We start from the raw sequence: 57,671 nt of genomic DNA, 5'->3' as shown, positions 1-57,671 counted from the left end.
ACTGCCCGCTACCAAAACATCGGCACCGGTATTCACCAATTTTTTTGCATTAGTCGCATTTACCCCACCATCAATTTCAATAAGGGCTTTAGAATTTTTTCTTTCAATCAGGTTTTTTAGATCACTCACTTTTTGATAGGTGTTTTCGATGAAAGATTGACCCCCAAAACCTGGGTTTACACTCATCATACAGACCAAATCTATATCTTGGATGGTATCTTCCAATAAACTCACTGAAGTATGTGGATTAAGTGCTACTCCAGCTTTCATTCCCTCACTTTTTATAGCTTGCAATGTTCTATGTAAATGATTGCATGCCTCATAATGAACCGTTAGGTAGTTGGCTCCCAAATCTGCAAACGTTTTAATGTACCTATCTGGGTCAATAATCATTAAGTGAACATCCAAAGGTTTGGTTGCATGTTGGGCAATTGCTTTTATCACGGGCATTCCGTATGAAATATTGGGAACAAAAACACCGTCCATAATATCTAAATGATGCCAATCTGCATCACTTTGGTTTACCATTTCAACATCTCGCTGTAGGTTTCCGAAATCTGCCGCCAAAAGAGAAGGAGCTACTAATTTTGTGTTCATCTGAGCATTATATGGCTACAAAAATAAGCAAATGCTTTTTTAAGTTTAAGCGTCTTTCTTTCATCTGGACCACTAATTCAAAAATGCGCTTTCGGGCAGGATTATGGGGTCACATCTGAGAATTTTTCTACTGCACATTTTACATTGATTGTTTTCTTTTAATTCTTTTAATGCTAATTGTGCTGGGTCTGGTAACGAGTATGCATTTGCTGCATCATAGTCAACTGTGTATCCCATATCCTCAAAAGCCGCGATAGAGAGTTTGCTTATGGGATTGTTGCCGTCATCTATAAACCCGGTCATTAACTCATTGTCGAAAGTTAATTCACGCCAATGTCCATCTCGTGTTCCTGGCCCGCCTGTATTTGCTATGGGAACCGGAACTGACTCCTCATTTCTTGTTAGGGTCTTGTACTCTTGTATGGCATTTGCCCCTGTGAACACAGGATTTTCTGAACCTTCGGCGGAGATTAAGTTCAAAAATTGTGGGGACCAAAGGGTTCCAAAACCTAAAACGTGTCCCATTTCATGAACAATAACATCTAACAGGCTGCTTTCAGCTTCCAACCTGGCTAAATCAGCACTGTCAAAGCGCATGATTCCTGTTGCCGGTAAAAAACTTCCGGCCCTAAGTTGTGTTGGCCCTGCCTGACCAAGAATTCCGGATGTACCATCTATATTGGTGCCTTGGGCATCAATTCTAACGTTATCTATTATATCTCCATTTGCCAGTTGTACCGAAGGTAAATCACCTGAAATAATCTCTTTCCACCTACAAGCGGCGTCGTCAAATATGTTTTGTTGTGATGGGGTCAATCCCCCTAAAAACCGTATCTCTATGGTAAAGCTCATATTTTCCAATTTTAAGGTTCATGTGCTGTTTGATATATGTTTTGAGATTTTTTGAACATATATGACCATGTTGCACATGATATTTACGTTGTAAACTGGTAACCTTGATGTTAATGGAAAGAAGTTGGCATATTCGTATTTTGAAGTGTTACAGCCAATAGGTTACTTTGAGCACCACAGATCTATTTTTGATACCCAAACCAGTTGTGTCGTGGTTTTCGTTATAAATTAGAAACAGATCGGACATAGGGCTATATCGCCATTGCAGACGAGAGAATGCACTAAAATTATCTCCTTGGGAGTTGTATTGGAGGACGTTGCTTAAAAAGAGCTTGTTTGAAAAGCTGATATTTCCATTGAAGCGCATTAAATGGATTTTATTCTCTCCAAAACCTTCTGCCAAGCGAATGTCGTTAAAGTCATAGGTGAGTCCAAAACTTCCCCATGGCCTTAACCTAAAAGAGCCTTGAAGCATTGCTCCCATGCGTGTGCCGTTAAAAAATTGGCCATAGCCAATGTTGGTATTCCAAACAAATGTTTTTCGGCTATCTGCCCTATAGCGTAGATCAAACCTAAAGAATGAGTAATCATCTATTGGGATTGGAGTAAAATCATCTCCAATTAATTCTGTTGGAAACAATAAATCTACTTTTTGATATCTGGCAATTAAATTTAGTCTTGCTGTGTTTTTGTATTCAAAATCATAAGCTACATTATTCTCCACTTCGTTAAAAGAACCATCAGAATTTAGGTAAAGGTTGTTCCATGTGCGAAGACCATGGTAGTTGAGTTTTTTGTTTTCACCCTTGACAAAGGTGATGTACCGAACCCATGGGTTAATAAGCGTGTATCCCAAACGTATGGTTTCTTCGGTTTGAGCATTGTAATTTTCCAATCTGGGATTGATTCCCAATTCTGTGATGTAGTTTTCACCTACCACGTTAAGCAACCACCCTGTTCTAAAACGTTTGGAGATGTAGTTCCCGCTAAGACCATAAAAATGGGTGTCTTTGTAGTTTTGGGGCGTTAATGAGGTGTGGTACATGAATGTATTGTTCAATTTTCCGTTTTCAGAAATGTAACTGAATTCAAGACCTGCATTTCTGGTATAATCCAATTCTTCCGTTTTGCTCGTGGCCTGTCTATTTATGAACAGGCCTTTTATAACAGATCGTTTTAACACTTTTTGTTGAAAAGCACCTACACTATAGTTTTGGGCCGCAAATTCTTCTGTACTTCGGGTCTGAACATTCATAACACCAATTCGTAAGTTTTGGGTTAGATTACCGGTCAACCTTCCACCAAAGTCAATGGGAATGGGTTCCCCCTCCATAATTCCAATTCTTCTTGAGAAGAAAGGTTTAATATCATATGTTCCAAAATTGGAAAAGATATCATTGTTCTCAAGAAAGAAATTGCGTTGTTCGGGTAAAAAGATACTAAAACGAGTTATGTTGGTGACTTGTTGGTCCACATCGGCATTGGAAAAGTCTGGAAATAAAGTGAGATCTAGGTTAAGACTGCTGGTCAGGGCTACTTTTACTTCGCCGCCTATATCGCTTTCCAATTGCGTTTCAGTTTGATTTTCTTCTTCATAGTCTCTAGTTGATGAGGAAGTTACATAAGGATTAAAAATAAAAGTACCCTTTGCCCTCTCTGGACTTTGGTCCCATTCCAAAGATCCCATATAATTCATGCTTACTCCATTAAAATTTACAGGGAACTGGGTCCATGTGGTGTAGGCATTATTTTGTTTATCACCTCTAATAAAATTGATTCCCCAGGTGCGCTGGTTGGCGTTATAACGAAGGGTCTTAAAAGGGATTTCCATTTCGACCAACCAATACCCGTCGTATTGAGAGGTTTTTGAGGCCCATCTGTTATCCCAATTTTCAGACATCCATGTTTGGGAACCTTCTATTGTAAGACTGCCTTCAAGCTCTGCTCCACCAGCGGTAACCCCAAACATAAATCCGCTCTGTTTGGTATTTACTGGGTCAATTGCCACAGAAAAGTTATCACTTCCCCAGTAGTCACTATCATTGTCCCTTACAAGCGATTGTATAATTCGTTCACCTTTGTCATAACATTTGGCTAAAATGTAAAGGTTGTTGTCATCATAGGTGATTTTTACTTCCGTTTGGTTTTGGGCCTGCCCCTCATCATTAGGCCAGTGATTGTAGAAATTTGTTGTAACGTCATGTGCTTCCCACTCATTTTCCTGAGCAATGCCATCTAGTTGTATGGGAACGATGGTTTTTTGGATGGTATATTTAAAAAGTGATCTAGTATCGCTACCTCCATTTTGAGCAAAACTAATTAAGGAAATGAGCAAGAAGCATGATGACCAAACAATTTTCATAAACTGTCCGTTTTTTGATGATACTCAAATAACACAGTCTTTAGAATGATTATCAAATGCTTTTTGAGAATGCCATTTCTAAGCGGGTAAATGACGTTAAGAGGTAGTTTGGCGCCGAAACCCTGTATAATATTGTCGAAAATGTATAGAGCAATGCATTGGGGGGCGATTTAAGGAATGCTTAACAACATTTGCTCTAAATGGGAGCCCCCTTTTATCTTGAACGGTCTTGAAGTATTGTCAATGCCTGAGATCTATAATTTCTGCCAATGGGTAACTCCTTTCCATTAACTTCAACCATAATACTGTTGAAGGCAGTCACTTTTTCTACAGAAACAATAAAGGACCTATGAATTCTAATGAATTGTTTTGATGGTAATTTTTCTGCTAAGTAACCAATACGTTGTGTAGTTGTTACTGCCTGATTTGCATTATGAATAATGACTTTGTCGTTTAAGCTTTCCAAATAAAGGATGTTGGACAAATCCAGCTTCACCACTTTTCTTTGAGCTTTTATGTAGAGTAGGTCGGACTCAGTTTCTGTTTGATTGTTTTTTGTGTTTTCTTGGATTTGCGCCTCATGTTGAAGGGTAGGGGGATTACCTGTTAGATATTTGTTTGCTTTAGCAACAGTTTTCATAAAACGACCTAAAGAAATTGGCTTTAAAAGGTAGTCTATTGCATCAAGTTCAAAAGCCTTTATAGCGAATTCCCTGTAAGCGGTAGTAAATACGACCAAAGGACTTGGATTAAGGGATTCAAGAAGCTCCAATCCGTTGATTTTAGGCATTTTAATATCTAAAAAAACAAGATCAATATTTTCCTTTTGTATATGCCCAAAGGCCTCAACTGCGTTGGTACATACAGCGACCACTTCTAATTGTTCAATTTGATCGGCGTAGTTTTCCAATACGTTTCTTGCCAGAGGCTCGTCATCAACTATAATACATTTTATTTTTTTACCCATGCATTAAATATGTATTCCACTTAAATCAATTTCTAGTTTTACTAAAAAACTGTCGGGCTCTTCTAAAACTTTTAATTGGTGTTTTTCAGGAAAAAATAAATCCAATCTACGTTTTACGTTTTTAAGGCCAATATTTTTATCGCTATCTAAACTTTCCTCATTTTCTATGGAAGCTTTGCTATTTTCCACCATGAACTGTAATTGTTGGTTCTCCAGTTTAAGGTTTATGGTGATCCAAGAATCGGCAATCAAAGTATCCGCACCGTGTTTGAATGCATTTTCTACAAAAGGCAACAACAATAAGGGAGGTATTAGGCTTTCCTTGTTATCGTCTTTTATTGTGGTAGATATGGTCAAATGTTCACCATAACGAAGTCTTTCCAGTTCCACCAAATTCATTAATTGTTCCCATTCTTTGTCTACGGTGATCAAGCGATCGTTGCACTCATAGAGCATATAGTCCAAAAACTTAGATAAGCCCAATACGGCATTGGGTGTTTGGGTAGACTTGGCCAAAGAAAGAGAATAGATGCTATTTAGGGTATTAAAGAGGAAATGGGGGTGGATTTGAGCCTTAAGGAACTTAAGCTCGGTTTCTACTTTTTCTTTTTCCAACGCCTTGTTTATCTGGTCTTTTTGATAGTAGAAGCGCTGAAGTTTAATGGCCATGGCCACAAAGACCGGGGTATAGACCCTGAGCAAAGAGTTCAATACTTTTGGGAAGTACCAAACGTGATCTTTCCAATGTCCTTCTTCAAAATAGAACCATCGATATATAAAACGCCAATTCATATACCGATCTATTAATGCCATACTAATTGCCAATAAAAGAGAGAGTAATACATACATCACCATTTTCTTGGGATATAGGTATTTGGGCATTAGGTAATATAAGGTGATGTAGGTGGGAATTAGCTTCCAAGGCAATAAAAACAATAATTGTAGAAACTGATCATAATAATTTCCTTCATAACTGCCCCAAAAGACTGTGTAGAACAGAATATATACCAACCAAAAGAGGATGTGATAGTATATCCTATTTTTTGTGTTCAGTACACTTTCAATCATAGCTATGTTGAATTTTAAGCTATTAGCCGTTTGGTTTTTGAGCTAAAACAAATCTTGGTTATGAAAGTACAAAATAGGAGGAAAATTTAATCAAAACAGCCGTAGACAACAGATTTTTGAAGTTGAATGCTTCTTTCTTTACAGAAATGTAAACTTTTAAATCTGATGTTTTCTTTTGAATTCATTGTATTTTTCTTAACAATAAAAACCCTAATTTTTTTAAGTATTTCCTGTAGTGTAATGTCAGAGCCCCTATGTATATTGCAATATCTTTTTGAGCGGACACGGTTGATAAGTACATCCTCAACTTGTATCAACTTACGCAAAATGAGGTAGTTTAACGGTTATAAACCCTTAAACTTTCTTATTATGAAAAGAGTAGTAATCAAAACCTTATTGTTAATTGGGATAACGGCTATGGCAGTTTCCTGCGAAATCTCCTCCATTGATGAAGAAGAGAAATCAATTGTCTCAGATATTGACATTCTTTCACCCGACAAGAAAGTCAAACCGCCAGGTAGTAACGATTAGTGCATTGGCCTTTATAGGGCTGTTTATGAAATTTGCATACATTTTTTTCTTGAAGGACAACGATGTGACCATTGATTTTAACGGCTATACATCGTTGTCCTCTCTTTTATGGGTATTGGGCAATGAGTTTTCAACAATTACTATAGGGGCCATCATTTGGGTTTCTGCTTCATATCATTCAAAAAATTCACTGTCAAAAAAGGTATTTCGAATTATTTCTGTATTTACCATAGCATCTGGATTCTATTTTGTTTGTTGGACCTTTTTGGATAGCATATTTTTTACAGAAATGGTTGAAATCGTAGGCAGCATTACAATGGCAACAATCGGTACCATTCTGTACATTGGATTTATCTCCTTTCTATCAAAAGAAATAAACAATGTTCGTGAATTAAGAACCACAATTGTTGACTTCTTTGTGGAGCTCAATAATGTCCATATTTGGGGCTTTAGAAAAAATTTCAAAAAGTTGGAATTACTTGATGATTATAATATTGGGCAGAGTTTAAGAAAGCAAATTAATGCAGAATTAAAAATAGAGAGAGAACAAATAATGGAAAACCTTGATAAAAGCCTACAAGAGAAGGCGAGCAAAGTTAGTTTTAAATAAGCTTTTAAGACCTATATCACCTATATCCCTTTTGTCCATATACTATGTTGTAACGTGATTAGTCTTCAATAGATTATCGTAAACCTTGTTTTTGTCTTTTCATAACAGATGACATTCTTTCAGTTGCAATTGAAAACCATTTTGCCCTTAAGTAAGTTTTAGGAAAGTAGCCATTGCCATCTTTTTGCTGAGAGCACCCACACTCATGTTCTTCTCCATGGTATATTCCAACTTGTCCAATGGGTTCTTTTAATAATGACTATTCAATTTATCATCTCTAGAATCTTCAAGCGGCAACAGTTATAGGAAAAATTTTGTGAGTGTTCAGAAACTATTGAATTTCAATTGTCAAATTCCTACATTGCCTACCCTCCCATACTTCAGATTAATGCTGGCAGTCAATTAATCTAAGGAATCTATGACAAAATCAAAATTTTCTATCCCGCACAAGAGCCCCTATGCTGATATTACATCAGTGGTCCATAACAACTTAACATATGAACAAGGTTTTTATTTTTGTAACCTTGGAACAGTGATGATACACTCTCAAGAGCTCAATCAAGGTTTTTGGGCTTTGTTCAGTTACTACCATAACAATCGGTACCATTTCTTGAGCGCCGAGAACAAATTGAAGTTCACTCGCCGAAGCTTGGCGGTATTAGCTGGTAAATTTGCAAGGGACATATATCATTCCGAAAGAAAAAAAGGACAAGGCTTATCTAAATGTTAGGCTATCATTCCAGCTTACCTGATTTAGAACACGAATAGGGTCATGAATAGGGTTTCTCTCTTTTTGTATGAGACTATATTATTGTCTTTTAATCTGGTATTATATGGTAACTTTTTTTCAAAAAAGTGTGTACTTAGTTAGTAATGCATGCTTAAAAACCGTGTACTTATATGGTTTTGTCATTGGTCATAAATGAAAAAACTCCGGTAATCAGCCGGAGTTTATTCATCAATCAAAAAACGAACAGTCATGATAAACTGTTGTAGGATTACAAATTACAACTTTCTTGCCAAAAAACAAATTTAAGGTATGTTTAACTGTAATTTGTGCAGATAATCTTAGGATTATCCTAAATATGTCTTTAAAATCTTACTTCTAGAAGTATGTTTTAATCTTCTAATTGCTTTTTCTTTTATTTGGCGAACACGTTCTCTTGTTAAATCAAAAGTTTCACCAATTTCTTCCAAAGTCATGGAATGTTGTCCTGCTAAACCAAAGTACAAACGGATGACATCTGCTTCTCTGGGTGTAAGTGTTTCCAATGCGCGCTCAATCTCTGTACGTAAGGATTCATGCAATAAATCTTTATCTGGGTTTGGAGATTCTCCACTTCGCAATACATCGTACAAATTGGAATCTTCACCGTCAATCAATGGGGCATCCATAGATACGTGACGACCAGAGTTTTTAAGTGATTGCTTAACATCTTCAACGGTCATGTCCAATTCCTTGGCAATTTCTTCTGCAGATGGAATACGCTCATGCGCCTGCTCCAAAAACGCAAAAGTCTTGTTGATTTTGTTAATGGAACCAATTTTATTCAAAGGCAATCGCACAATACGTGATTGTTCTGCCAATGCTTGAAGAATGGATTGACGAATCCACCAAACAGCATATGATATAAATTTAAATCCACGGGTCTCATCAAAACGTTGTGCTGCTTTGATAAGTCCTAGGTTTCCTTCATTTATTAAATCAGGAAGGGTTAATCCTTGGTTTTGGTATTGCTTTGCAACAGAAACCACGAATCTAAGGTTGGCTTTAGTTAATTTTTCTAAGGCTATCTGGTCTCCCGCTTTGATTCGCTGTGCCAATTCTACTTCTTCATCGGCTGTGATCAAATCAACTTTACCGATTTCCTGCAAATATTTGTCTAACGAAGCGGTTTCCCTATTGGTAACCTGTTTTGTAATTTTTAACTGTCTCATTTAATTTCCCTTCAAATTAAGTTTGTGAACCGAAGCTCATTAGGTTATACGTAGGAAAACGCAAAAAGTTACAATTTGACAAAAATTATTTGCACTTTTTATTGAAAACAAAAGGCCCAAGGGTTTCTCCTTGGGCCTTTTTAGTGTATGTTATGCTAACTAATTGTTAGTCCCTTCTGGGTTTTCTATCTCTGTCACCGCCTCTGCGATCTCCACCTCTACGGTCACCACCTCTGCGATCTCCTCTATCATTTCTAGGAGGGCGTTCAACATAGCCTTCAGGTTTTGGAAGCAAAGCTTTTCTGGAAACCTTTTCTTTTCTGGTTCTTGGGTCAAGACCAAAATATTTTACATCAAAGACATCTCCCATGTTTACCACATCAGAAACATTTTCGGTGCGCTCCCATGCCAATTCAGACACATGAAGCAATACTTCATTGCCTGGAGCTTCAACGTATTCAACAACGGCACCAAAATCCAACATTTTGATAACTTTTACTTCATAAACGCTACCAACTTCTGGTTTGAACATCAATGCGTCAATTTTTGCGATTACGGCATCAATACCTTCTTGGCCAGTACCTAGGATTTCAACAATACCTTCTTCTGTATCTGGATCTTCATTGATGACAATGGTGGTATTGGTTTCTTTCTGTAATTCTTGAATCACTTTTCCGCCAGAACCAATAACTGCCCCAATATATTCTCCAGGGATAACTTTGGTGACAATCTTTGGTGCGTAAGACTTAACATCTGTTCTTGGCGCATCAATAGTGTCCGTTAACTTTTCAAGGATATGTAATCTACCATCCTTGGCCTGCATTAGGGCTTTAACCAAAATTTCGTAAGAAAGTCCCTTTACTTTTATGTCCATCTGGCAAGCAGTGATACCATCTGCTGTACCCGTTACTTTAAAATCCATATCTCCTAAGTGATCTTCATCACCTAAAATATCAGAAAGAACAGCGTATTTTCCTGAATCAGCATCAGAAATTAATCCCATTGCTATACCAGAAACCGGCTTTTTCAATTGAATACCGGCATCCATTAATGCCATGGTACCTGAACAAACAGTTGCCATCGAAGAAGATCCATTAGATTCCAATACTTCAGATACAACTCTTACTGTATATGGGCAATCTTCGGGAATCATTCCTTTTAATGCACGTTGCGCCAAGTTTCCATGACCTACCTCTCTACGTGACGTTCCACGAATTGGGCGTGCTTCTCCAGTAGAAAAAGGAGGGAAGTTATAATGCAGATAGAAGGTTTCTTCGCCTTCATAGGATGGCATATCTATCTGATTGGCCTCTCTTGAAGTACCTAAAGTTACTGTAGCCAATGCTTGGGTTTCACCTCTTGTAAAGATTGATGAACCGTGAACAGATGGTAAATAGTCAATCTCACACCAAATTGGTCTTATTTCATCGGTTTTTCTACCGTCTAACCTTAGACCATCGTTTAGGGTTAAGTCTCTTACCGCAGCCTTTTCTGCTTTGTAGAAGTATTTTGATACCAAATCGCTAAAATCTTCCAATTCTTCTTCAGAAAATGTTGCTTTTACTTCCTCTTTAATAGCATCAAAAGCAGCACTGCGCTCATGTTTTGCAGAACCTGCTTTAGCTACAGCATAGACCTTGTCATAAGCTAGGTCATGTACTTTTTTGGCTAAATCTTCATCTTCTCTTTCTGGTTCATACTCTCGTACTTCTTTCTTGCCAAAGGCTTCAGCCAGTTTTATTTGTGCAGCACACTGTACTTTAATAGCTTCGTGAGCAAATTTAATGGCTTCGGTCATTTCTTCCTCAGAAATCTCCTTCATCTCGCCTTCTACCATCATAACGGAATCAGCGGAGGCACCGATCATCATGTCAATGTCAGATTCTTTTAACTGTTCTCTAGTTGGGTTGATGATGAATTCACCGTTAATGCGACCAACTCTAGCTTCTGAAATAGCACATTCAAAAGGAAAATCTGAAAGTTGAATTGCAGCGGAAGCGGCAAGACCTGCCATTGCATCAGGCATTACATTTTCGTCATGAGACATCAATTGAATCATCACTTGTGTTTCAGCGTGATAGTCTTTTGGGAATAATGGTCGTAAAACCCTATCAACCAAACGCATTGTCAAAACCTCACCATCGCTAGGGCGGGCCTCACGTTTGAAGAAACCGCCAGGGTAACGCCCAGCAGCTGCAAATTTTTCGCGATAATCTACCGTAAGAGGTAAAAAATCTACATCACTTTGTTTGTAATTTGAGACAACTGTACATAATAGCATACACTTGCCAGATTGGACAACAACAGAACCATGGGCCTGTTTTGCCAATTTTCCGGTTTCAATAGAGATTTCTCTACCGTCACCAAGGTCAATGACCTCTTTAAAAGTTTTTGGAATCATAAAAAATATCTTACCCGTTATAATTTTACGGGTCGTTAAACATTTGGTCTACCGCCATCCGGACGGTCGGGTTGTGTTGTTGTTGTGTGTGCCTGTGGCACTGACCAATGAAAAACTGTAGGCAGCTTTTTGTGTTTGTCCCAATCTATAAAATCCGGACCATTAAACTACTAAAACAAGTTTAGTAAAATAAAAGGGGAAGCCAAAGCCTCCCCTTTTGTGTTTATTTTCTAATATTTAGTTCCTTAATTAAGGAACGGTACTTTTCAATATCTTTTTTCTTTAGGTAATCTAAAAGACTACGTCTCTTACCTACCAACTTAACCAAAGAACGCTCTGTGTTGTAATCTTTATGGTTCTTTTTTAAGTGTTGTGTTAAATGGTTAATACGGTGTGTGAACAATGCAACTTGACCTTCCGTAGAACCTGTGTTCCCTTCAGAACCGCCGTGTTTCTTAAAAATCTCGGCTTTCACTTCTTTTGTTAAATACATTCCAATATTTATTTAAATGATTTTTATGTATAAGATTGTCTTTCAATCAGCGTGCAAAGATAAGCTCTTTTTTTAGAATGTAAAATTTTTGATTACTGATTAAACCTTTTGTTTTTCCAATGGTCATAGAGGCAAACCATAAAATTTAATCATTATGAAAAAGAATCTTGAACAAATGAACTTGGTAAGAGTAAGTTCAATGCTTGTTGCAATGTTGCTTTTAACAGTAGTTTCATGCAGTAAAGAAGAGAATGCCGCGGAAGAGTTATCCAGTGAAGAGGTGATTTCTTCGACAGAATTACAATTCAGTGATGAGGCTGAGATGATTTCTGAAGAAGTTACCACTATTGCTGAAGATGTATATGCCGCGGACGAAATTACATTTATGTCCAAGTTTGATTATGTCTCTGATTACTTGCCGGATTGTGTAACGATTACGACTGTAGTTACGGACACTACAAGGGAAAAGACAATTGATTTTGGTGAAGGCTGCGAACTTCCCAATGGTAATGTGTTAAGTGGAATAATTCAGTTGAGTTACACAAAGGATATGGAGATAGCATCTAAATCCATTGCACTGACTTTGGAAAACTTCACTTTTAATGCTGTTGCTGTTGAAGGTTCTGCGGATATTCTTAGGGTTCGCTCCAATGAAAATGGTAACCCACAAGGCACAGCAAATGCATCTTTCACCGCTACTTGGCCAGAAGGAGATACAGCTTCGTTTGAGGGGACTAGAACAAGGGAATGGATAGAAGGTTATGGCTCAGGGTTTTGGGGAGATAATGTTTTTCTAATTACTGGGAAGAGAACTTATGTAGGTATATTGGGCAATGTTTTTGTAAAAGAGGTGATTACACCATTGCGAAGAGAAATGTCCTGTAGATTTATTGTAAGTGGAGTGTTGGAAATCTCAAGAAATGACAATACAGCAAGTTTGGATTTTGGAGATGGTAGTTGTGATGCAAAAGGAATTTTAACACAACCTGATGGAACTGAGAAAGAAGTGTTTTTAAGGCGTTTTTTGAAATAAATAACTTGGAAAAAGAAAAAGCCTGCAATTGCAGGCTTTTTTTATGCTCTAACCGGTTGATTTTGGATTAAATCAATATACAAATTAACTTTTTGCTTTAAATCTCTACGGTGTGTTATAAAATCCAGAAACCCGTGCTCTTTTACAAATTCTGATGTTTGAAACCCTTCGGGAAGATCCTTTCCAACAGTATCTTTGACCACTCTTGGTCCAGCAAAACCTATTAATGCTCCTGGTTCAGAAATATTGATATCTCCAAGCATGGCATAGGAAGCTGTGGTCCCGCCCGTGGTGGGATCCGTACATAACGAAATATAGGGGACTTTTGCCTCGGCCAACTGAGCCAATTTTGCAGAAGTTTTTGCCAATTGCATGAGAGATAATGCGGCTTCCATCATTCGCGCTCCTCCAGACTTTGAAATCATTAGAAAAGGAACTTTTCTTCTTTTTGCAACGTCAATAGCTCTGGCTATTTTTTCACCTACAACGCTTCCCATTGAGCCTCCAATAAAACTAAAGTCCATGCAGGCTATAACTATTTCCTTCCCCATGGATTTCCCCACTGCGGTTCTTATGGCATCCTTAAGACCTGTTTTTTGTTGAGCAGCTTTTAGTCTTTCAGAATACTTTTTAGTATCCACAAAACGTAAAGGATCTTTGGAAGACAATTTTTCATCCAACTCTTTAAACTTGTTGTCATCAAATAGAATTTCAAAGTATTCCTTACTTCCTATTCTGACATGGTAATCATCTTCTGGACTAACATAAAAGTTTTTTGCCAAGTCCTCGGACTCAACGATTTTCCCTGTTGGAGATTTATACCAGAGACCTTTGGGAGTGTCCTTTTTTTCCTCCGTAGCTGTTTGAATTCCTTTCTCTTTTCTTTTAAACCAAGACGACATGCAATCAAAATTAAGTTAAACGGCTTTTTTTTGGTGGTTACAATGTGTTTACATTGTTTAGGTCTTCAAACGCCTTCTTCAATCTGTCCACAAAAGCTTTTTCTCCTTCGCGAAGCCACACTCTTGGATCGTAGAATTTCTTGTTTGGTTGATCATCGCCTTCTGGGTTTCCTATCTGAGCTTGAAGATATCCTGATTTATCCTGAACATAATCTCTTACTCCTGAAAGAAATGCATACTGAAGGTCCGTGTCAATGTTCATTTTTATAACACCATATCCTATGGATTCTCTAATTTCTTCAACAGATGAACCTGATCCACCATGAAAAACAAAGTCAATATGATTATGCTCCACTCCATATTTTTCTGAAACGAATTCTTGGGAATTTTTCAAGATTTTTGGAGTCAATGTTACATTTCCTGGCTTGTAAACCCCATGCACATTTCCAAAAGCGGCCGCGACGGTGAATTTAGGACTTACTTTGGATAACTCTTCGTATGCAAAGGCAACTTCCTCTGGTTGCGTATATAATTTGGAACTATCTACATCTGTGTTATCTACACCATCCTCTTCACCTCCGGTTACTCCCAATTCTATTTCCAAGGTCATATCCATCTTGCTCATGCGTTCTAAATAATCCTTGCATATTTCAATATTTTCTTCAATAGGTTCTTCAGATAAATCTATCATATGAGAACTGAACAGGGATTTCCCTGTAGCGGCATAATGTTCTTCACTGGCATCTAAAAGACCATCGATCCAAGGCAATAATTTTTTAGCGCAATGATCTGTATGAAGAATGACCGTTGCTCCATAAGCCTCAGCCAATTGGTGCACGTGCTTAGCTCCTGCAACAGCTCCTAGTACGGCTGCCCTTTGGTTTTCATTGGACAATCCTTTTCCAGCATTAAACTGGGCACCTCCATTGGAAAATTGGACTATAACAGGAGAATTTAAGGCCGCAGCAGTTTCCAAGACGGCATTTATGGTATTAGATCCAATTACGTTTACCGCTGGCAACGCATAACCATTTTCTTTGGCATGGTTAAAAATTGCTTGTACTTCATCACCTGTGGCAACGCCTGGCTTAATATTGTGGGACATACTTTCTTTAGTTAGTTACGGTTGAGTTAAGGCACAAAAGTAATAAAATATTTACTCTAGAAAGGATAATTGATTCCGATATTGAAACCAGCATTTTTAAAGTTATATTGCCTAAACCAACGTTTGGATACCTCCTCTGCTGGGTTATAGGTTTTAAAGCCTATATCTAATCTAAAAATAAAATAGGTAAAATCGTATCGAATACCAAAACCTGTACCTAAAGCGATATCTGCCAGTGAACTAAAATCACTAAATATAGCGTCTGGATTATCTTCATTGTCAAAGACGTTCCAAATGTTGCCAGCATCTGCAAAAAGGGCCCCTTTTACGTCACCTGCAATGGGAAAGCGATATTCCAGGTTCATGGCAAGTTTTAGGTTGGCCTCATTAAAATCGTTAATGTTACTTGTGCTTCCTGGGCCTAATTCATATGGGTTCCATGCCCTATTGTCGTTGGAGCCCCCCGCAAAATAACTTCGTACAAAAGGAATGCTTTCGGAATTGCCGTAAGGAATTGCCAGTCCAAAAAAGCTTCGAAATGCCAAAACTTTAGAACTGGATACTTCCCAATGCCTTACAAAGTCAAACTCAGTTTTAAAGTATTGTGAGAAGGGCACCCCAAATACCAAAAGTTGATCATTATCATTCTTATTGTAAGGTATAGCGCCATCCAATAAAGAAAGCAAGTTGCCGGCACTTTCCAATTTCAGTCTAAACTGATAGAAATCGTTGTCATTGACATCTATTTTGCTGTTTTTTGTATATGTATAGTTACTGGCAAAGATTAGATTGTTTTCAGTCAGTCTTTGTCTTCGCTCCTCAATACTGTTAACTTCGCTTAGTTGCTCGGTAGTAACCGGTATTTCACCGTTAAGCACTGCTTGCACAAATTCGTTGGCCCCATCTGGAATTCCTAATATAAGTGGGTCTTCGGTATTCTCGCTATCTCTAAAGAATGTGGCATATTGTGGGTCATCCTGAAATTCATCAGCAATGTTGTCCAAATTGCTGAAGGTGTTCTGATAAACATTGTAAAAGTTATTTGGATTCACGTTCCGTACAAACTCCACATTCAGCAATTCTACATTATGTTTTAGGCTATTTGATGGTGACCAGTTGTAAGATAGGATGCTATTGAAGGATTGTTTATCCAAACCAATGTTCTTTTGAAAGTTGGTACCTATAAGAAACCTGCTCTGTGGCAACATGTAATATGGAATAATTTTTTCGGTATTCAATGGAAACCAAATTCTTGGAAACGTAATGTTGATATCTCCTCCTATTTCCGATGTAAAAGTCTCGCCTGCTATTGAAATATTGCGTCCATTAAGAAGACCAATGGATCCCCGCGCCGAGATATTCAGGGTCTCTGTCCCTCCAAAAACATTACGTGTAATAACTGAACCACTAAACGCGGTCCCTACTTGTTGAATATTGGAATGCGTTACATCCAAATCTAAATTCAACGAATACTTTGGCCTAGGTGCCAGATAAATATTTGTGATCAACTGCGCTTGGGTGGTATCTGGGATAAATTCAATGTTTGGATATTTAAACGTGTTAAGATTGGTAATCTGCCTATAGGTCCTAATTCTATCTAAATCCCTGTAGATACTATCTTTTTCAAAAAAAATGGCATCGGTAAGTGCTTTGGGCTTGTATTTGAGCCTGTTATTGTAATATATGGTATAGTTTTCATATTCTATCGATTTTAAAGAATCTGTGCCGCCACCGATCAAGTAATCAGCATATATGTTTATTTTTTTTAGTTTATGAATTCTATATGGGCTATTGGTTAAAGAGGTATCTCCTGTGCTTCTGGGTTTTTGGATATTTAATTGAACATCCATCAATTGATCATTTGCTACTTGTGAAGTATCCCTTAGGATATCGTAGTTAATAGAACTTTCCTGAAAATTATAGACTCCGGAGTTTCTGAACAATGTGGTTAACCGCTCTCGCTCTTGGTTAAAATTTGCCAGATCAAATTGCTCTCCATCTTTTACAAGGGAGTTATTCAACGAGCTATCGTAAATTGAATCTAACTCAGGAGAGGATATATTTTTTAGGATAGTATCAATAAGAAATGGCTTTTCCAGGGAAATTTTATAATCAACTTCGGCTCTTTTTTTTCTTTTTCCTTTAACAATGGAATAAGTGCCCGAATTGTTGAAATAACCTTTGCTATTATAGTACGCCTTTAATCTATCAACAGTTTTTTGGGTCAGAGCAGTATCAATAACGGCAGGCGGTTCACCAATTCTTTTGAAAAAATCACTTGCCCCTTTAACCACAAAGGATTCCTTTAATCTGTTTACTTGCTTTTTGGAAAGCAACCTGTTCAGTCTTTTTTCTCGTTTTTCTTTCCTGTGCAGCCAATTTTGAAAAGAAGAATCTGGGTTTTCTTTAGCAAGATTGTATAGATTTAGACGAAGACGATAGCCAAGTAAGCTGCTATTGGGTTTTTGAGCAATAAGACTCTGAATGTTATCATCCTTAACCTTCTCTTCATCTGCATAAACGGTGTTTTTGGTAAGAAGCAACTCATTGTCGTCCACCCTTTTAAGGGTGTTACAACCTATCATGGTAACCATAAGCAACAATAACCCTATTTTTGCCTTGTTACACATTAGACCTAAAAAACCCTTCATAGACGCCAAAAATACACGATTTAGATGGTTACCAAAAACCAAATTAAACTAGTTGTTAGCTTACAGCAAAAAAAGTACCGAAGTCAACACGGGCTATTTGTGGTTGAGGGTGCAAAGACTGTAAATGAAATATTAGAGGCTGGGTTAAAGCCTTATAAGTTGTTTGTTGACGAACCAAATAAAGCTGAAAATTTCAATGGAGTTGAGGTTGTTTCAAAATCAGAGTTAAAGCAAATGAGCAGCCTAAGCAATCCAAATGGAGTTTTAGGGGTGTTTTATATACCAAATGTCAAAAAAACCGAAAACACAGATTGGCTGGTAGCATTGGATGCCGTTCGTGACCCTGGTAATTTGGGTACGATAATTAGATTATGTGATTGGTTTGGTATAAAACACCTTATATGTTCATTGGATACCGTAGACTGTTATAACCCTAAAGTGTTGCAAGCCACTATGGGTTCTATAGGAAGAGTAAATGTAGTTTATATGGATTTGCTTGACTATTTGACAAAAACCTCGCTTCCAGTTTTTGGGACCTTTATGGATGGCGATGCGGTTTATCAGGTAAAAATGCCCAAAACAGGAATCATGGTAATGGGCAATGAGGCGAATGGAATTTCTAATGAAATCACCGATATCGTCTCTCAAAAGATAACCATTCCCCAGTTTGGCCCAGAAACAACGGAAAGCCTAAATGTTGCAACAGCAACTGCAATTCTCTTGAATGAAGTAAGAAGAAGTTAGTTTTAGTATGTTGCCAGACTACTCAAAAGTAAAATTTATAAAGATTCCTCGAGTACGCATTGCATTGATATTTCCAGTCCAAGGACTATTGGGGTCATTGTCGGGGACAAGTTCGTCCGTTAAAGCAAAGACTCCTCTGATCGAGGGCGAAAACTTAAAGTACTCTGTGTAAATATCAATTCCAAAACCAAGCTCATAGCCATAAACATTCTGTTTCATACGGAATTCACCACTACTATTGTCATCTAAACTGTCTTCCTTGCTTCCTAAATTCATTGCTGTATATACTCCGCCAGTAAGATAAGGCTTCCAGTTACCAAACCTTCTGGCACTAACCTTTAGTAATAGGGGAAATCTTATGTAGGTTGATTTAACTTCCCTAATTGCATCATTTTCAGATGTAAAACCGGGAAAACCTAAATTTCTGGATGTGTAAAGCAATCCAGGCTCAAAACGTAGATCTAAAAACTCATTGATTCTCATTTCCCCAATCAAACCAACATTGAATCCAGCACTTGTATCAACCAAAATATCTTGTCCAATATCGTTTTCATATTCAAATTGAAAATCATATTGATTAAACCCAAGATAGTACCCCCAGTTCAATAACTTTAAATCCTCACTTTGAAGATTGAGAATAGGATCTTTTTTAAACTGTGCCGAGGAATTTGGGCATACCAATAATAGCAGGCCAAATAGAAGAAGGACGTTTTTCATCAAATTATTTTGTAGCGACATATATAGATGCCACCCCAAATGTCTGGGGCATGTTCTCTATACCTATAAACCCAATTTTGGCCAAAATATTGTTGAATTGTTGCCCATGAGGAAAAACGGAAGCTGATTCACTTAGATAATCATATGCAGAACGGTCTTTAGAGAAGGTTTTGCCAATACCGGTAAGAATATATTTTGTGTACAACTTGTATCCTTGCTTAAATGGTGTTTTAGTGGGTACAGATGTTTCAAGTATCACCAAACTTCCTTCTGGTTTTAATACTCTGTAGATTTCTTGAAGTCCTTTTTCAAGGTTTTCAAAGTTGCGCACACCAAAAGCTACTGTTACAGCATCAAAAGTGTTATCATCAAAAGAAAGATTTTCACTATCGCCAACTACCATTTGAATGGTGTTTTGCAGGTTTTTTCCATTGATTTTGCTTTTTCCCACTTCCAGCATTCCAGGTGAAATATCCAACCCAACGATTTTTTCTGCACCTGTCTTGGTCATTGCAATTGCCAGGTCTCCTGTACCCGTTGCAATATCTAGAATGGTCTTTGGTGATTTCTTCTTAAGAAGATTTACAACTCTTTTGCGCCATTTTAAATCTATACCGAAAGAAATCACCCTGTTTAATCCATCGTAATCCTTAGAAATTGTATCGAACATTTGCTTTACTTGTTCCTTTTTTCCTAGGTCAGAATCTTTATAAGGTTTAACTTTTTTGGACATGTGCTGAATTTGCTGGCAAATATACAACTTAGGTATATGAGAGGTGAACAAAAATAATTACGTAATTTTGCCTCGCAACAAAGGAAAACTTTTCCGTATTATGTTAGGTATTCGTCTTTTAGACTGTGGTCAATATTCTTTTTTTACCATTACAAATTGAATCTATTAAGAACATCTTATTCTAATCAATGAAGATTATAATTGCGGGAGCAGGTGAGGTAGGATTTCATTTGGCAAAACTTTTGTCTTATGAAGCACAAGAAATTACATTGATTGATACGGACAAAGAGAGTTTGGCGTATGCAGACAATCATTTGGATATTAGAGTCCTTAGAGGAGATGCCACTTCAATAGAAGTGCTGAGAAATGCACAAGTTGAAACATCTAAATTGGTCATTGGGGTCACATCGTCAGAAACGACTAATCTAACACTTTGCCTTTTGGCCAAACAGTTGGGCTGTAAAAGAACCATTGCTAGAATATCCAATACTGAGTTTATAGATAATAAAGAACTTATTAAGTTCGATGAACTTGGTGTAGATGAGTTGATCTCTCCGGAAGAATTAGCGGCGACAGAAATACAATTGCTACTAAACCAATCTGCCTTTAATGACACCTATGAGTTCGAAGGAGGGTTGTTGACCATGATTGGAGTTTTCTTGCCAAAATCAGCTCCATTTGTGGGCAAAATGGTCAAGGAAGCCGCCAAAATTTTTCCAGAACTGCATTTTATGCCCATTGCGCTACAGCGCATGGGAACTCAGTATACCCTTATTCCAAGAGGTGATACTGTTTTTAAAGAAGGAGATCAAGTGTATTTCATTACATCAGCCGAAGGGGTTGAGGAGCTTTATAAGCTCACAGGAATGCAAAAGAAGGAAATTAAAAATGTAATGATTCTTGGCGGCAGTAAAGTTGGTTTTAAAACTGCCCGTGATCTGTGCAATAAAAAATTCAATGTAAAACTCATTGAAAAGAACAAAGAAAAAGCATTTGACATAGCAGATGAACTACCTCATGCCTTAGTGATCAATGGTGATGGAAGAAATGTTGAGCTCTTGGATGAAGAGAGTTTAGAGTCAATGGATGCATTTATTGCTGTTACTGGAAATTCAGAGACCAATATTATGTCTTGTTTGGTGGCCAAATCCAAAAAGATTAAAAAGACCATCGCGTTGGTTGAGAATATGGATTACTTTCAGCTATCACATTCAATTGGGGTTGATACGCTAATCAACAAAAAACTTTTGGCCGCCAACAATATTTTTAGATATATAAGAAGAGGAGAGGTGCTTGCGTTAACACGTTTGAACAACCTAAATGCAGAGATTTTAGAATTTGAGGTGAAAGCCACATCCCTGGTAAATGGTGAAATCATAAAAGAACTAAACTTTCCACGGGAGGCCAGCATAGGTGGTGTTATTAGAGACGGAAAAGGTATTATTGCCCTAGGGGATTTTAAGATTTTAGAAGGAGACCGCGTTGTAGTTTGCTGTTTGCCTAAAGCAATTTCTAAAATAGAAAAGTTGTTCTTGTAATGGGACTCAATACGCGAATTATTGTGCACATTATGGGGTTGTTGCTACTTTGCAATGGCTCTTTTATGCTTTTGGCTGCATTTGTAAGCGGCATTTACAAAGACGGTGTTACTTTGGATATTACTCTTGCAGCCATAGTTACTATGCTATTTGGTGTTATGGCCATGTTTTATACAAGGGGCCATAAAAAAGAAGTAAAAAGAAAAGAAGGATACATTGTAGTAACTTTTGGATGGATAATTATGTCTATCTCTGGTACACTGCCCTATCTCTTTTCAGGAACAATACCTGAAGTTACCAATGCTTTTTTTGAAACCATATCCGGCTATACCACTACTGGAGCTTCCATAATAGATGATATAGAAGCTATGCCAGAAGGAATACTTTTCTGGCGAAGCTTGACACATTGGATAGGGGGAATGGGTATTATTGTTCTTGCAATTGCCATTCTTCCACTTTTAGGAATAGGAGGAATGCAATTGTTTGCAGCGGAAGCACCTGGCCCGGCAGGGGATAAGTTACATCCTAGAATAACAGATACCGCAAAACGATTATGGTTGATTTATTTTGGATATACCGTCGCGGAAACAATTCTCTTAAAATTGGCGGGAATGTCTTTTTTTGATGCAATGAACCATTCCTTGGCAACTTTATCTACAGGAGGTTTTTCGACAAAAAATGCAAGTTTAGCATATTGGAACAATCAACCATTGGTTCAGTACATTACTATAGTTTTTATGTTTTTGGCCGGTAGTAATTTTGTGTTGAGCTACTTTGCCTTTACTGGAAAGGTACAGCGCATACTCAAGGATGAAGAGTTCAAATACTACGCAATTTTCATTCTTCTCTTTACAATAATAGCAGCATTGGTGGTTTATTTTAATGCAAATGTTGAAGTGTCGGATTTCCACCCTATGGTTTCGGGAGAGGGAGAGAGTGCATTTAGGCATGCTCTTTTTCAGGTTGTGGCAATCGTTACAACTACTGGTTTTGTAACAGCAGATTTTACAAGCTGGACCCCCTTTTTAACCATTTTCTTTTTTGGACTTATGTTCTTGGGAGGATCTGCGGGTTCTACCGCCGGTGGAATAAAGGTGATGCGACATTTATTGATCATAAAAAATGGTCTATTGGAATTTAAAAGGACCTTACATACCAATGCTATTATTCCTGTTCGTTATAACGAAAAAACAGTTTCCGAGCATATTGTATATAACATAATTGCCTTTTTTGTGCTTTATATGTTATTCTTCATAATAGGTTCTTTGGTGCTTGGGTTTTTGGGCCTTGATTTTGTTTCTGCAATTGGCGGTTCAGCCTCATCTTTAGGGAATGTAGGCCCTGCATTGGGAAGCCTTAACCCCGTAAGCAATTATAATAGCCTGCCGGATGCTGGTAAATGGTGGTGTGGCTTTTTAATGCTATTAGGCCGTTTAGAGCTTTTTACGGTGCTGATTATTTTAACACCATATTTTTGGAAGAAGACTTAAAAAAAGAAACCCTTCAATCCATATAGAATTGAAGGGTAATTATCTTATAATTGTTTGACCGCCTATTTTACTGCTTCAGCAATCCTAGAAATAGCTTTTTTAATATCCTCTTCACTGGCAGCATAGGAAATACGGATGCTATTGCCGTTCCCAAAAGCATCACCTGTAACGGTTGCCACGTTGGCTTCTTCCAATAGGTACATTGCAAAATCGGATGCATTGTTTATTGTTTTGCCATTAAGGGTCCTTCCAAAAAAAGCGGTTACATCTGGATATACGTAAAATGCTCCTTCAGGTTCATTGCATTTAAACCCTTCAATATTGTTCAATAGCTCTAAGATGAGTTTTCTTCTATTTTTGAATTGATCCACCATATATTGAACCCGAGTTGGAGATTCTAATAAGGCAGTTATGACTGCACGTTGTGCTATACAGTTAGCGCCACTAGTAACCTGTCCTTGCAGTTTATTGCATGCTCTGGCAATATACGAGGGAGCTCCAATGTAACCTATTCGCCATCCGGTCATGGCAAAAGCTTTGGCAACACCGTTTACCGTAACGGTACGGTCATACATATCATCAAAAGCTGCCATTGAGGCATGAGCCGTAACGCCGTAGTTAATATGTTCGTAAATTTCATCACTGACTACCACAATTTGTGGGTGTTTTTGAAGCACATCAGCCAAACCTCGTAACTCTTCTTTGCTATAAATTGAGCCACTTGGGTTGCATGGAGAACTGTACCATAACATTTTGGTCTTTGGGGTAATAGCAGCCTCCAACTGCTCTGGTGTCATTTTGAAGTCATTTTCTATGGATGTGGTAACCTCCACAGGAACTCCTTCAGAAAGTTTTACAATATCACTGTAACTAACCCAATATGGGCAAGGTAAGATTACTTCATCACCTTTGTTCAAACAAGCTTGGGCTACATTATAAAGTGCCTGCTTTGCACCTGTAGAAACAACAATTTGAGGGCGTTCATAACTTATGCCATTATCTCTTTTGAACTTTGTACTTATGGCGTCTTTTAATTCCACATAACCATCTACAGGAGTGTACGAATTATAGCCGTCCTTTATGGCCTGTATGGCGGCATCTTTAATGTAGTCAGGTGTATTAAAGTCAGGTTCACCTAGACTAAGTCCAATAATGTCTTTTCCTGATGCTCTAAGTTCTCTGGCTTTTGCAGCCATTTCAAGAGTAGCTGAAGGAACTAAGTTGTTAATCCTTTCAGAAAGTTGGTTGCTCATTAGTGTTGCTATTTTACTGGTATTGAAGCGCTGGATTTTTGCCCAATTCCTTCAAATGTTTGAAGTGCGAAATTATAGCTTTTCTAGTAGTTTTATACTCGTTATAGGGCAAATTAAACTCCTTTGCTGTCTGTTTAACAATTTTGGAGATTTTTGTATAATGAACGTGGCTGATATTAGGGAATATATGATGTTCAACTTGATGGTTTAAACCACCAGTAAACCAGTTTACAATCCTGTTTTTGGTACCAAAATTCACTGTGGTTGCAAGTTGATGAATGGCCCAAGTATTTTTCATTGTTCCGTTTTCATCTGGCAGGGGAGTATCCGCATGGTCAACAATATGGGCCAATTGAAATACAACACTTAAAATTACCCCAGCAACATAATGCATAATAAAGAAACCGAGCAATATCTGCCACCATGGAATCTCAACAAGAAGTAGAGGTAAAACAATCCAAATGGTAATGTATATAGTCTTCGTTATTACCAAGGTGCTCCAATTTATTACTGGATTAGGCAATTTTCCATAGGACAGTTTTCTTTTCATGTACCTATACATTTGTTGAAAATCTGTGGTTATTGCCCAGTTAAAGGTTAACAATCCGTAAAGAAGAATGGAATAAAAGTGCTGGAATTTATGGTGTTTTTGCCACTCAGCATGTTTTGAAAAACGAAGAATTCTTCCTGCTTCCATATCTTCATCATGCTCATGTATATTGGTGTATGTATGATGCAGAACGTTATGTTGAACTTGCCAATTGTAAACATTTCCAGCCAAAATATAGATGCTGCTCCCCATTAGTTTGTTCACCCATTTTTTATTGGAATATGCACCATGGTTTCCATCATGCATTACATTCATTCCCACACCGGCCATTCCCACGCCCATGGTAATGGACAAAAGAACGTATCCCCAAAATGGTAAGTTCAATGTTAGCATTAAAAAATAAGGGGTCAAGAAAACTGCAAACATCACAACGGTTTTAAGGTGAAGTTTCCAATTTCCGGTTTTCTTTATTTTATTTTCACTAAAATATTGGTTAACCCTTTTATTTAGTGTTCTGAAGAATTGTGCTGAATCTTTTCTTGAAAATCGGATGATATCCTTTTCCATAAATTAAATTTTTACAAAGGTAAGTAAATTGATTTCCCAACTTCCCAACTTTATATGAAAACGATGTTAAGGTGCTTAAAAGTATTAATTTTGCCGAAATTAACAGATTAAGCATGAATGCGGACCTTATATTCAAGTATTTTACGACACTCACCGATACTCAGAAGCAACAATTTATAGGCTTGGAGGAGCTGTACCAAGATTGGAACCAAAAGATAAATGTCGTGTCCAGGAAGGATATAGATGAACTTTATCTTCGGCATGTGCTTCATTCTTTGGGAATTGCTAAAATTCAGAGGTTCAATGAAGATTCTAAAATTTTGGATGTGGGCACAGGGGGTGGGTTTCCCGGTATTCCTTTGGCAATTTTGTTTCCCAATACCCATTTTACTTTGGTGGATGCAATTGGAAAAAAAATAAAGGTGGTGCAGCATGTAGTGGACGGACTTCAATTAAAAAACGTGACCGCCAGACATTCCAGAGTGGAGGATTTAACTGAAAAGTATGATTTTATTGTTAGTAGGGCAGTTGCGGCCATGCCAACGTTTGTACATTGGACAAAAGGGAAAATCAAGAAAGATTCGGCCCATGAAAGAAAAAACGGAATTTTCTATTTAAAAGGTGGTGATTTGGCAGAGGAACTGAAAGATTATAAAACGGCTGAAGTCTTTGACCTAAAGGAATATTTCGAAGAAGATTTTTTTGAAACTAAAAAAGTAGTGTATTTACCACAAAAATTTAAGAGTCTCTCTTAGGTATTCCTTACGTTATAGTACACGATTCTGCACTTTCTTGAATACTCCTTGAAATAGTGCCATAGCGCATCAAATTGTTCCGTCATCAATTTCCGCCATCTGTAGATTTGTTGTTTCATATCAATATGAATTAATGGGCTAACAATGATTAATTACATTTAATTTACTATTACTTAACGTTAAATTTACATATAAAATTGTGTTATTCCAATCAATTAGGTCTGAAATTCAAAAAAAGATGGTATTGTCCTTCGAAATTTAAAAGAGGATATCGTTATTGTACAACTGTAAGATTTGTAAAATAAGCTTCTGTACCGGGGCCTATCCATAGTCCTATAGTTCCTTCATTGTCCGTTCCATGTTTTAGGTCATTGACTATTAGTGTAGGTTGGTCATTCCCATGCACATACAATTGGGCAGTGTTGCCTTCTACTACTATGCGCACTTTTGTCCAATCACCTGGAACCAAATCTACATATGTTTCATATTTTTTTGGAAACTCTTTGCGCAATTTGTGCCAAGGGAATTCTGGATAAGAAATGTATTGTACTGAGTGATTTCTTCTTATTTGATTTTGTGCTCTAGCATTGGTTGGACGCAAATAAAAACACTCAAACTTTGAATCATCTTCATGGACCCTAAATGCTAAGCCTACAAAACCTCTTACATTGGCAGGTGCATCTTTCATTGGAGCTCCAGAAAGTTCAATTTCAATGGTTCCAGATTCAAAATTCAAGTTGGGAATTTTTACAAATTTCGCTTCGGAACTTATACCGGTATCAAGAACCCGAAGTGCTTTCATCCCTTTGTAAATGGTATCTGACGCAATAACATTTATGGGTATCAGGTCGCTATTTCCATACAACCCAATTTTGGTGCTGGTTTGCTGCGAAATAGTGAGGTTCACTGACAAAATGAATAAAAACGATAAAAAAGTTAGTGATTTCATCAATATAGTTTTTCATAAAGCTAATTGTATTCGATGAGCTAAATGGTGAGTTTAACCTTTTATTATAAAAGCAATTTTTCAAGAGGAAATCTGCACATTGTGATTTAACAAAGTGAAAAGCTGTTGTTTTTAAACCCACTTTGTAAAACAGTTTATGTAACCTTAGTGTTTTTCAACCCCTAAAAGTTTGCCATTGTACCAATACTCAGTGGATGTTTTTTGTCCTTTTAGATTATAGTGGTGGTGCTTGTTAACGGCTTTGCCTTCTTTAAAAGTTCCTTCGTATTTTGGATTGCTATTTTTGTGATATTCTCGATGAATACCATCTCTGTTGCCATTGAGGAATTCTGTTTCGGTTTTTAATATTCCGTCAGCATAATATTCCTTTAAAGACTCTCTTTGTACGTTGTCTTCTGATAGTTGGGTTTCTCTTTGAATTTTAAGAGCCCCGTCTGTATGGAACTCCCAGAGCAAGGTCATTTTCAATTTACGGTTGGGGCCTTTGTTAAAGTTGTAGAAATAGGCTTTGCTTAATTCCAGTCCGCCATCACTACGAAATTTGTGCATGCTTATTTCCTTGTCAGCAATATGGTAATGGGAACTTTTAAGTTTCCCGTTTCTGTCATAAAAAAGTGAATTCCCATGTCTTAATCCAACATTATAGTAGATTTTGGATCTTATCACTGCATTTTCATAATACTCTATCCATAGATCATGCCTTTTTCCTGGACTAATCTTTAGTTCATCCTTGTAATAAAGCGGAGTTTGCCCCTCTTTATTATGACCCTGGGCGGACATGTTTTTGGTGTTACAATTTTTAAACCGGCCTTCAATTTTTATTCTGCCATTTGAATGGTACTCAATGTATATGCTATCCAAAGAATTGTCTTTTATATAGCTTTCGATTTTAATTTGCCCATCAGGGTATTTTTCAACATATTTTAATTGCATATAACCTTTACTGGAAATACAGAATAAAAAAAAGAGAACTAAATAATGTTTTGGGCTGCTCATTTATACATTTTGCAAAATGTGGTAAATGGAATGGGATTTACAAGAAGAAATATATTAAAACTTTTCTCCTGATTAATGGACGATCTTATAGCTGTGGCTTCTCGGTTTATGGATGATAGACTGAAAGAAACCATTGAATGGTGTTGGCTATACAATTTTTGGTGTTTAGCATTGAACCATCTTGTGCTTGGTCTACCCATTTTTGCTAATGCAGGTGTTTTTTAAAGATAAATAGTGAATTCTTTCTTTGTACTGTAAGGAAAGGAGTGCCAATGTTATTTTAGAATACCATTATGGAATAACCAGGGTCTTATAAATTTAAGCAAATCATAGGGTTTTCCAGATTGTGTATTAATAAAGTCGTGATCTCCATTTTCTAAAATTTGAACCTGGAAATTGGGATTGTTCATGACTTGTAGTGCCTTCCGTGTGGCATCAACCGGAATAACGGGGTCTTGGGTTCCAAGAAACCAAAGGGTTTTAACGTTTAACTCCTTAAGGATATTTCTTGGGTCAAAACCTCTGTCGCCCCTAAAATTTTGGAGCTTTAAATGTGCCTCTGCTATTGACATATTGTTTGCACCTTCGTCACCATCACCTGTAAGTTGGCTAAAATACTGTTCTTCGCCAGCAGAAATGGCTACCCCTTCCCCAATAATAATAAAATCAATATACTTGTTTTTTGATGCTGCCAAAGGCATTATCCAGCCTGCTTGACTACCTCCGATCAATCCAATTTTTGTTTTTTGAAGCTCTGGTCGATGTTTTAACCATAATAAGCATGCCAACACATCAGATGCAAGCAAATTGAACCAATTTTCACTCTCCTCAACACTGAAAAACTGATAATTTCCTCCAGATTTCCCCACCCCTCTTTTATCATATGCCAATACGGCCATACCAAGTTCAGTTCCAATTTTAGTGTAAAAGCTCACATCTTCGTACCTAGAGGGGGCCGAGCCATGCACAACAATCATGGCGCCCTTAATCTTGCTTTTGTTTTTAGGAGTATAATAGGCAGCATTTAATAAAATAGTGTCATTTGGAATTTGGATTTCCTCCTTTACATATCCTTCAAATTGGGAATGTTCTACTTTTATAAGAGGCATATTGCAAATTGGACAATTTCTTGGCTCTAAAAAATCTACGTTGTGGCAATCTGAAGCACATGGTGGGCAGCTATACTTATCTTGTTGTGCGCTGACTCCCAAGCATGCCAAAAAAGAAAAAATAACTAAGATGCGTGGAAAACTGGCCATGCAACTGCTTAAAGTTTCTTGTAGACCTTTGCATCATTATCTAAAGAATACCCAACAATTTGGTCTGAAGCATTTCTTTTGAATAAAATCTTGATGTCGGCAATATTGGAGAATGTATCATCTTTTTCATGATAAAGAGGGTAAACAAGTTCATCTACTATTGTGTAAAGGTCACCATCCTTTTTATTGATTTTCAATGTAATTTGACCGCCATCTTTGTACTCATAAAGCCCTTCAAATGGAGCAAGATCTGAATTGGATATCCTGTTTTCATAGGGATTGTCTTCAGAAAGGATTAACCCGTTGCCCAATTGCCAATTATCATATTCCATATTATATGCAATGCGTTTGGCCGCATTTAATCCATGCAGTTTTGCTACAAGATGCAGTGCTCCATCTATTCCTGCAGAAATTCCAGCAGTGGTGATTACTCTTCCATTATCTACAAAACGCACATTTTTACGCACATTTATCTTTGGGTAATTGTTTTTAAGATTGTCCAAAGAACTATGGAATGTTGTGGCTGTTTTTCCATCCAGTATTCCAGCTTCGGCCAAAATAAAAGCCCCTGTACAAACAGAAAAATGATATTTTACCTGTTCTTGTTTTTTAATCCATTCCATTACTTTGGGGTTTTTGGATGTGGGCGAAGCATTACCTCCAAAAAATGCTAAAATATCTGCCTCGGGAGCATCCTCTATTGTATAATCTGGGATAACGCTAAGAATACCCTGTGATTTTATTGGGTCCTTTTTAGCTGATACAGTAAACACATTAAATCCTGCATAGGAAAGAACTTCCATTGGTCCAGCAAAATCTAGAACTTCAACTCTTTCCTGTAAATAAAAGGCAATGGTTTTTACATTTTCTTTTTTCATAAGTGTCATATTGCAAAATGAACAAATACCTGGATTGGTATGTTCTGTGTTGTCACATTCAAGCCCACATGGGGGGCAAATGTATATGTCAGGTGTTTGTGTACTGTTTTGGGGGTAGCTAAAAGCGATTCCGCATAGGAGCAGGAAAGGAATTATTAATTTGTTCATTTTTTGAATTTTTGATGTACAGCAAAGTTAGTCTGCCAATGTTGTCTTGAAAAGGACAAGATTGCTCAACATTGGGACAATTATTCGCGCCATTCTGAGGGAAGAGAGGAGGTGTGCTTTTTTAGTAAGGTTCTCAATTGATTATTGCTTTGAAATCCGCAGGCTGCGGATACCGTATCCACTTTAGAACCATCTGAAAGAAGTTGCACCGCTCGTTCTACACGAAGTTTATCTAGATAATGACCTATTGTAATTCCAGTGGTCTTTTTAAACAGGCGTGTAAGGTTTCTGGGGCTCATATGAACATTTTCGGCAAGCTCCTCTATTTTTAACTTTTTATCCAGGTTTTGTGCTAAAGTGTCCTGAGCTTGATGGATACGATTGTCCAAATGATTTCGATATTGCAAAAAGACACTAAGTTGGGGGTCGTGTTCTGTTCTGCGAAGATATATAACAACTTCTTTGGCAATTTTTGTGGCAAAAACTGGCCCGTAGAGTTCTTCTAAAAGAAAAAGGGCCAAGTCTATTCCTGAAGAAACTCCAGCACTGGAATATAGATTGCCATCCTTGACTATCAACCTATCTGAATGCAATTTGGTTTTAGGGAACCTAGATTGAAACTCTTCCAAATATTTCCAATGAGTTGTGCACTTTTTTCCATCAAAAAGGCCAGCAAAAGCCATGACGTATGCTCCTGTACAAACAGAACAGATTTTAGAACCGTTTTGATTTTGCTTTTGTAGCCACAGAAAAAAAGATTGGTTTTGTTGCTCAAAATTATCAGCGAAAAACAGATGGGACTCCAAACCGGGAATAAAAAGAAGGTCATTTGTTCCCAGTGTAAAGTCTTCAAAAGCTTCTAAATTACCTAAAGAAATCCCAGCACTGGATACCTCTTTGCTCGAGGTGTTCAGGCTTAAGTAATGGGTCTCAATTTGAGCACCATATTCATTTGCTTCATAAAAAAGGTGTGCTGGGCCTGCCATATCCAAAAGCTGGACCTCTGGTGGTACAAGGAAAAAAGCTCTATGTTTACTTTGGTTCTTCAATTTTCATAACTATATCGAAGTAATCCTTAAGATATACATCGAACTGGTCTTCATTAAACTCGATTTCTTTGGTTTTTGCCCCGTTTACAATCTTTATTTTGGTATTGTTCAACGTAATACGGCCATTCTCCGTACTTATGGAAATTACCTTTTTTTTAGTGAAGTGGGATTCATCGCTGGTTTGGTGATAGCTGCACATATCCTTAAACTCCGATAATTCCTGCTGCTTTGTGCCAAAGATATATTGTGGCACTAACAAATCATCTATTTGTGTACAAACTCTTAAATAGTCTTTGTTATAATTATCAAAAACAAACGTTCCGTAATCATCCAAAAGAGCTTCGTTAAGCTTCAAAGGAAGCGGTTTAAATGAGAATTTCCCAAAGCCAACATCGACCAGAAATTGCTCCATTCCAATGGTTGCAAGAATTGCCATGTGATCATTTTCCTTTCCATATTGGTCTTTTTCAGAATGTACCCGGGCAGAAATAATGCAGACATTGAACCCGATCTCTTTTAGAAGGGCGTGAAAAAGACCATTGAGTTCATAACAGAACCCACCTCTCTTACGGACAACAATTTTGTCAAAAATGATATCCATGTCCAAAACAATTTTGTTGTTGTAATGAATATCTAAATTTTCAAAGGGCACACTTAGCAAGTGTGCCCTTTGAAGTTCAAACAAAGTCGTTACGTCAATTTCAACCTTTTTATGATAATTAATTCTTTTTAAATAGGCTGAAACGTCCATCACATATGAGTTTATTTATCCCAAAAATGGATATCTGTAATCTTCTGGTGTAACAAAAGTCTCTTTTATCAATCTTGGAGATACCCAGCGCAATAAGTTTTGGGCAGAGCCAGCTTTATCATTGGTACCCGAAGCTCTTGCTCCTCCAAAAGGTTGTTGCCCCACTACGGCGCCTGTTGGCTTATCGTTGATGTAGAAATTACCAGCACAATTTTGAAGTGCTTTGGTAGCTTCATCAATTGCATACCGGTCAGTGGCCAAAACAGCACCTGTTAAAGCATATTCTGAAGTACTATCCACCAATTCCAAAGTTTTTGCCCAATCAGTATCTTCATAGACATAAATGGTTACCACAGGGCCAAAAAGCTCAGTGCACATTGTGGTATATTTTGGGTCTTGGGTTAAAATAACCGTAGGCTCAATAAAATAGCCAACAGATTTATCATAATTACCACCAGCAATGATTTCGGCATTGCTGTCAGCTTTAGCTTGGTCAATATACTTGGAAAGCTTGTCAAAAGAACCTTCATGAATCACAGCAGTAATGAAGTTGCTCATATCTGCAGGAGAACCAGGTTTGTTAAACGAGGCAATATCCGCTTTAACAAAATCTAAAACTTCAGCTGCGATAGATTTTGGTAGGTATACTCTTGATGCAGCACTACATTTTTGTCCTTGAAACTCAAATGCTCCTCTAATAATGGCAGTGGATACTTGTTTTGGTTTTGCAGATGGGTGTGCAACAATAAAATCTTTTCCTCCTGTCTCTCCAACAATCTTTGGATAGGTTTTATAGGTGTGGATGTTATTTCCTATCTGTTTCCATAATTCTTTAAAGACAAAAGTGGAACCTGTAAAATGAAGGCCAGAAAAATCCGGACTCGAAAGAACAGTCTCGGTAACCATGACCGGATCTCCGAAAACAACATTGATTACTCCGTCTGGCAACCCAGCTTCTTTGAAAACATCAATGATTACTTTAGCAGAGAATACTTGACTGTCACTGGGTTTCCAGATGACAACATTCCCCATCATTGCTGCACTTGCGGGAAGGTTTCCTGCGATAGCCGTAAAATTGAAGGGTGTAATAGCATACACAAAACCTTCTAATGGGCGATATTCAACTCGATTCCAAATACCTTCTGAAGACTCTGGTTGCTCCGTATAAATTTGAGTCATGTATTCCACATTGAACCTAAGGAAATCTATAAATTCGCAAGCTGCATCAATCTCAGCTTGATGAATTGTCTTGGATTGGGCTATCATCGTGGCCGCGTTGATTTTTGCACGGTAAGGACCAGCTATTAATTCTGCAGCTTTTAAAAAAATGGCGGCACGCTGTTCCCAAGTTAGATTGGCCCATGCCTCTCGTGCTTCCAAACCATTGGAAATAGCTTGTTCCACATGTTTCTTTTCTGCCAAATGAAATTTTCCCACTACATGCTTGTGTTCATGCGGAGGTGACATGGTCCTCGTGTTTCCAGTTTTTATTTCCTCGGAACCTATATATAAAGGAACATCAACATTACCTTTGTAGTATGCATCGTATTGTTGCAGTACTTCTTCACGTTCCGGAGTGCCGGGAGCATAACTTTTAATAGGCTCATTATACGCTGTTGGAACTTGAAAAAAACCTTTTCCCATAATGATGGATTTTATGTGTTAAAAATTCCACCAAAGGTAGTGAAAGGAAAAGCCAATGTAAAATGAATTCTAACTAGTTTATAGCAAAAGGAGCAGCAAATTTAAAGGTAGGGATATCCACGTCAAATTCCTCTGAAGAGGTGAAGTTGACCATGTGGTAATAGCCACGCATGGCACCAATAGGAGATGCCAGTAAACAACCAGAGCTGTAGGTATGGGATTTGCCTGGCTTTATTACAGGTTTTTTGCCAATTACACCTTCACCATCAACAGTTTCCATTTCTTTAAGTGCATCAAAAATGTCCCAATGTCTGGCAGTAAGTTGTACTGCATCCTTACTTTGGTTTTCAATGGTAATGGTGTATCCAAAGGCATAGTGCATTTTATAGTTCTTAAAAAATGTACCCTCGAAAGTGGTTTGTACCGAAACTTTTATTCCTTTTGTGACTTGGGTGAACATAACCTTTAATATGTAATGACGCTTCCTGTAAAAAATACGATTACCACTAACAATGCTAGAACAGTAAACATAGTATTCAGAAAGAGATATTTAACAATCGTTTTAAATCTTCCTTGCCCGTAAAAATTTCTCATGGCCTTGTACAGATAAATGCTGAAAATCAGTAAAAAAAGTCCTGAACTGGCCGTATTAAAAATTGAATCCACTATCAAGCTAAGGATGAGCAAGATAAATAATAATGATTGGTTGTGAAAACTAAAAATGAGATGATCGGTGTAGGTGTAATTTTTCCTGATATAAACCACCCAAATGAAAACTGTGAATAGGGGCAGAAAGAAAAATATGGCGAAAGGAAGCTTGGAAATGGTCGAATTTAAAAAACTACTGGGTTGTTGAACAACCCTTAGCAAACTATTTGAAAAATTAAAAGCCATTTTATTGCTTGTTGTACTTTTAATGTCATATTTGACCTTTGCTTCTTCGAAACTGCTAAGGGTATCATGCTTTATGGTACTGGCAAAGAATTCCATTTTAAGGATGAATTTGTTGGTGCCAGTACTGTCCGTTAACCCTTTAAAATAGGTCTTTGGGTCGGCCAGCATAAAGGAGTCTTTGTCAATACCCTTTTGAGTACTAAACACACCAAGAGAATCTAAATGCGCCATTTGTTTGGATACGGGCGCATCATTGAGCCCCAATGAGTCCAATTTTAACAATGCTTGTTCGGCTTGTTTTCTTACTTCGGTACTGTCAGCGGATATTTGACCGGTATTAAGGTCAAAAGACAAAGGGCTTGACTCTGAAGTATTGTTATAGTTGTCGGCAATTTTGTCTAAACCAGAAAATCTGTTGTTGTAAGTGAACATTAATAAGTACAAAAATGCCAAGCTCAATAAAAAACGAAAAGGATTGGTGTAGGCAATGCGTCTTCCTTTTATATAATCTTTAGTTATGGTGCCTGGTTTTAATAATAGTGCATATAATGTTTTTAAAAGTTTGGAGTCATAATTAATCAAACTTGAGAAAAACTCATCGAAAAAATCCTTTAGGACTAATTTTTTGGTGCTATTTGCCTGAGAGCAATTGGGGCAATATTTATCGCTTACATCAAGAAGGTGCCCACAATTAAGGCACTCGGTCCCTCGGAACTTAAGTTGGTATCTACCTTTGGTAATTAGGCTTGGTTTGTTATCTCCCATTCCACTTTCAGGATTAGGAGCTAAAGATAATTAATTGCTGATAGTTCTAGAATTCACAGAACCTATTCCTATAATACTGTCATACATATCGCCAAAGTCGCGATAGTAGACAAGAATGAGATAGTTGTTTTCGGTAAAGTGAAAGTTTCCACTTATGTAGTTGAGGTCGATTGTTTCATCCTGTCTTTCAATTACATATTTGTAATTGTAAAAACCTTGCTTCATGGTAAGGGCAAGTTCCATCTTTCCTGTTTCCGAATTGAAAGTCATTTTGTTTTCTTCCCCTAGGTCATAGTTGTTGAATTTTCCAAAAATGTAAACATTGTCCAATCCAATTTCGTTAGAATAAGGAAGGCTAAAATGGACCTTGGTGTACTCTGCTTCTCTAGACACATCTTCACCTTGTAAAGTCCGCACAACAAAGTCACCGTTAATATCTGGAAAATAGGTGTAAGGTCTGTCATACCTATAGGTATTGGTAAATAGATAATGGTTGTACAATTCTTTGAACTCAATTTTGGATATGGCAAAAGTTGGTGACCGTAAATCCTTTGTGTCAAAATTCAAAAATTCATTACCTCCATAGAAACTTGTTTCCAAGTCATATTTATACACAAGCTCGGTGCCAACTGTAAATTGCGGTTTTACATTATATAAAGCCGTTGGCCAAAAGTGGTTTTGCAAAATAGCAACTTTAACTTCTTTCTTTGGATTAACCACAGGAAACCCTGCGGTATTGATGTTAAACTGAACTACTTGTTTTTCATTCAGAAAGTTAAAATCTCTAGAGCGTTTTACAGTACCGCCCACGGTTACCAAATCGCGATAGACCAAAAATCTTCGCGAAAACTGCAGGTCGCCATAACTATTGTAGATTTCTATAAGATAGTTGCCGCTTACTTTTAAACGAACATTTTCATTGGGAATGGTCAATCTATAGTTAGAATAGGGTTGAAGGGTAGTGTAGCTATTTTCATAATCAATTATTCGTTGATTATCTATTCCTATTAAGTATTGAGATTTTAAAAGCTGTGAAGGGGTCCAATCATAATCGCAGTGGATAATTTTGTAATAGTAATCTTGTTCATTGGCGGTAAGATCATCAAATTCCAAAGTCATGGATTCTCCAAGTTTAATTATTGGAAATTGGTCTTCCGTAGGACCTTTGAAAACTATGGACTTTATATTGACAGGAGGGTTTACTTCTTCTTGTACTTGTGCCAAAATGTTGGAAACAAAAAAGAGTAAAAATATTTGTTTGATCACAAAGCGCATTTAGGGCGTAATTTTTGAGTAAAGGTAAACAAAAAGTGTGCCTAGCAAGTTTAGCTCGATGTAATCCCAATTTTATGGTTAATAATTATGAAAACAATCCTTTTAGTGCTAAATTTGCTTGCAATTTTGTTAACAAAAGGTCTACAATAATATGTCTAAAGACATCCGGATTAAAAAAGGGTTGAACATCAACCTTATCGGGGCAGCAGAACAGACTACTTCCAAAGCCGTTTTAAGTAACGTATATGCCCTAAACCTAGATGATTTTCATGGAATAACACCAAAAATGTTGGTAAAAGAGGGGGCCGAAGTCAAAGCGGGAGAACCTTTGTTTTTCAACAAGAACAAAGAGGATATGCTCTTTGTCTCCCCAGTTAGTGGAGAATTGGTTGAAATTGTTCGTGGAGCCAGAAGGAAAATCTTAACGCTGAAAATTCTAGCTGATAAAACACAGGAGTATGTGTCGCATAAAATTCTTGATGTAGAAGAAGCTGATGCAGAAGGGATAAGGAGTTTTCTGTTACAATCAGGTGGATGGACATTTATAAAACAGCGTCCTTATGACATTATAGCAAATCCGGAAGTCACTCCAAAAGCCATATTTGTATCTGGTTACACTACGGCTCCTTTGGCCGCAGATTCGGATTATGTATTAAACGGAAAAGAAGCAGAATTGCAAGCAGCCATTACTGCTTTGGGCAAGTTGACTCCAGGTAAGGTGCATGTTTCTGTCAGTTCGGCAAGTAATTCCCCATTAGAGAATTTGAACGGAATTGAACTACACAAAGTATCTGGGCCACATCCTGCGGGGTTGGTTGGAACACAGATCAATAAAATTGACCCAATCAATAAAGGAGAGGTCGCTTGGACCGTTGCTCCCCAAGACTTGATAATTATTGGAGAGTTATTGTTGACGGGAAAGTTTAATGCAGAGAGAACCATAGCGCTTGCGGGCTCTGTTGTAAAAGCTCCCAAATACTATACAACCAAAATAGGCGCCGAGATTTCTACCTTTTTATATGGAAGTGGAGTTAATCAAGATAAATTCAGATTGATTAATGGTGATGTACTGACAGGTTCAAAAACACACCCCGAGGGTTATCTTGGATTTTACAACAATACAGTCACTGCAATTCCAGAAGGTGATGATTATGAGTTTTTTGGCTGGAATAAGCCGATTTTCAACAAAATATCATCTACAAGGGCATTGACCTTTTCATGGATGCAACCTAATAAGAAATACGATTTGGACACGAACACCAATGGAGAGCATAGAGCTTTTGTGGTGACCGGGCGTTACGAAGATGTTTTTCCATTGGATATTTACCCACTGCAACTGCTTAAAGCTTGTATGGTAAAAGACTTGGATGAGATGGAGCAATTGGGATTGTACGAAGTAGCTCCGGAAGATTTCTCATTAACAGAATTCATTTGTATTTCTAAACAACCACACCAGCAAATAATCAGGGAAGGATTGGATTTGTTGCATCAAGAAATTGGATAATATGGGTATGAAAGAAAAATTACATCAGATTAAGGAAAAATATAAGGGCAAAAAAATGGCTCCAGCATTTAATGCTATCCATACATTTTTGTACATGCCCAATGAAACTACCCATTCTGGTAGTCATGTTCGTGCCGCAGATGATTTAAAACGGACCATGAATACGGTTATCATGGCCTTGGTGCCTTGTCTTTTATTCGGAATATTTAATGCGGGGTATCAGCATTATTCTGCGATAAATGGTTTTCCATCCGAGTTTTCATTAATGGAACATTTTATTACTTGGGATAATTTCTGGTTGGGAGCAATCACTGTATTGCCCATTGTTGTTGTTTCTTATGGTGTGGGCCTAGCTATCGAATTCTTATTTGCGGTAATAAAAGGGCATGAAGTGGAAGAAGGATACTTGGTAACAGGAATGTTGGTTCCACTTATAGTACCAGTAGACACTCCTTTATGGATGTTGGCCGTTGCAGTAGCCTTCGGTGTAGTAATTGGAAAGGAAGTTTTTGGAGGAACAGGGATGAATATTTTGAATCCTGCTTTGACCATTCGTGCTTTCTTGTTTTTTGCTTACCCCACATGGATGAGTGGAGATAAGGTTTGGGTACATGGTGCTAAAGAAGGATTAACTCAGGCAGGTACTGCAGATGCCATCTCTGGTGAAACGGTCCTAGGGTATTTAGCCCAAGGGAACAATGATTTTTCATATTCACTTTCTGACATGTTCTATGGATTCATACCAGGTTCCGTAGGCGAGACTTCAACATTGTTGATTTTACTTGGAGGGCTGTTTTTGGTATTTTCCAAAATTGCTTCTTGGCGAATAATGTTAAGTGCCGTAATAGGATCTCTTGCAATGGGATTGATATTTAACGGTATAGTTGCCGCAGAGTGGATTCCAGAGTATAGTAAATTCTATGGGTTAATGAGTTTTGAGTACTGGCAACATCTGTTGGTAGGAGGACTTGCCTTTGGTATTGTCTTTATGGCAACTGACCCGGTAACAGGTTCACAGACCAATAGAGGTAAATGGATTTACGGGTTCTTGATCGGGTTTATGTCCGTAATGATTCGTGTATTCAACCCAGGATACCCAGAAGGTGTATTCTTGGCAATCTTATTGATGAACGTTTTTGCGCCAACTATTGATCATTATGTGGTTAGGGGGAATATCAAAAGAAGAATGAAAAGATTAAAAACAGCTACCATATACCCAAAAGTATCAGGTGAAGTTGAAGAACTAAAAACGGAAACAGTTTAATTATGGCAATAAGTACAGATAAAAACTCATATACCGTAATTTTTGCAATCATAATGGTTGTGATTGTAGGTTCTGTCCTCGCATTTTTAGCATCGGGCTTAAGTGATAGAATCAAAGAAAATGAACGTTTTGAAAAACAGCAGAACATCCTATATGCAATGGGTGTTAATGAGAATACCGAAGATAGTGGAGTAAATTTCATTCCAACAGATGTTGTGGAGGGAGAGTTTTCCAAATACATCAAGGAACAATATGTTTTGGTCAATGGAGAAGTTCAAAAAGACGACCAGGCATTTTTAATTGATATGAAAAAACAATTGGCTGCCCTTAAAAATGGAGGTGAAGCACGCTTACCTATTTTTATAGGCGAAAAAGATGACAAGAAATCATATATCCTTCCTATGTACGGCAAGGGATTGTGGGATGCCATTTGGGGCTTCATATCTGTTGATGAGGACATGGTAGTCCAAGGTGTTTATTTTGATCATAAGGCAGAAACTCCAGGTCTTGGCGCCAATATAAAAATGCGCTTTTTTATGGATGATTTCATAGGAGAATCTTTGTTGGAAGGTAGAAGTTATGCTGGTGTAAGTGTGGCAAAAGGAAACAATGATCCTTTGAACAATGATAAAGATGATAATGAAGTAGATGCACTTGCTGGAGCTACAATCACTGGAAATGGTGTTTCAGCAATGATAAAAGAAACCTTAAAGGTTTACAAACCTTACTTAGAAACAATTAGAACGAACTAATATGGCGTTGCTTTCAAAAAAAGATGCAAATCTAATTCTAGACCCTTTAGCGGACAACAATCCAATAACCATTCAGGTTTTGGGTATCTGCTCCGCTCTGGCAATTACCGCAGAACTAAAGGCCTCTTTGGTAATGGCCATCTCAGTAATATTCGTGCTGGGGGTAGGTAATGTGGTAATTTCATTAATGCGTAACGTTATACCTTCAAAAATTAGAATTATCGTTCAGCTTATCGTAGTGGCTACATTGGTAATTATAGTAGACCAGGTTCTAAAGGCATTTGCGTATGAGTTGAGCAAAACCCTTTCTGTTTTCGTTGGTTTAATTATTACCAACTGTATTATCATGGGTCGCTTTGAAGCTTTTGCATTAGGCAATGGGCCATGGAAATCTTTTTTAGATGGAATTGGTAATGCCCTTGGTTACGGAGTTATTCTAATCATTGTTGGATTTTTCCGTGAACTATTGGGTTCAGGGACCTTATTTGGAATTCCGGTTTTAGGAGATCCAATAGGAAAGACCGGGCTATATGCAACAGGATATGAGAACAATGGATTCATGATTATACCACCAGCTGCATTGATAGTTGTTGGAATAATCATTTGGGTACAACGTTCAAGAAACAAAGCATTAATAGAAGAAGCATAAATAAGATAATATGTTAGAGCATTTAGAACTGTTTTTTAAGTCCATCTTCATAGATAATATGGTATTTGCCGTCTTTTTGGGAATGTGTTCCTATTTGGCGGTGTCAAAGAAAGTTGCCACAGCAGTTGGGCTTGGAGCAGCGGTGATATTCGTATTGGCTGTAACCGTGCCTTTAAACTGGTTGCTGGATCAATATCTTTTAAGAGATGGTGCATTAGTTTGGCTAGGTCCAGAGTATGCGGATTATAACTTAAGTTTTTTATCATTTATTCTGTTTATTGCCACTATTGCAACAATGGTGCAATTGGTAGAGATTGTGGTAGAGAAGTTTTCTCCTTCCCTATATAACTCTTTGGGTATTTTCTTGCCCTTAATAGCTGTAAACTGTGCCATTCTGGGAGGTTCATTGTTTATGCAAGCAAGAGAAATCCCAAGTTTAGGATTGGCATTCAATTATGGTGTAAGTTCAGGTATTGGATGGTTCTTGGCTATTTTGGCCATTGCGGCAATCAGAGAAAAAATTAGATATTCCAATGTTCCACCACCACTTCGTGGATTGGGGATTACATTTATCATCACTGGTTTGATGGGCATTGGGTTTCAAAGTTTTGGGGGAATGTTAACAGGCGATAATGAACCTCCAGAATCTGTAGAAACCACCACGGCAGAAAAAATTGAAGAAAAAGAAATTAAAAAGGAGATTGAGGACGAAGAAAAAGCAGTCTCTTATAACGAAATCATAAACAAATAAAGATGATTTTAGCTACCAGTACAGGAGGTACTATTCTAATTACAGTTGTTGCTTTTCTTATTTTGTTATTATCGTTGGTGGCACTCTTGCTGTTCACCAAAGAAAAACTATCGCCTTCTGGTCCAGTAACATTGACCATTAACGGTGAGAAACAAATAGAAGTTGCCTCCGGAGGTACATTACTGTCCACCTTGGGGAATGAAAAGGTCTTTTTACCATCGGCTTGTGGAGGTGGTGGAACCTGCATTCAGTGCGAATGTCATGTACTTTCAGGTGGGGGAGAGGCACTACCAACGGAAACACCTCATTTTTCAAAAAAAGAATTGAATCATGGAGCTCGTTTGGCTTGTCAGGTCAAAGTGAAACAAGACATGGAAATTACCATTCCGGAGGAAGTCTTCGGAATTAAGAAATGGCCAGCTAAAGTAGTGCGTAACTACAATGTTGCTTCGTTCATCAAAGAATTTGTTGTTGAAATTCCTGATGATATGAATTATAAAGCAGGCGGGTATATACAGATTGAGATTCCCCCTTGTGAAGTAAAGTATTCAGATATAGATATTACAGCGCATCCTGAAGAGCATGAAACTCCGGATAAATTTAAGAATGAGTGGGATAAATTTAATTTATGGCCACTTGTCATGAAGAATCCAGAAACTGTAGAACGTGCCTATTCTATGGCATCCTACCCTGCAGAAGGTCGAGAAATCATGTTGAATGTGCGTATTGCAACTCCACCATGGGATCGTTCTAAAAATGGATGGATGGATGTGAATCCTGGTGTGGCTTCCTCATATATTTTTGGATTAAAAGAGGGTGACCCTGTTACCATTTCAGGACCGTTTGGTGAATTCTTCATTAACGAATCTGAAGCTGAAATGTTATATGTAGGTGGTGGTGCAGGTATGGCCCCAATGCGTTCACACTTGTATCATTTGTTCAGAACCTTAAAAACCAATAGAAAAGTAACCTATTGGTATGGAGGTCGTTCAAAAAGAGAGTTGTTCTACATTGATCACTTTAAACAATTGGAAAAAGACTTTCCAAACTTTAAATTCTATATGGCGCTTTCGGAACCTATGGAAGAGGATAATTGGAAAGTAAAAGAAGATATTGATGCCGAAGGAGACGGTTTTGTTGGATTTATCCATAACTGTGTTATTGATAATTACCTAAATCATCATGATTCTCCGGAAGATATTGAACTGTATTTCTGTGGACCTCCATTAATGAACAAAGCTGTTCAGAAAATGGGAGAGGATTTTGGTATTCCAGATGAGAATATCAGATTCGACGACTTTGGTGGATAACTATTGTGAAATATGTGTCACCTTAAAGACAATCTAGAAGTGTTTAACAATCCAAACCGATGCAAAATGCATCGGTTTTTTTAATTAAGATGAGAAGAGCGTTAACAGAACAAGAACTTCATAACCTAGCAATGAATATTGTTGGAAAACAATTGGAGGAGGAGGGTTTTGAATTCATGGGAATCAACAGCAAGCCAAAGAAAAACCCACAATATGTATGTCTAAAGGATAAAATTCTTCATTTTATTGTGGTACGGAATGTTGATTACCCTAGGAACACAAGAGAGTTTGATGTGGCTTTAATGCAGAAGGTAAAAAATCAAGCTGATAAATTTGAAGCTAAAACTTATTACGCTGGAGTGGGACTGTCCAACGCATCCAATCAAGAGCTTCCAGTATACTTAAATGAAGACTATATTGTGGATTATCAAGGATTAATTGAAATCTGATGACTAAACGAATACTTTTAATGTTTGTACTTGCATTGCTTCTTGGGTGCAGTTCTAATTCATTGATAAAAAATCAAATTGCGGGTAATGCATTGGGCACTACCTATTCAATTATCTATATTTCAGACACAGAAACCTCTTATCAACAGGAGATAGATTCTGTTTTTCAGGTGGTTAATCAATCACTTTCAACTTATATTCCCACTTCAGATATTTCAAAAATCAATAATGGGGATTCAACAATAATTGTGGACCACATGTTCCAAGATGTTTTTAAGACTTCAAGCGAGGTATATAAGGCATCCAACGGATATTTTGACCCAACTGTAGGTGTCTTGGCCAATGCTTGGGGCTTTGGCCCGGGAGAACAGCTGGAATTAGACAGTCTTAAAGTCGACAGTTTATTGAGTTATGTGGGTTGGGACAAGGTAAAATTGAAACACAATGGAACAATTGCCAAAACCCATTCAGAGATACGTTTTGATTTTAATGCCGTTGCTAAAGGATATGCCATTGATCGTCTAGGAGCCATGTTAGATGCCAAGGGTGTTGATGATTACTTGGTTGAATTAGGTGGTGAGGTCATAACAAAAGGACAAAATGCAATCTCTGGTAAACGATGGAGTGTGGGGATAGATGACCCTCAAGTTGAGGTTGGACGACAATTGAAACAGATTATAGAGCTTGAAAATGGAGCAATGGCCTCTTCCGGTAATTATAGGAAGTTTAGAGTTGATCCAGAAACTGGTATTAAATACGTGCATACCATAAACCCCAAAACAGGATATACCAAAAATTCCAATATTCTGGCCGCTAGTGTGGTGACCAATTCTTGTGCTGAAGCAGATGCCTATGCTACCGCTTTTATGGCTATGGATTTAGAGGAGTCAAAGCATTTGCTAGAAAACCAAGATAAATTGGAAGCATATATTATTTATTTAAATGAAAGGGGAGAAACACAAGAGTTTATGACCCCTGGGTTTAAAACACTTGTAAAACAATGATTATTTTGATACCAATGGAATGATCTCTCCCTTTGCCAACCTGTAGTTTTCAACTTCTTCTGACGATAGTTTTTGGGTGTAATCTACTTCTTCAACCTTAAAACCGACCTTTCTTAGTTTATCAAAGTAATCTCTTCCATAGATACGAACGTGGTCATATTGGCCAAAGATTTTTGCTCTTTCCTTTCTATCCGTTATAGAATCGTCTTCAAAGGTTTCCGCTCTTTTTAAATCTTGCGGAATTTGAAAAATGCCCCAACCTCCCGGTTTTAAAATACGAAACAGCTCCTGCATGGCGGTAGTGTCATCAGGGATATGCTCCAGAACGTGATTACATAGAATAACATCAAATGAATTGTCTTTGAATGGAAGGTTACAGATATCTGCTTTCACTTCAGCTAATGGAGAATTTAAATCTGTAGTGGTGTAATCAATATTATCTAGTTTTTTAAATCTTTTATGGAAAGCTTGTTCCGGTGCAAAATGAAGCACCCTGTTCTTTTTGACAAAGAAATTGGTTTCATTTTTTAAATACAACCAAAGCAATCTATGGCGCTCTAAAGATAGGGTAGAGGGGGAGAGTACATTTTCTCTGGGGTTTTCATACCCATAGGGCAGAAATGCTTTAAAACTTTTGCCGTCAATAGGGTCAGTATATTTATTCCCTTTTAGCGAAAATGCCACTAAGGGTCTTACCCAATAACTTAGTTTTATAAGTACTGGTCTTGGGATAAGATTCAAGAAAAATTTAAAGAGCCTTTTCATTTTGTTTTATGCTGGCAAAGTAGAGTGCTGAAATCTAAAGTTGTAGTTTTTTACTTCTAAATTCTTCTTCTTCATTACTTTCAATACCAAGGGCATCATAAATATATTGGAAAGTGGAAAGTAGTTCTGGTTTGCCATCTATAAGAGCTACGTCGTGTTCAAAATGAGCACTGGGTTTTCCATCAGCCGTTAAAATAGTCCATCCATCCTTAAGTTGCTTTATTCTTCTGGTACCCATATTTACCATGGGCTCAATGGCCACAACCATCCCATCTACAAATTTCTTTCCACGGCCTCTTTTGCCGTAGTTGGGCATTTGGGGATCCTCATGAAGCTCTGTACCCAATCCATGACCTACCAATTCTCTGACAATGCCATACCCATGGTTTTCGCAATAATTTTGAATGGCAAAACCAACATCACCAACCCTGTTGCCCAATTTAAATTCTCGAATTCCCACATAAAGGGATTCTTTAGTGACCTTAAGTAATTTCTTGGTGTCTTCTGCTACTTCTCCAACCTCAAAAGTATATGCATGATCCCCATAGAATCCATTTTTTAATGCTCCGCAATCTACAGATATTACATCTCCATCTTTAAGAAGTTCGTTATTGGGAATACCATGTACAACTTGTTCATTTGGACTCCAATTCAACGTATTAGGAAAATCATACATTCCCAAAAACCCAGGCTCTGCACCTTGTTCACGAATAAAATCCTCGGCTAATTTGTCTAACTGTAATGGATTTGCTCCTGGTTTAATCTCGGAAGCCAACATACCTAAAGTTCTGGAAACTACCAATGCGCTTTCTCGCATTAGTTCAATCTCCTCTGCAGTCTTAATCTTTATCATGAGGGCAAAGATAAGCCGAAATCAATTAATTATGGCGTGTTAAAAATCTAGATAATTTTCTCTATATCAACGATTCCTGAGTCATTAGCGCGGGCTTTTCAACTCCAATTAATTTTAAAATGGTAGGGGCAATATCACCTAATACCCCATCCTTAATCTCTTCGATATCATCATCAACAAGAATAAGGGGAACCGGATTTGTGGTATGAGCGGTGTTTGGACTTCCGTCCGGATTTACCATAGTGTCGCAATTTCCATGATCGGCAATAACTATTGTTGAATAACCATTTTCCAAACCGGCTGTAATGACATCTTTAGCACATTCATCTACAGTTTCACAAGCTTTGATCGCAGCTTCCATAATTCCTGTGTGTCCCACCATATCTGGGTTGGCAAAATTAAGGCAAACAAAGCTTGCCTCTCCTTTTTTTAGTTCTGGTATAATGGCATCCCTAATTTCATAGGCACTCATTTCTGGTTTCAAATCGTAGGTTGCCACTTTGGGCGAAGGACATAGAATTCTTTTTTCACCATCAAAAGGTTCCTCTCTTCCTCCGTTAAAAAAGAAAGTTACATGGGGATACTTCTCTGTTTCGGCTATACGTATTTGCTTTTTTCCGTGTCTGGCAAGAACTTCTCCCAGGGTATCTTTTAGGTTCTCTTTGTCATATACAACTTTCACACCTTTGAATGAATCATCATAATTGGTCATGGTTACATAGTACAGATCTAGCTTATGCATGTTCTGTTCATGAAAATCTTGCTGGCTCAATACTTGTGTAAGTTCTCTTCCTCTATCTGTTCTAAAATTGAAGAAAATTATAACATCTCCATTCTCAATTTTGGCTATGGGATTGGATGTTGCATCGGTTAAGACCAATGGCTTTATGAACTCATCTGTAATACCTTCATTATAACTTTTTTGAATGGCCTCAGAAATATCGCTAGCCTTTTCTCCTTTATTATTTACCATCACATCAAAGGCCAATTTAACCCGCTCCCATCTTTTATCACGGTCCATGGCGTAATACCTTCCGATCACCGTTGCGAGCTTGGTATTTTTATCTGAACAGAAGTCGGTGACATCTTGTAAAAAAGCTTTTCCACTTTTTGGGTCTACATCCCTACCATCTGTAAATGCATGAACAAAGGAATTTTGCACTCCACTTTCATTACATGCTTTTATTAAAGCTTTTAGATGGTCTACATGACTGTGAACACCACCATCGCTAACCAAACCTAAAAAATGTACGGGCTTATTGTTGGTCTTGGCATAATCAAAAGCTTCATTTAAAACTGCTTCTTGCTTAAGGGTGTCTTCTTTTACTGCTTTATTTATTTTGGCTAAATCTTGATAAACTATCCTTCCTGCCCCTAAGTTCATGTGCCCCACTTCACTATTTCCCATCTGACCTTCTGGAAGACCGACGTTCATTCCGTCCGTAAGTAGATTTGAGTTTGGGTATTTGGTATATAGAGAATCTACAAATGGGGTATTTGCTTGAGCAATGGCAGAAACTTTTGGGTCTGGAGATTTACCCCAGCCGTCCAATATCATTAGGATTGTCTTCTTGTTCATGGTGTTGTATTGAGCCCCAAAAATATAATGATTTAGCTGGATGCCCTAGTCTTTTTAAGCTTTTCTACTTGCGAATCTGTTAATAATTTATGTTAAAAAAAATCATGTTGTTAAAGTTTAGTTATTTAAGTGTTAATGCTGTAACATTTGAAGATAAGCGGAGTCTATTTTTATATAAGTTAAATTTATAATCAAAAATTATTCATCATGAAAAAAACAATCCTAACAGTAACGGCGGCGTGTATGCTGGCGGTTACGGGCGTATGCGCCAATGAAACAACATCAACTTTTGAAGCTGATTTACACCCAGCAACAATTTCTGTTGAAATCAATTCGTTTTGCAAAGCAATTGTAAAGGGAGACGTTGAAACAGTAAAAAAGCTTATTGAACTAGGGGAAGATGTAAATCAAAAATCACTTGGAATGGCTCCAATCCATTTTGCGGCTCGCTACAATCAAACGGAAATTTTGGAGCTACTTATCGCTAACGGAGCAAACGTTAAAAAGCGATGCGATAAAGGTTATACTGCAAAAAAATATGCTGAGCTATCAAATGCGGTGGAAGCAATGGAAATACTTAAATTGGCTATGAAGAAATAATTAAGGAGTTTATTCATCCAGCAAAAAGCCCATCCAAAGGATGGGCTTTTTTTATTCATTTACTTTTATAGTGTTCATGTAAAAGAGTAAACGATTCTCGTTTTTTAAAATTCGAACCCAGTAAAGGCTCGATATAAAAATGCATATAATGCCATAAACAGTAGTATGGCACAAAATATAGCATATCCTTTTAGTAAAAGGACAACAAAACTTGGCCTGCAGTCATCAAACGCTTCCGTATAAAGACTTTTGAAATGTAATAGTGTTCCCATGTGTTCTTCTCGTTAGATAGCACAAAGGAGGTTATAGAAAGGTATTTAGGATTTGGGGTTAACCAAAGGTAGTCAAAACTAAGGAATAAGAAGTTTTAATCGATGAACATGCCGATTCTATCGACCTGAATATTTTTTAATGGCTTCCTTAATTTTTTCAATCCTGTTTTCTGGATCAGGATGGGTACTTTGAAATTCGGGAACTCTATTTGGACCAGCGGCAGATTTTAGAATCTCCATAACCTTAATCATTTCATAGGGGTCGTAACCAGCCTGAATCATAAAAAGCACTCCCAACTCATCACTCTCCAGTTCGTCGCCCCTTCCGTTTTTCAACAATGTATTTTGGCCAATACCACTCACCAAACCACCCATATCACCTCCAACGGATGCTCCTGTTGCCAAAGTCTGCCAAAAACTGCTTTCAGCAATTCGTTCTGCAGAGTGTCTGCCTATAACATGGCCAATCTCATGGCCAAGTACACCGGCCAATTGAGCTTCGGTAAGTTGTGAGAATAGGGCATAAGTAATAAAACACTGTCCACCTGGTAACGCAAATGCATTTATGGTTCTATCATCGGCCAGCAAATGAAATTCATACCTATATGGCGTTTCTCTTGCTATACTATTTTGAATAAGCTTATTGCCCACAGCATCCACCAAGGCTTGCATTCTTTCATCTGGATATAGCCCTCCATGCTGTTGCGCCATCTCTGGTGCACTTTGCAAACCAATGGCAATCTCTTGGTCTGCTGTCATATTTATATTTTGAACCCGTCCTGTATATGGGTTTTCTTCCTTATTGCTACAACGTTGGATAAACGCAAAAGCTACAATAGCGATTCCTATTAGAATACGAATTTTCCAACTTCCTCTTCTCATGGTTATAGTGTTCTTAGGAATTCAAGATACAAAAAAGGCTTATAACAGGTTTCGGTTGATATCCAAAATATTATTTTGAATATAAGTTTTTAGAAATCCGGTTGTAAAATGTTCACAGCCAACAAAATCTTCATTTTGAAGTAACTTGAGAATATTCTTTTTTCTGAAGGCGGTCAACATGGGGATTGATATAGGGGCGTAGCTATAATGCCATGGCTCATATTTGAAACCTCTTCTTTTAGGCTCATCTGTATAGACCAGATAAAAACCAAAACTTTCTGAGTTTTCATCTAACCAAGCCTTAAAATTCATGAACGGACCTCCATCTTCAAACTTTTCAGGAACCAGGACGTCCCCAGAGACTTTGGGATTCCCATCAATAATGTCAATATCTGTTCCCCAATGATGCCTGCTGGTGCCAGGGATTGTTGAATATTCTATTATTTTATCAATGGCCTCCAAGGGTTGCATTCCATCATCCTCTGTATAACGCAAGTACTTTCGTTCCCAAATACCTTCCTGCCTGTAAAAATCTCTAAAACTGGATACCATTTTAATATCAAAACCATCTGTAAATGCAGCTTTTTTCATTTTTATAAAAGCTTTATAGGCTTCTTCCCTTAAATTAATGCCCTCTCCAAAAAGTTCTATTTCAGCTTTGCCCATAAGTTCAAGAATAGAATAATCTGGGTCAGAATTAAGAGTTAAAACTGGTGGAAAAGTGCAGGCAAGGCCAGAAACTGCTGTTTTTTTGATAAAAGTCCTCCTTTTCATAGAATGGATTTGGTTTACGGGACAAGTTAAGAAGTATTTTTTAGTCTCCCCAAATCAAGGTGCTGACTATTTTTAATCCGAAATGTACATGTACCCTTGAAATTTTTCTCGAGTATCGTTCACGGTAAGCGTATAAAAGTAAATTCCTGCTGACAGCCCAGAACCTCTGCTAATTACAGAATTTCGATTGGATTTACCATTGAATTCGTTGGAATAATTCAATTTTGAATAGACCATAACACCGTAACGATTGTAAATGTTAAGAAGGTTGTTTGGGGCATTTTCAATGCCATCGATTAACAGAAAATCATTTACACCGTCATTGTTGGGAGTCAAAAAATAATTGTCCAATTCCAAAACCGTAAAAGGTTCCAATAAATTGTCAGTCCCTCCTAAGGTTATAATTTCATAGTCGTCCGGAACAAAAGTGTCAGAAGTAATAGTACCTCCTTGCAGATTCCCGACAACTAAAGAATTACCCAATCTTTCCCATCTGTTTTCCAATTTGTTCCAACCAACCACTAGAAGATTTTCAACGTCTTCAGCTAATAAGTTAGCATTGCTGTCAACGTCCCAAGTTAAGGTAACTATTGAGGGTAAATTGCTTTCTAAGGACCAGAATTCCAATTCACTTATTTGAAGGTCGTCAAAATCTTTACTTTCTGTATTGAATTGTGGGGCTAAAGAAATAGGATTGTTAGGGTCTTCATTAAAATAGGCGCATCTGGCAAAACTATTAATGGCGTCAGATGTTAAAGTGAGATATCTAACTCGATTATCATCCCCAACAGGAAAAGTAATCAATTCTTTGTTTGTTGCTCCGGCATATCCATTAATATGAGTAAGGTTTCCAGAACCCGTGTAGAATGAAGTATCTATGAAATTGAGGTAATTGGTATTTTCATTTTTTGAAGTAATAATATCGCCCACAACAAAGTTTAGGTTGTTAGTGACCCCCATCCAAGTTTCAAGAATTAGCCCATTTTCTGTAACAATTTCCAGGTCATCAAAAATAGGGTTTGAAGTCCCAGAAACTCTTAATTGGTTGGGACTGTAAAAACCTACTAGTCCCCGGTTTTCATCAAAAACACCATCATCAATCAAATCAATATGAAAACCAACGGAGGCTGTTGCATGAAACTGAAGATTTCCAAAATTATGCACGGCATCCTGCCCCCATGAGAATAAAGTCAGCGTTAAACTTAACCCTATGAAATATAGCTTTATATTTTTTTTTGGTCTACACATTTACTTATTGATAAGTTTGAAATAACACAATGATTCCATTGACAAAACTATCTGCGTTCATTTTATGAAATTGGTCTTTATATGTTTATTCTAGTCTCTTATTATTTGTTGCCACTCCACACCATCGCTCTGAAAAGTATAGCATCTTCCATTTCGTATTTGAGTGCTTGTACCTCCATTATCGGCCCTATAGGTTGAACTGGACCTGGTAGCACCCGAATAATTCTTAACAATGTAAATTCTCCCTTGACAACTATTCGCATTTGGCAAGGTTATATTCGGGGAACCACCTGTCATGATAATAGTATGATGATCTTCTGTAAGGGTGATACTGCTTGTAATTCTTACAATTGCAGTGGACATGGATCCGTTGACCTCGAAGGTGGAATTGGCCATTTGCCCTGTATTTACACCTACTCTGGGTTTTGCATTTTGGGCGTTTGCACTTCCTTGAATCCTAAAAAGCTCTTTAAGTTGCTGGTCCCTATAATCAAAGCGCTTAAAAAGAAAAGGTTCCGCACCATCATCAGCGATAATAAATTCCAATTCCCCAGCATTGGAAACTCCATTAGATCCGATTTCAAAAAAATCAGTGCCTGCTGCACTCCCTTTAAGTCTAAAGTTTCCATCGCTATTGGTAAAGAACATAGGTTTATAAAAGGATGCAGCGTCTGCTTGAAATTGTAATGCTGAAATTCCATTAGCGCCTTTAAGATAAGTCAGGTATTGATTCCCATCCGTATAATCATTATAATTTTGGACTAACCCCAGTGTTTGTCGTCTACCAACCTCTATGGTACTAACATTGTTAGACCTTATATCCATACTGACATCATTGGTTGTACCTAAGAATGATCCATTGTTGCCAACATTTCCTGTTAAAAGCCAGTTGGAATTTGAAGTAGTTACCCAATTAGTTCCATTGAAAACCAACAGCTCGCGAGTATCTGAATTGAATAACATTTGTCCTTGTTGCATGCCAGTTATGGAATTTATTTGAGAAGTGCTTCCTGTAGTGAGGCTAAACAATAAACCAGCCTCAATTTGAGCATAAGAAGCGCTGACCATTAAAACAAAAACTAAAATTGCGAATGCTTTTCTCATATTTATCTATAGATCTAAAATGGTAAACATAAATTCAGAATTAAACCTAAATCGATTTCCCCCACCATTGTCATTATCACCTACAATGACTTCAAAACTTGATGATGTTTGATTATTATATGATATTCCAGGGTCATCATTTCCTGAACCACCTCTTCCTGGTTGAGTTAATTGTATTATATAGTTTGCATCCGATACTAATCCAGATGGTAGATTAACCCGATAACGGCCATTTCCACCTAATTTGGTAACTGTAATACCAGAAGTTGCCTTCAAGATTAATCCGTTTGAAGCTATTTTTCCAAATGCTTTTATGGGACTTTCATAATATGCACCACCATTGGCTCCTACTGTTATACTATTATCAGTTTCTGCCCCTACAACATTGGCGGTTTGGTCTACTGAATTTTCATTGGTATAAGTGATTGCCCCGGTTCCATTGTTTTGTGATAAGCTGGTTACAGTTTCATCAACTGATCCCCCTCCATCACTTAGTGTAATTGTAGTACCTACTTTGCTTAATGTTTGCGGTGGTCCTACAGGTCCCTCTGGTCCTATTGGTCCCGGTGCTCCATCGGCTCCGTCATTCCCTGGTATCCCCTGTATTCCTTGTGGTCCCGGTGCTCCATCGGCTCCATCGTTTCCTGGTATTCCTTGAGGTCCCGGTGCTCCGTCAGCTCCGTCGTTTCCTGGTATCCCCTGTATTCCTTGTGGACCCGGTGCCCCATCGGCTCCGTCGTTCCCTGGTATTCCCTGTGGACCCGGTGCCCCATCGGCTCCGTCGTTTCCTGGTATTCCTTGAGGTCCCGGTGCTCCGTCAGCTCCGTCGTTCCCTGGTATTCCCTGTGGTCCCGGTGCCCCATCAGCTCCATCGGCTCCGTCGTTTCCTGGTATTCCCTGTGGACCTATTGGCCCTGCCGGACCCGGTGCTCCATCAGCTCCATCGTTCCCTGGTATTCCCTGTGGTCCCGGTGCTCCGTCAGCTCCATCGTTTCCTGGTATTCCTTGTGGACCTGGTGCTCCGTCAGCTCCATCGTTCCCTGGTATCCCCTGTATTCCCTGTGGTCCCGGTGCTCCATCGTTCCCTGGTATTCCCTGTATTCCTTGTGGGCCCGGTGCTCCGTCAGCTCCGTCGTTCCCTGGTATTCCCTGTGGACCCGGTGCCCCATCAGCTCCGTCGTTTCCTGGTATCCCCTGTATTCCCTGTGGACCCGGTGCTCCATCAGCTCCGTCGTTTCCTGGTATTCCTTGAGGTCCCGGTGCCCCATCGGCTCCATCGTTCCCTGGTATTCCCTGTGGTCCCGGTGCTCCATCAGCTCCGTCGTTTCCTGGTATTCCTTGAGGTCCCGGTGCTCCGTCAGCTCCGTCGTTTCCTGGTATCCCCTGTATTCCCTGTGGTCCCGGTGCTCCATCGGCTCCATCGTTCCCTGGTATTCCCTGTGGTCCCGGTGCTCCATCAGCTCCGTCGTTTCCTGGTATTCCCTGTGGACCTATTGGCCCTGCCGGACCCGGTGCTCCGTCGGCTCCATCGTTTCCTGGTATTCCTTGTGGACCCGGTGCTCCGTCAGCTCCATCGTTTCCTGGTATTCCTTGTGGACCCGGTGCCCCATCGGCTCCATCGTTTCCTGGTATTCCTTGAGGTCCCGGTGCCCCATCGGCTCCATCGTTCCCTGGTATTCCCTGTGGTCCCGGTGCTCCGTCAGCTCCATCGTTCCCTGGTATTCCCTGTGGTCCCGGTGCTCCATCGGCTCCATCGTTCCCTGGTATTCCTTGTGGTCCCGGTGCTCCATCAGCTCCGTCGTTTCCTTGTATTCCTTGAGGTCCCGGTGCTCCGTCAGCTCCGTCGTTCCCTGGTATTCCCTGTGGACCCGGTGCCCCATCGGCTCCGTCGTTCCCTGGTATCCCCTGTATTCCTTGTGGACCTATTGGCCCTGCCNCCCCTGTATTCCTTGTGGTCCCGGTGCTCCATCGGCTCCATCGTTTCCTGGTATTCCTTGAGGTCCCGGTGCTCCGTCAGCTCCGTCGTTTCCTGGTATCCCCTGTATTCCTTGTGGACCCGGTGCCCCATCGGCTCCGTCGTTCCCTGGTATCCCCTGTATTCCCTGTGGTCCCGGTGCTCCATCGGCTCCATCGTTCCCTGGTATTCCCTGTGGTCCCGGTGCTCCATCAGCTCCGTCGTTTCCTGGTATCCCCTGTATTCCCTGTGGTCCCGGTGCTCCATCGGCTCCATCGTTCCCTGGTATTCCCTGTGGTCCCGGTGCTCCGTCAGCTCCATCGTTTCCTGGTATTCCTTGTGGGCCCGGCGCCCCGTCGGCTCCATCGTTCCCTGGTATTCCTTGTGGACCTGGTGCTCCGTCAGCTCCATCGTTCCCTGGTATTCCCTGTGGACCCGGTGCTCCGTCAGCTCCGTCGTTTCCTGGTATTCCCTGTGGTCCCGGTGCTCCATCGGCTCCGTCATTCCCTGGTATCCCCTGTATTCCTTGTGGTCCCGGTGCCCCATCGGCTCCATCGTTCCCTGGTATTCCTTGAGGTCCCGGTGCTCCGTCAGCTCCGTCGTTCCCTGGTATTCCCTGTATTCCTTGTGGGCCCGGCGCTCCGTCAGCTCCATCGTTTCCTGGTATTCCTTGTGGACCTGGTGCTCCGTCAGCTCCATCGTTCCCTGGTATTCCCTGTGGTCCCGGTGCTCCATCAGCTCCGTCGTTTCCTGGTATCCCCTGTATTCCTTGTGGGCCTATTGGCCCTGCCGGACCCGGTGCTCCATCAGCTCCATCGTTTCCTGGTATCCCCTGTATTCCTTGTGGACCCGGTGCCCCATCAGCTCCGTCGTTCCCTGGTATCCCCTGTATTCCCTGTGGGCCAGGTGCTCCGTCAGCTCCGTCGTTCCCTGGTACCCCCTGTATTCCTTGTGGGCCCGGTGCCCCATCAGCTCCGTCGTTCCCTGGTATCCCCTGTATTCCTTGTGGACCCGGTGCTCCGTCAGCTCCGTCGTTCCCTGGTATCCCCTGTATTCCTTGTGGACCCGGTGCCCCATCAGCTCCGTCGTTCCCTGGTATCCCCTGTATTCCTTGTGGACCCGGTGCTCCGTCAGCTCCGTCGTTCCCTGGTATCCCCTGTATTCCTTGTGGGCCCGGTGCTCCGTCAGCTCCATCGTTTCCTGGTATCCCCTGTGGACCCGGTGCTCCATCGGCTCCATCGTTCCCTGGTATTCCCTGTGGGCCAGGTGCTCCGTCAGCTCCGTCATTCCCTGGTATTCCTTGAGGTCCAGTTAAATCTGGTGATGTGAAAATTACTAGACCGTCATCAAGAATAGAGAAAGTTCCATCATTGTTATCAACAAATGTGAGATTTGATGTATTAGAGGAGTTACAAAGATTAACCCATTGCACACCATTGTAATAGTGCACACATGATGTTTCGATATTGTATACCAAAGCACCATTTAATGGGTCAATACTTTGCATTTGTGCTGATGTCAATCTTGTTAAGACCAGTGCCTTATTGGAACTCTCCAATTCCAATATTGACGAAGTGTCAATTACATTTGGATTGGAACCAACTTTAACTTGAGAAAAGACAAAAACGGAAAAAAATAGGGCAAAAAAGGGTAAAATTCTCCTCAATTTCATCGCAAATTGTTTGATAGCTGGCTAAAAATAAGGGCATCAGCAGAGAAGAACCACTAAATGTTGTGTAGCTGTTTAAGAATGTTGTAAAATCAGAAATAGTGCCTCAAAACACTAATATTTAATGATTTAACGATATTTTAATGAAGGATTATTCCTACGATTATCTATCAAGAAAAAGAAACCCTTGGTATTCCAATTGTAAATCGTCCAAAGTTGCCAAATAATAGTAAACGCCTTCAGGAAGCCCAATATTCTGACTTAACAAAAGGCTTCCGGTATTTGAAATTCCAATGAATTCATCTACATAATTTATCTTTTCAAAAACTTTTTGACCAAAACGATTAAATATGTGTAAACTGTTGTTTGGAGATTCAGACATACCTTCAATTACTAAAAAATCATTGGTGCCATCTCCATTTGGGCTTAAAAAATAGTTCCCTAGTGTTGGGTTATTTACCACAAAAGTATCCGTTGGTAATGGAATGGTCCCAAAAGTAATGGCTTCGTAATCACTTGGAACAAAAGGTTGTGAAGTAACAAATCCTTGAGAAATATCACCACTTAAAGCAGAATTACCTATGACAATCCATTGGTTTGATTGTTTGCTCCATCCTACTACAATAATTGCATCTGCCGAGGTATTTGGAATTAGGCCCAAGGCACTTCTTTCGTTCCAACTAATGGTCACTGTGGCTATTTCATCACTCTGTATAATCCAAAATTCCCTATTGGTCACTGTACCAATATCCCTGACTTTTTCTTCAACATTATAACTTTCTGAAAAAGAGGTGGGATTGGATGGGTTTTCAAAGAAATAGGCACATACAGCCAAAGACGTTTCATTTTGAGAATCCAAAATTAAAGGTCTTAACTGCTCATTATCTCCTACAGGGAAAGAGAACAAACTCTTGTTGGTAATTGCTGCGAAGCCAAATACTTTGGATGTATCATTTTCGCCACTGAAAAACCCATTACTTAAAAAGTTAAGATATGTTGTTTGATCATTAAGTGGGGAAAGTACATCGCCATCTACAAAATTTACATTGTTAAGTACGTTAATTGAATTTTGTAAAAAGACACCGCCCGAAGCCATAAACTCTGCATCATTAAAGGTAGGAGGAATGCTTCCTTGAACTGCTAAAGGAGTGGTTCCATAAAAACCAACCAATCCTTCATCTTGATCAAAATCCACCTCATTTATAAAATTGGCATGAAAGCCCAAGCTACCATTGGCATGTATACGGATATTACCTGTATTGTATAGCGCATTTTGCGCTTGAACAGATCCAACAAATAGGAAAAATGATATGTATAGAAGATTTTTCATATTATGGAGCTATTACCGTATAATGCCAGTTAGCATTTGTTGCAGTTGGAACTCCAGCAATAAATTCGTAAACCTGCACTGAAAAAGTAGTAGCAGCTTGAGCTGTAAGTTGAATCATAATAGGATTTCCAGGTGTGTTTTCTTCCACTGTTAGTTGGATGATTGAAGTGGCAGCAATTAAAGGGTCATTGATTGTATATGCCCCAGCCGTTCCACTAGCTGCAGCTTCTTGTCCTTTTAAAAGAATTTGTTGAGTTAAAACCCAATCGGTTCCGTTCCATTGCATAAGTTGTCCATTAGTTGTCCCATCGACAAGCTTGGCTAGTGTAACGTTGGCATCCAATATTTTTGTCGTTGTCACGGCGTCGTCCTCAATGGTTAGGACACCCGCGTTGGTCATGGTGGCGTCCCCGCTTATTGTCACTTCCTGAGCCGTGTTGGCCGCATCCCCTATG

At 38.6% G+C, this 57,671-nt stretch carries 56 protein-coding genes (1 of these 56 running past the window's edge); 16 read left to right on the top strand and 40 right to left on the bottom strand.

The annotated features are described in order from the left end of the window. The 5 genes from rpe to DKG77_RS13425 form a co-directional block, all read right to left on the bottom strand. A protein-coding gene (gene rpe / locus DKG77_RS13445; protein WP_109663935.1) for a ribulose-phosphate 3-epimerase crosses the window boundary here: on the bottom strand, positions 1–597 show its 5' portion. 63 nt of this gene lie to the left of the window's left edge; the window shows 597 of its 660 coding nt (coding positions 1–597); its start codon is at positions 595–597; its stop codon lies beyond the left edge, outside the window. 72 nt (positions 598–669) lie between these two features. After that, complete coding sequence (locus DKG77_RS13440) at positions 670–1,449, bottom strand: leishmanolysin-related zinc metalloendopeptidase (RefSeq protein WP_109663932.1); 780 nt, start codon at positions 1,447–1,449, stop codon at positions 670–672. A gap of 148 nt (positions 1,450–1,597) precedes the next feature. After that, complete coding sequence (locus DKG77_RS13435) at positions 1,598–3,811, bottom strand: DUF5916 domain-containing protein (RefSeq protein WP_109663929.1); 2,214 nt, start codon at positions 3,809–3,811, stop codon at positions 1,598–1,600. A 214-nt stretch (positions 3,812–4,025) separates the two neighbouring features. Then, entirely contained in the window at positions 4,026–4,778 is a 753-nt protein-coding gene (locus DKG77_RS13430; RefSeq protein ID WP_109663927.1) for a LytR/AlgR family response regulator transcription factor, read from the bottom strand. A gap of 3 nt (positions 4,779–4,781) precedes the next feature. Beyond that, positions 4,782–5,846: a sensor histidine kinase gene (locus DKG77_RS13425; RefSeq protein WP_109663924.1), complete on the bottom strand. Its 1,065-nt coding sequence runs from the start codon at positions 5,844–5,846 to the stop codon at positions 4,782–4,784. Between the two features lie 369 nt (positions 5,847–6,215). On the opposite strand from DKG77_RS13425, the gene DKG77_RS17025 reads away from it, so the two are divergent. Continuing rightward, positions 6,216–6,377: a hypothetical protein gene (locus DKG77_RS17025; RefSeq protein ID WP_165819398.1), complete on the top strand. Its 162-nt coding sequence runs from the start codon at positions 6,216–6,218 to the stop codon at positions 6,375–6,377. Between the two features lie 25 nt (positions 6,378–6,402). Further along, positions 6,403–6,987 carry a hypothetical protein gene (locus tag DKG77_RS13420; RefSeq protein ID WP_109663921.1) on the top strand — a complete coding sequence of 195 codons (585 nt, stop codon included), beginning with the start codon at positions 6,403–6,405 and terminating at the stop codon, positions 6,985–6,987. Between the two features lie 1,074 nt (positions 6,988–8,061). Here DKG77_RS13420 and DKG77_RS13415 read toward each other — a convergent pair. From DKG77_RS13415 to rpsO, 3 genes are all read right to left on the bottom strand, one after another. Continuing rightward, the gene (locus tag DKG77_RS13415; RefSeq protein ID WP_055393867.1) at positions 8,062–8,925 is read right to left on the bottom strand and encodes a sigma-70 family RNA polymerase sigma factor; all 864 of its coding nucleotides are present in this window, start codon (positions 8,923–8,925) and stop codon (positions 8,062–8,064) included. A gap of 166 nt (positions 8,926–9,091) precedes the next feature. Beyond that, positions 9,092–11,326: a polyribonucleotide nucleotidyltransferase gene (locus DKG77_RS13410; protein ID WP_109663918.1), complete on the bottom strand. Its 2,235-nt coding sequence runs from the start codon at positions 11,324–11,326 to the stop codon at positions 9,092–9,094. 223 nt (positions 11,327–11,549) lie between these two features. Beyond that, positions 11,550–11,819 carry a 30S ribosomal protein S15 gene (gene rpsO / locus DKG77_RS13405; protein WP_109663915.1) on the bottom strand — a complete coding sequence of 90 codons (270 nt, stop codon included), beginning with the start codon at positions 11,817–11,819 and terminating at the stop codon, positions 11,550–11,552. Positions 11,820–11,973: 154 nt separating this feature from the next. Between rpsO and DKG77_RS13400 the strand changes: the two genes are divergently transcribed. Then, the gene (locus tag DKG77_RS13400; RefSeq protein WP_109663913.1) at positions 11,974–12,852 is read left to right on the top strand and encodes a hypothetical protein; all 879 of its coding nucleotides are present in this window, start codon (positions 11,974–11,976) and stop codon (positions 12,850–12,852) included. 41 nt (positions 12,853–12,893) lie between these two features. Here DKG77_RS13400 and accD read toward each other — a convergent pair whose 3' ends face one another. Genes accD through tamL form a run of 3 tightly spaced genes read right to left on the bottom strand, consistent with a single transcriptional unit; the run spans position 12,894 to position 17,510 of the window. Beyond that, the gene (accD, locus tag DKG77_RS13395; RefSeq protein ID WP_109663910.1) at positions 12,894–13,754 is read right to left on the bottom strand and encodes an acetyl-CoA carboxylase, carboxyltransferase subunit beta; all 861 of its coding nucleotides are present in this window, start codon (positions 13,752–13,754) and stop codon (positions 12,894–12,896) included. 37 nt (positions 13,755–13,791) lie between these two features. Beyond that, on the bottom strand, positions 13,792–14,859 hold the full coding sequence (gene fbaA, locus DKG77_RS13390; protein ID WP_109663907.1) for a class II fructose-bisphosphate aldolase: 1,068 nt from the start codon (positions 14,857–14,859) through the stop codon (positions 13,792–13,794). Positions 14,860–14,915: 56 nt separating this feature from the next. After that, positions 14,916–17,510 carry a translocation and assembly module lipoprotein TamL gene (gene tamL, locus DKG77_RS13385; RefSeq protein WP_109663904.1) on the bottom strand — a complete coding sequence of 865 codons (2,595 nt, stop codon included), beginning with the start codon at positions 17,508–17,510 and terminating at the stop codon, positions 14,916–14,918. A gap of 24 nt (positions 17,511–17,534) precedes the next feature. Between tamL and DKG77_RS13380 the strand changes: the two genes are divergently transcribed. Continuing rightward, a complete protein-coding gene (locus DKG77_RS13380; RefSeq protein ID WP_109663901.1) occupies positions 17,535–18,254 on the top strand; it encodes a TrmH family RNA methyltransferase in 720 nt (239 codons plus the stop codon). Positions 18,255–18,272: 18 nt separating this feature from the next. Here DKG77_RS13380 and porT read toward each other — a convergent pair whose 3' ends face one another. Both porT and ubiE read right to left on the bottom strand, forming a co-directional pair. Continuing rightward, positions 18,273–18,971, bottom strand: coding sequence for a type IX secretion/gliding motility protein PorT/SprT (gene porT / locus DKG77_RS13375; protein ID WP_109664397.1), 699 nt, complete (start codon positions 18,969–18,971; stop codon positions 18,273–18,275). A 4-nt stretch (positions 18,972–18,975) separates the two neighbouring features. Further along, complete coding sequence (gene ubiE / locus DKG77_RS13370) at positions 18,976–19,704, bottom strand: bifunctional demethylmenaquinone methyltransferase/2-methoxy-6-polyprenyl-1,4-benzoquinol methylase UbiE (protein WP_109663899.1); 729 nt, start codon at positions 19,702–19,704, stop codon at positions 18,976–18,978. A gap of 188 nt (positions 19,705–19,892) precedes the next feature. On the opposite strand from ubiE, the gene trkA reads away from it, so the two are divergent. After that, the gene (trkA, locus tag DKG77_RS13365; protein WP_109663896.1) at positions 19,893–21,242 is read left to right on the top strand and encodes a Trk system potassium transporter TrkA; all 1,350 of its coding nucleotides are present in this window, start codon (positions 19,893–19,895) and stop codon (positions 21,240–21,242) included. Further along, complete coding sequence (locus DKG77_RS13360) at positions 21,242–22,732, top strand: TrkH family potassium uptake protein (protein ID WP_109663893.1); 1,491 nt, start codon at positions 21,242–21,244, stop codon at positions 22,730–22,732. Before trkA ends, DKG77_RS13360 begins: the two co-directional genes overlap by 1 nt. A gap of 62 nt (positions 22,733–22,794) precedes the next feature. On the opposite strand, the gene DKG77_RS13355 is transcribed toward DKG77_RS13360, so the two are convergent. Both DKG77_RS13355 and DKG77_RS13350 read right to left on the bottom strand, forming a co-directional pair. Continuing rightward, positions 22,795–23,985, bottom strand: coding sequence for a pyridoxal phosphate-dependent aminotransferase (locus DKG77_RS13355; protein WP_109663890.1), 1,191 nt, complete (start codon positions 23,983–23,985; stop codon positions 22,795–22,797). Between the two features lie 13 nt (positions 23,986–23,998). After that, positions 23,999–25,102: a fatty acid desaturase family protein gene (locus DKG77_RS13350; RefSeq protein ID WP_109663888.1), complete on the bottom strand. Its 1,104-nt coding sequence runs from the start codon at positions 25,100–25,102 to the stop codon at positions 23,999–24,001. 113 nt (positions 25,103–25,215) lie between these two features. Here DKG77_RS13350 and rsmG point away from each other — a divergent pair, with 113 nt between their 5' ends. Continuing rightward, positions 25,216–25,857 carry a 16S rRNA (guanine(527)-N(7))-methyltransferase RsmG gene (gene rsmG, locus DKG77_RS13345; protein ID WP_109663885.1) on the top strand — a complete coding sequence of 214 codons (642 nt, stop codon included), beginning with the start codon at positions 25,216–25,218 and terminating at the stop codon, positions 25,855–25,857. Here rsmG and DKG77_RS17230 read toward each other — a convergent pair. The 11 genes from DKG77_RS17230 to DKG77_RS13295 all read right to left on the bottom strand — a co-directional run bounded on the left by DKG77_RS17230 (position 25,854) and on the right by DKG77_RS13295 (position 36,503). Beyond that, complete coding sequence (locus DKG77_RS17230) at positions 25,854–25,976, bottom strand: hypothetical protein (RefSeq protein WP_279305976.1); 123 nt, start codon at positions 25,974–25,976, stop codon at positions 25,854–25,856. The genes rsmG and DKG77_RS17230 overlap by 4 nt on opposite strands. Before the next feature lie 155 nt (positions 25,977–26,131). Next, positions 26,132–26,806: a LamG domain-containing protein gene (locus DKG77_RS13340; RefSeq protein WP_109663883.1), complete on the bottom strand. Its 675-nt coding sequence runs from the start codon at positions 26,804–26,806 to the stop codon at positions 26,132–26,134. Between the two features lie 162 nt (positions 26,807–26,968). After that, the gene (locus DKG77_RS13335) at positions 26,969–27,820 is read right to left on the bottom strand and encodes a toxin-antitoxin system YwqK family antitoxin (protein WP_109663881.1); all 852 of its coding nucleotides are present in this window, start codon (positions 27,818–27,820) and stop codon (positions 26,969–26,971) included. Positions 27,821–28,095: 275 nt separating this feature from the next. Further along, a complete protein-coding gene (locus DKG77_RS13330) occupies positions 28,096–28,929 on the bottom strand; it encodes an alpha/beta hydrolase (protein WP_165819397.1) in 834 nt (277 codons plus the stop codon). A gap of 158 nt (positions 28,930–29,087) precedes the next feature. Continuing rightward, positions 29,088–30,125: a DJ-1/PfpI family protein gene (locus DKG77_RS13325; protein ID WP_109663876.1), complete on the bottom strand. Its 1,038-nt coding sequence runs from the start codon at positions 30,123–30,125 to the stop codon at positions 29,088–29,090. An 80-nt stretch (positions 30,126–30,205) separates the two neighbouring features. Next, positions 30,206–31,174, bottom strand: coding sequence for a GlxA family transcriptional regulator (locus tag DKG77_RS13320; RefSeq protein WP_109663874.1), 969 nt, complete (start codon positions 31,172–31,174; stop codon positions 30,206–30,208). Then, entirely contained in the window at positions 31,158–31,925 is a 768-nt protein-coding gene (locus DKG77_RS13315) for an arylamine N-acetyltransferase family protein (RefSeq protein WP_109663871.1), read from the bottom strand. The genes DKG77_RS13320 and DKG77_RS13315 overlap by 17 nt, the downstream gene beginning before the upstream one ends. Positions 31,926–31,940: 15 nt before the next feature. Beyond that, a complete protein-coding gene (pruA, locus tag DKG77_RS13310) occupies positions 31,941–33,569 on the bottom strand; it encodes an L-glutamate gamma-semialdehyde dehydrogenase (RefSeq protein ID WP_109663868.1) in 1,629 nt (542 codons plus the stop codon). Positions 33,570–33,642: 73 nt separating this feature from the next. Next, positions 33,643–34,029: a Co2+/Mg2+ efflux protein ApaG gene (apaG, locus tag DKG77_RS13305; protein WP_109663866.1), complete on the bottom strand. Its 387-nt coding sequence runs from the start codon at positions 34,027–34,029 to the stop codon at positions 33,643–33,645. 5 nt (positions 34,030–34,034) lie between these two features. After that, the gene (locus DKG77_RS13300; RefSeq protein WP_109663863.1) at positions 34,035–35,228 is read right to left on the bottom strand and encodes a DUF3667 domain-containing protein; all 1,194 of its coding nucleotides are present in this window, start codon (positions 35,226–35,228) and stop codon (positions 34,035–34,037) included. A gap of 30 nt (positions 35,229–35,258) precedes the next feature. Continuing rightward, complete coding sequence (locus tag DKG77_RS13295) at positions 35,259–36,503, bottom strand: type IX secretion system plug protein (protein ID WP_109663860.1); 1,245 nt, start codon at positions 36,501–36,503, stop codon at positions 35,259–35,261. Between the two features lie 151 nt (positions 36,504–36,654). On the opposite strand from DKG77_RS13295, the gene DKG77_RS13290 reads away from it, so the two are divergent. From DKG77_RS13290 to DKG77_RS13255, 8 genes are all read left to right on the top strand, one after another. Beyond that, positions 36,655–38,007 carry a Na(+)-translocating NADH-quinone reductase subunit A gene (locus DKG77_RS13290; protein ID WP_109663857.1) on the top strand — a complete coding sequence of 451 codons (1,353 nt, stop codon included), beginning with the start codon at positions 36,655–36,657 and terminating at the stop codon, positions 38,005–38,007. Position 38,008: 1 nt separating this feature from the next. Then, positions 38,009–39,271, top strand: coding sequence for an NADH:ubiquinone reductase (Na(+)-transporting) subunit B (locus DKG77_RS13285; RefSeq protein WP_109663854.1), 1,263 nt, complete (start codon positions 38,009–38,011; stop codon positions 39,269–39,271). A gap of 2 nt (positions 39,272–39,273) precedes the next feature. Then, complete coding sequence (locus DKG77_RS13280; protein WP_109663851.1) at positions 39,274–40,023, top strand: Na(+)-translocating NADH-quinone reductase subunit C; 750 nt, start codon at positions 39,274–39,276, stop codon at positions 40,021–40,023. Position 40,024: 1 nt separating this feature from the next. Next, positions 40,025–40,672 carry an NADH:ubiquinone reductase (Na(+)-transporting) subunit D gene (locus DKG77_RS13275; RefSeq protein ID WP_109663849.1) on the top strand — a complete coding sequence of 216 codons (648 nt, stop codon included), beginning with the start codon at positions 40,025–40,027 and terminating at the stop codon, positions 40,670–40,672. A 10-nt stretch (positions 40,673–40,682) separates the two neighbouring features. Further along, entirely contained in the window at positions 40,683–41,423 is a 741-nt protein-coding gene (nqrE, locus tag DKG77_RS13270) for an NADH:ubiquinone reductase (Na(+)-transporting) subunit E (RefSeq protein ID WP_109663847.1), read from the top strand. A 2-nt stretch (positions 41,424–41,425) separates the two neighbouring features. Beyond that, positions 41,426–42,733, top strand: a complete 1,308-nt coding sequence (nqrF, locus tag DKG77_RS13265) for an NADH:ubiquinone reductase (Na(+)-transporting) subunit F (RefSeq protein WP_109663844.1) — start codon at positions 41,426–41,428, stop codon at positions 42,731–42,733. 89 nt (positions 42,734–42,822) lie between these two features. Then, positions 42,823–43,182 carry a Na(+)-translocating NADH-quinone reductase subunit F gene (locus tag DKG77_RS13260; RefSeq protein ID WP_109664388.1) on the top strand — a complete coding sequence of 120 codons (360 nt, stop codon included), beginning with the start codon at positions 42,823–42,825 and terminating at the stop codon, positions 43,180–43,182. Continuing rightward, positions 43,182–44,186, top strand: a complete 1,005-nt coding sequence (locus tag DKG77_RS13255; protein ID WP_109663842.1) for an FAD:protein FMN transferase — start codon at positions 43,182–43,184, stop codon at positions 44,184–44,186. The genes DKG77_RS13260 and DKG77_RS13255 overlap by 1 nt, the downstream gene beginning before the upstream one ends. Here the strand turns inward: DKG77_RS13255 and DKG77_RS13250 are convergent, their stop codons facing one another. The 3 genes from DKG77_RS13250 to gpmI all read right to left on the bottom strand — a co-directional run bounded on the left by DKG77_RS13250 (position 44,187) and on the right by gpmI (position 47,383). Beyond that, entirely contained in the window at positions 44,187–44,951 is a 765-nt protein-coding gene (locus DKG77_RS13250; RefSeq protein ID WP_109663839.1) for a class I SAM-dependent methyltransferase, read from the bottom strand. It abuts the gene before it with no gap. Between the two features lie 34 nt (positions 44,952–44,985). Beyond that, positions 44,986–45,804 (bottom strand): type I methionyl aminopeptidase, encoded by an 819-nt coding sequence (map, locus tag DKG77_RS13245; RefSeq protein WP_109663836.1) that lies wholly within the window; start codon positions 45,802–45,804, stop codon positions 44,986–44,988. Between the two features lie 61 nt (positions 45,805–45,865). Beyond that, complete coding sequence (gene gpmI, locus DKG77_RS13240) at positions 45,866–47,383, bottom strand: 2,3-bisphosphoglycerate-independent phosphoglycerate mutase (protein WP_109663833.1); 1,518 nt, start codon at positions 47,381–47,383, stop codon at positions 45,866–45,868. A gap of 207 nt (positions 47,384–47,590) precedes the next feature. Between gpmI and DKG77_RS13235 the strand changes: the two genes are divergently transcribed. Further along, a complete protein-coding gene (locus DKG77_RS13235) occupies positions 47,591–47,983 on the top strand; it encodes an ankyrin repeat domain-containing protein (protein WP_109663830.1) in 393 nt (130 codons plus the stop codon). A gap of 104 nt (positions 47,984–48,087) precedes the next feature. Here the strand turns inward: DKG77_RS13235 and DKG77_RS17265 are convergent, their stop codons facing one another. The 11 genes from DKG77_RS17265 to DKG77_RS17020 form a co-directional block, all read right to left on the bottom strand. Next, positions 48,088–48,255, bottom strand: a complete 168-nt coding sequence (locus tag DKG77_RS17265) for a DUF6747 family protein (protein ID WP_313789960.1) — start codon at positions 48,253–48,255, stop codon at positions 48,088–48,090. 117 nt (positions 48,256–48,372) lie between these two features. Then, positions 48,373–49,137, bottom strand: a complete 765-nt coding sequence (locus DKG77_RS13230; RefSeq protein WP_109663827.1) for a M48 family metalloprotease — start codon at positions 49,135–49,137, stop codon at positions 48,373–48,375. 39 nt (positions 49,138–49,176) lie between these two features. Beyond that, complete coding sequence (locus tag DKG77_RS13225; RefSeq protein ID WP_109663823.1) at positions 49,177–49,911, bottom strand: M15 family metallopeptidase; 735 nt, start codon at positions 49,909–49,911, stop codon at positions 49,177–49,179. Positions 49,912–49,983: 72 nt separating this feature from the next. After that, positions 49,984–51,159: a gliding motility-associated C-terminal domain-containing protein gene (locus tag DKG77_RS13220; protein WP_109663820.1), complete on the bottom strand. Its 1,176-nt coding sequence runs from the start codon at positions 51,157–51,159 to the stop codon at positions 49,984–49,986. Positions 51,160–51,249: 90 nt separating this feature from the next. Next, positions 51,250–52,263, bottom strand: a complete 1,014-nt coding sequence (locus tag DKG77_RS13215; protein WP_109663817.1) for a hypothetical protein — start codon at positions 52,261–52,263, stop codon at positions 51,250–51,252. A 6-nt stretch (positions 52,264–52,269) separates the two neighbouring features. Next, positions 52,270–52,539 (bottom strand): hypothetical protein, encoded by a 270-nt coding sequence (locus tag DKG77_RS17170; RefSeq protein WP_116704463.1) that lies wholly within the window; start codon positions 52,537–52,539, stop codon positions 52,270–52,272. 278 nt (positions 52,540–52,817) lie between these two features. Beyond that, complete coding sequence (locus DKG77_RS17165) at positions 52,818–53,135, bottom strand: hypothetical protein (protein WP_116704462.1); 318 nt, start codon at positions 53,133–53,135, stop codon at positions 52,818–52,820. Positions 53,136–53,168: 33 nt separating this feature from the next. Continuing rightward, the gene (locus DKG77_RS17160; RefSeq protein ID WP_116704461.1) at positions 53,169–53,720 is read right to left on the bottom strand and encodes a hypothetical protein; all 552 of its coding nucleotides are present in this window, start codon (positions 53,718–53,720) and stop codon (positions 53,169–53,171) included. 33 nt (positions 53,721–53,753) lie between these two features. Next, entirely contained in the window at positions 53,754–54,143 is a 390-nt protein-coding gene (locus tag DKG77_RS17155; protein WP_116704460.1) for a hypothetical protein, read from the bottom strand. Positions 54,144–56,049: 1,906 nt separating this feature from the next. Beyond that, complete coding sequence (locus tag DKG77_RS13205; RefSeq protein ID WP_109663814.1) at positions 56,050–57,216, bottom strand: gliding motility-associated C-terminal domain-containing protein; 1,167 nt, start codon at positions 57,214–57,216, stop codon at positions 56,050–56,052. A 1-nt stretch (position 57,217) separates the two neighbouring features. Then, positions 57,218–57,671 (bottom strand): hypothetical protein (locus tag DKG77_RS17020; protein WP_207785464.1); only part of this gene is annotated, 454 nt, incomplete at its 5' end.

The sequence above is a fragment of the Flagellimonas aquimarina genome (assembly GCF_003149745.1).
Taxonomy (GTDB): Bacteria; Bacteroidota; Bacteroidia; order Flavobacteriales; family Flavobacteriaceae; genus Flagellimonas; species Flagellimonas aquimarina.
The sequence above is the reverse complement of the archived record's forward strand: the minus strand, read 5'-3'. Positions and strand labels throughout refer to the sequence as shown.

Excerpts from the sequence above, each read along its gene's own strand:
- DKG77_RS13440 (WP_109663932.1), bottom strand. The coding sequence starts at position 1,449 with ATGAGCTTTACCATAGAGATACGGTTTTTAGGGGGATTGACCCCATCA.
- DKG77_RS13435 (WP_109663929.1), bottom strand. The coding sequence starts at position 3,811 with ATGAAAATTGTTTGGTCATCATGCTTCTTGCTCATTTCCTTAATTAGT.
- DKG77_RS13430 (WP_109663927.1), bottom strand. The coding sequence starts at position 4,778 with ATGGGTAAAAAAATAAAATGTATTATAGTTGATGACGAGCCTCTGGCA.
- DKG77_RS13425 (WP_109663924.1), bottom strand. The coding sequence starts at position 5,846 with ATGATTGAAAGTGTACTGAACACAAAAAATAGGATATACTATCACATC.
- DKG77_RS17025 (WP_165819398.1), top strand. The coding sequence starts at position 6,216 with ATGAAAAGAGTAGTAATCAAAACCTTATTGTTAATTGGGATAACGGCT.
- DKG77_RS13420 (WP_109663921.1), top strand. The coding sequence starts at position 6,403 with ATGAAATTTGCATACATTTTTTTCTTGAAGGACAACGATGTGACCATT.
- DKG77_RS13415 (WP_055393867.1), bottom strand. The coding sequence starts at position 8,925 with ATGAGACAGTTAAAAATTACAAAACAGGTTACCAATAGGGAAACCGCT.
- DKG77_RS13410 (WP_109663918.1), bottom strand. The coding sequence starts at position 11,326 with ATGATTCCAAAAACTTTTAAAGAGGTCATTGACCTTGGTGACGGTAGA.
- rpsO (WP_109663915.1), bottom strand. The coding sequence starts at position 11,819 with ATGTATTTAACAAAAGAAGTGAAAGCCGAGATTTTTAAGAAACACGGC.
- DKG77_RS13400 (WP_109663913.1), top strand. The coding sequence starts at position 11,974 with ATGAAAAAGAATCTTGAACAAATGAACTTGGTAAGAGTAAGTTCAATG.
- accD (WP_109663910.1), bottom strand. The coding sequence starts at position 13,754 with ATGTCGTCTTGGTTTAAAAGAAAAGAGAAAGGAATTCAAACAGCTACG.
- fbaA (WP_109663907.1), bottom strand. The coding sequence starts at position 14,859 with ATGTCCCACAATATTAAGCCAGGCGTTGCCACAGGTGATGAAGTACAA.
- tamL (WP_109663904.1), bottom strand. The coding sequence starts at position 17,510 with ATGAAGGGTTTTTTAGGTCTAATGTGTAACAAGGCAAAAATAGGGTTA.
- DKG77_RS13380 (WP_109663901.1), top strand. The coding sequence starts at position 17,535 with ATGGTTACCAAAAACCAAATTAAACTAGTTGTTAGCTTACAGCAAAAA.
- porT (WP_109664397.1), bottom strand. The coding sequence starts at position 18,971 with ATGAAAAACGTCCTTCTTCTATTTGGCCTGCTATTATTGGTATGCCCA.
- ubiE (WP_109663899.1), bottom strand. The coding sequence starts at position 19,704 with ATGTCCAAAAAAGTTAAACCTTATAAAGATTCTGACCTAGGAAAAAAG.
- trkA (WP_109663896.1), top strand. The coding sequence starts at position 19,893 with ATGAAGATTATAATTGCGGGAGCAGGTGAGGTAGGATTTCATTTGGCA.
- DKG77_RS13360 (WP_109663893.1), top strand. The coding sequence starts at position 21,242 with ATGGGACTCAATACGCGAATTATTGTGCACATTATGGGGTTGTTGCTA.
- DKG77_RS13355 (WP_109663890.1), bottom strand. The coding sequence starts at position 23,985 with ATGAGCAACCAACTTTCTGAAAGGATTAACAACTTAGTTCCTTCAGCT.
- DKG77_RS13350 (WP_109663888.1), bottom strand. The coding sequence starts at position 25,102 with ATGGAAAAGGATATCATCCGATTTTCAAGAAAAGATTCAGCACAATTC.
- rsmG (WP_109663885.1), top strand. The coding sequence starts at position 25,216 with ATGAATGCGGACCTTATATTCAAGTATTTTACGACACTCACCGATACT.
- DKG77_RS17230 (WP_279305976.1), bottom strand. The coding sequence starts at position 25,976 with ATGAAACAACAAATCTACAGATGGCGGAAATTGATGACGGAACAATTT.
- DKG77_RS13340 (WP_109663883.1), bottom strand. The coding sequence starts at position 26,806 with ATGAAATCACTAACTTTTTTATCGTTTTTATTCATTTTGTCAGTGAAC.
- DKG77_RS13335 (WP_109663881.1), bottom strand. The coding sequence starts at position 27,820 with ATGAGCAGCCCAAAACATTATTTAGTTCTCTTTTTTTTATTCTGTATT.
- DKG77_RS13330 (WP_165819397.1), bottom strand. The coding sequence starts at position 28,929 with ATGCCTCTTATAAAAGTAGAACATTCCCAATTTGAAGGATATGTAAAG.
- DKG77_RS13325 (WP_109663876.1), bottom strand. The coding sequence starts at position 30,125 with ATGAACAAATTAATAATTCCTTTCCTGCTCCTATGCGGAATCGCTTTT.
- DKG77_RS13315 (WP_109663871.1), bottom strand. The coding sequence starts at position 31,925 with ATGGACGTTTCAGCCTATTTAAAAAGAATTAATTATCATAAAAAGGTT.
- pruA (WP_109663868.1), bottom strand. The coding sequence starts at position 33,569 with ATGGGAAAAGGTTTTTTTCAAGTTCCAACAGCGTATAATGAGCCTATT.
- apaG (WP_109663866.1), bottom strand. The coding sequence starts at position 34,029 with ATGTTCACCCAAGTCACAAAAGGAATAAAAGTTTCGGTACAAACCACT.
- DKG77_RS13300 (WP_109663863.1), bottom strand. The coding sequence starts at position 35,228 with ATGGGAGATAACAAACCAAGCCTAATTACCAAAGGTAGATACCAACTT.
- DKG77_RS13295 (WP_109663860.1), bottom strand. The coding sequence starts at position 36,503 with ATGCGCTTTGTGATCAAACAAATATTTTTACTCTTTTTTGTTTCCAAC.
- DKG77_RS13290 (WP_109663857.1), top strand. The coding sequence starts at position 36,655 with ATGTCTAAAGACATCCGGATTAAAAAAGGGTTGAACATCAACCTTATC.
- DKG77_RS13285 (WP_109663854.1), top strand. The coding sequence starts at position 38,009 with ATGGGTATGAAAGAAAAATTACATCAGATTAAGGAAAAATATAAGGGC.
- DKG77_RS13280 (WP_109663851.1), top strand. The coding sequence starts at position 39,274 with ATGGCAATAAGTACAGATAAAAACTCATATACCGTAATTTTTGCAATC.
- DKG77_RS13275 (WP_109663849.1), top strand. The coding sequence starts at position 40,025 with ATGGCGTTGCTTTCAAAAAAAGATGCAAATCTAATTCTAGACCCTTTA.
- nqrE (WP_109663847.1), top strand. The coding sequence starts at position 40,683 with ATGTTAGAGCATTTAGAACTGTTTTTTAAGTCCATCTTCATAGATAAT.
- nqrF (WP_109663844.1), top strand. The coding sequence starts at position 41,426 with ATGATTTTAGCTACCAGTACAGGAGGTACTATTCTAATTACAGTTGTT.
- DKG77_RS13260 (WP_109664388.1), top strand. The coding sequence starts at position 42,823 with ATGAGAAGAGCGTTAACAGAACAAGAACTTCATAACCTAGCAATGAAT.
- DKG77_RS13255 (WP_109663842.1), top strand. The coding sequence starts at position 43,182 with ATGACTAAACGAATACTTTTAATGTTTGTACTTGCATTGCTTCTTGGG.
- DKG77_RS13250 (WP_109663839.1), bottom strand. The coding sequence starts at position 44,951 with ATGAAAAGGCTCTTTAAATTTTTCTTGAATCTTATCCCAAGACCAGTA.
- map (WP_109663836.1), bottom strand. The coding sequence starts at position 45,804 with ATGATAAAGATTAAGACTGCAGAGGAGATTGAACTAATGCGAGAAAGC.
- gpmI (WP_109663833.1), bottom strand. The coding sequence starts at position 47,383 with ATGAACAAGAAGACAATCCTAATGATATTGGACGGCTGGGGTAAATCT.
- DKG77_RS13235 (WP_109663830.1), top strand. The coding sequence starts at position 47,591 with ATGAAAAAAACAATCCTAACAGTAACGGCGGCGTGTATGCTGGCGGTT.
- DKG77_RS17265 (WP_313789960.1), bottom strand. The coding sequence starts at position 48,255 with ATGGGAACACTATTACATTTCAAAAGTCTTTATACGGAAGCGTTTGAT.
- DKG77_RS13230 (WP_109663827.1), bottom strand. The coding sequence starts at position 49,137 with ATGAGAAGAGGAAGTTGGAAAATTCGTATTCTAATAGGAATCGCTATT.
- DKG77_RS13225 (WP_109663823.1), bottom strand. The coding sequence starts at position 49,911 with ATGAAAAGGAGGACTTTTATCAAAAAAACAGCAGTTTCTGGCCTTGCC.
- DKG77_RS13220 (WP_109663820.1), bottom strand. The coding sequence starts at position 51,159 with ATGTGTAGACCAAAAAAAAATATAAAGCTATATTTCATAGGGTTAAGT.
- DKG77_RS13215 (WP_109663817.1), bottom strand. The coding sequence starts at position 52,263 with ATGAGAAAAGCATTCGCAATTTTAGTTTTTGTTTTAATGGTCAGCGCT.
- DKG77_RS17165 (WP_116704462.1), bottom strand. The coding sequence starts at position 53,135 with ATGGAGCTGATGGGGCACCGGGACCACAGGGAATACCAGGGAACGACG.
- DKG77_RS17160 (WP_116704461.1), bottom strand. The coding sequence starts at position 53,720 with ATGGAGCACCGGGACCACAGGGAATACCAGGGAACGATGGAGCCGATG.
- DKG77_RS17155 (WP_116704460.1), bottom strand. The coding sequence starts at position 54,143 with ATGGGGCACCGGGTCCACAGGGAATACCAGGGAACGACGGAGCTGACG.
- DKG77_RS13205 (WP_109663814.1), bottom strand. The coding sequence starts at position 57,216 with ATGAAAAATCTTCTATACATATCATTTTTCCTATTTGTTGGATCTGTT.